Origin of the sequence: Shewanella sp. 10N.286.52.C2 (assembly GCF_002874545.1) — a bacterium.
Lineage (GTDB): Bacteria > Pseudomonadota > Gammaproteobacteria > Enterobacterales > Shewanellaceae > Shewanella.
In genome coordinates, this window is the sequence record NZ_MCTV01000039.1 from 1 (window position 1) to 57,671 (window position 57,671).

Consider the following 57,671-nt stretch of genomic DNA (forward strand, 5'->3'; position numbering starts at 1 on the left):
ATATGGGCCACTTTCGACATCAAATTACTGGGCCTTTTATAAATTCCATGGGGCGCATCAGGAATTCGCACCATAGCAGTATCAATATTGCGTAATTTAAGCGCTTGATAAAACTGCTCAGTTTCAGCAATAGGTGTACGTTGATCTGCTTCACCGGTTAATAGCATTGTTGGGGTGGTGACATTACCCACATAGCTGATGGGTGATAATTTCATGTAATGGGCGCTGTCTTCCCACGGCATTTTCTCGAACCAGTTTTTAATCACAAAAGAGTAGATATCAGTTGTTAATACAAAGCTATACCAATTGATTACCGGTTTTGCGACCACAGCCGCTTTAAATCTGTCAGTGTGCCCCACAATCCACGCTGTCAGTACGCCGCCACCAGAGCCGCCAGTAACAAATAATGCATCTTCATTAATCGCATCTTGTGCTATAACGCCATCAACCACAGACATTAAGTCATCATAATCTTGGCTTGGGTAGTTATTATGGATTGTTTGAGCAAACTCTTTACCGTAACTGTCACTACCGCGGGGGTTAGCGTATACCACTACGTAACCACTTGCCGCCATCAGTTGTACTTCAGCTGAAAAGTGCGGTCCGTAATTGGTGACGGGGCCACCGTGTATTTCTAAAATTAGCGGGTATGTTTTACCGGCTTTTTTACCTGCTTCATAACCCGGCGGGTAAGCGACCCATGCTTGAATATCGCGCTGATCAAATGAAGATTTAACATTGAGCTCTTTAATGGTGGCCAAGGTTTTGTAATTAAGGGCGCTATCGCTAAGGCTGGTTAACTGCTTAGTTTTGCCTTTTTTAGTAATGGCGACATCAGCAGGGCGTTGTGGATTTGAATAGGTAAAGGCAATGGTGCCATCTGCAGCTACATCAAATTGACTACCTGTATATGGGCGGCCAAATGCTAATCCACCAAGGTTTTGTGCCACTACCTTACGTTTGCCGTTAAGGGGTTGATAGGCAACATAGGTTTCGCCATGGTCATGGTAATTAAAGTAAACTGCTTTACTGTTATCAGCCCATTTTATGCTGTTAATTGAACGGTCTAAATTGGCGGTTAATGAATGTTTACCTGAACCATCAATATTCATGATGTATAGCTCAGTATTTTCGTAATTTTTATGGTTTTGATCTGCACCTAAATAAGCAATATATTTACCATTTGGCGATACCATAGGGCTGATATCTGGGCCGACTCTATCGGTTAACTGAGTGACTTTTTTGGTATTGAGATCTAAGCGGTACAGATTATTATCAGTCCATTCTAAGTCACTTTCTGCGCGCTTATTACTTGAGTAAAATAGTTGCTTACCATCCTGACTCCAACTTAATTGGCCATTATGATCATAATCACCTGAGGTTAATTGACGCGCTGAACCGCCATCTGCTGACATCACAAATATGTGGCTATTTCCGGGTTTACTAAAGCCTGCACCATCAAAGCGGTAATACATATCATCAATATACACCGCTGGTTTGGCCCATTCAGCGCCTTTTGGCTTGCCCGGTAATGACACTACAGATTTTGGTTTGCTAGCAACAAAACGGGTAAAGGCTAGTTGCTTACCATTTGGTGACCAAGACAAATTAGCTGGCGAATGAGCAAAGTGACTCATTTGTGCAGTGTCTCCAGTTTCTAGCCATTTCATATGGATTTGAGGTGCGCCACTGGCAGTAGAAATATAGGCTAACTTGGTATTATCTGGTGACAGTGTTGGCGAGTAATCGACATGCAGTCCATTCGTCACTGGAGTGAGCGTTTTATTTTTATCGACCTTCCAAATATTACCGAGTTTTTTGTCCGTTTGAATGTCCATATAATTACGAACAAAAAAAACCTCATCGCCATCCTTGTTGATGGTAAGGCCTGATGCATATTGCAGATTGAAAACATCTTCTAATTGCAAGGTTGAGTCAGAGTCTTGCGCAAACACCATCATTGACGCAAAAGGGGCAATTAATAACATGCCAATGCTTTTATTGATTATATTCACTAAATTTAGTCCTTTAATAAGCTGTAGAGTCGTATTTATTCGGCCTTTCTTGCTGTTAGTTTTATGGTTTACGCATTCTAAATTAGCAGATGCAGTTCAAATGACAATTTTATATAGAGTTAAGTGTCAACAAAACTGGGGGAAGATCATACCGCTGGTTAGTTAAAATTATGGCTAATCTAGCAACTGGTTCTAAACTTGGTAATGAAGTGTAGTAGTAAAACCCTCATCATATTTTTCGCTGTGCACGTTTCTGCACAGTTAGATTAAGCAAAGGCAGGTAATAATGGCAAAAGATAAGCCAAGTTTTATTGAGCTATATGGGCACTTATATAACCCCGCTGATGGCTCAGTTAATCGAGCTGAGGGCTCTAATCATCAGGTTGAAGACCCTGGTAATCAAGTTAGCGGCGCTGTGAATCACACTGCGGTTAACGATAGTGGTCAATACACTAATCATTCTTTAGGGGTGTCTTTTACAAAACCTGCCGGTTGGCATTTTATGTCGTTAAAGCCGTTTACAGCATCGATAACTTCACAAGAACTTTCACAAAGTCGCTTTACCCAAAATCTTATTAATGGTGAAGATCCGATTGTAGTGATGTCGCAAATCAATGCTCAATATAGCCGCACCATGGGGCCTTCCATCAGTGTTTATGCCGAACCTTTTACTTATCAAAAAGGTGAAAGCTTGCATGGGTTAGTGAAAGGGTTTGAAGCCTTATACAAAAAAGGTTTAAAGCAATACAAGATCCTCAGCATCGCTAAAGAATTCAAAATAAATCAGTGTGACTCAATCGAATATACCTCACAGTTTTTATTTAAAGCGACCTGGGCGGAAAAACTCACTCGGAATCGGTGCCTTATTTCGGTGAATGAACCAATTATATTCACTTTTAATATGATTGATGTACCTAAAGATGAATTAGTAAATCCCGCTAATGATAACCCTTCACATGATGCCCAATATATATTTGATCAATTTAAAGCCAGTATTCGCTACTTTTGATGGTTTAAAAAGCGCCTTTTTTACGATTACGTGATTCAGACTGAACTGAGTTTATCATTTTGCCAAAGGCTTTATCTTTAGCCCTTTTTTCCGCTAAGGTGGCACCATTTAACGCTTGTTCACGCATAAGTTTTTGATAACTAGCATAGCGCCGAGCAGTAATTACCCCAGATTCTATGGCTGCACGAACCGCACAACCTGGTTCATTGGCATGACTACAATCAGCAAAACGACACTGCTGGGCTAATTCAGTAATTTCACTGAAGGTTTCATTTACGCCTTGCTCGCAAGCGCCAAGTTGTAACTCGCGCATACCTGGAGTGTCGAGTATTAAACCGCCTTGTGGCAAAGTCTTTAAGGCTCTAGAGGTAGTGGTATGACGGCCTTTGCTGTCATCTTCACGGATATCACTGGTTAATTGTGCTTCAAAACCCATAAGTCCATTTACTAGCGTTGACTTCCCGACACCTGATGAACCGAGTAGGGCAATGGTATTTCCCTGTTTACAACATGTATCTGAAGCCGAGAGTTGTCGTTGGTTTAAAACATTATTGGCATGCACCATCATGAAAGGAGCAAGGCTTTGCACTTGTTCCAATTTTTGTTATAAGTCATCCCAAAGATCTGCTTTAGTTTAAATAATTACCGGCTCAACTTGTGCTCCTTTAGTTAACGATTAATAGCCCTCTATGCAGCTTAGATTAAAATTTTTATTCGAAAAATACACAATTGACACTCACTGAAATCAATTATTATTCAACTTTACTGTCTGGGACTTTACGCTGAAATAACGACTGTCTTTCTAACAGTCTATGAAATTGATTATCACCATTAAATAACACCCAGTCACCGACACATAAACGTTTAGCGTCCTCTGAATAGGATTAATGAGATTGAACTGTCCTAATTCAGACAACACGATGACATCGCTTCGATGTGGCTCAATTACTTGCCCAATCGTAAATTCGGTTAACTAATCTAAAGAGAACTGCTGTTGAAACAAGGGGTACCAACCAAGTTGGACTAATGACAATCGTGAATTCCTTTGAATACCTTTAATGCGTCTAATCATATTTATAGTACAAATGATAACAAGCTAATGCCGTGTTTGAATGAATAAAAGCGACAATATTATCTCGCTACATGTCTCAAAAAATAGCTTTTATGTTAATAAAAAGAATGAAGTTCTAACGATATTACTATTTTTATAAGCGTATCTCAGTGATTAATATCGTACCAGCAAAACAAACAGAACAAAGGCACCAAAGATTTGTTCCCCTCCAGTATCGGTTTTTAAGTATCTGTTTTTAGGTGGTATTGTGTTTTCGAATATAAGCTTTTAAGGCTGTTTAATCCATATGGATTGGCTATATGTAAAGTCTTATAAATTGAACTTTAGGTCTTGCATATGTAAACATCATATGTTTACATATGAGTTATATTTAACAAGCTTCACAAAGCTGTAAAGACAGTAACGGTTAAGATGTTGTACAGGAAGTGAAGTTCAGAACAACACACTGATCCATAGATAGCTTATCTAAAAGATAAAAGGACCATCTTTAATGAAACCTAACTTTGCCAAAAACGCTTTATTTTTGCTGATAGCCCAAAGTTTAACCGCTTGTCAGAATGATGAGACGGTTAAAGAAGACACCACAGCGACAGTCAACACTGACATGGTCACTGTTGAGCAAGTTATGCCGTACTCAGATCCGAACAATGAAGGTGGCTGGGTATTAAATACTGAAATCAGTGATGAGTTTAACGCAGATGTTATTGATCAAGAAAAATGGTTTGTTCAAGGTGCAAATGATGAATACTACATTTGGAAAGGGCGCGCACCATCGCAGTTTGCGCCTCATAACGTTATTTTAGAAGATGGTTTACTCAAACTTCGCAGTCAGTGGGAACCCGACTTTGATTTTGCTGACGAAGCTTACGCAGATGGAAAAATTAAAGCCAAATATGGCACTGCAGAAAGTGGCGAGTTTATGCCTATTACTACTGCTGCTATTGTGAGTAATAAACGTTTTCTTAACGGTTATATGGAAATACGCTCTAAAGCGGTTAACGCATCCATGACTAGCGCCTTTTGGGCTATTGGTTACCAGTCTGAGCTTGATATTTATGAGCAAATTGGTAATCCAAAAATCATTGGTGATATTAAACCTGATCAATCTAAATCAACCGTTCATGATTGGAGCCCACCAGCAAAACGTCCTACACGTGTTTTTCATCATAAAGAAAACTTGCCATATCGCGTAGCTGATGAATTTCATATTTATGCAGCTGAGTGGGGTGAAGATTACTTAAACCTGTATTTAGACGGCAAATTACTGGAACGTTTTACTCAAAAAGAATTAGGCGATCGTTGGGTATTGAATAATCCACTAGAAATTTGGTTAGATTCAGAAATCTTTGCATGGCTTGGCATGCCAAATAAAGATGAACTACCAGCAGATTTCGAAGTTGACTATATGCGTGTGTGGCAAAAGCCTAACCCGCAGTTATTAGATAGAGCATTCTTTGGTTTTGAAGGGCCTATTTTATTCCAAGAAAATAAGCGTCCACTTAAGTTGGTACCTGAAAACTCAGCAAATAATGATTACCAAAAGTTCTGGGATATCAGTACTGAGTCAGCTAAATATGCCGAGATAACTAAAGAGCAACGCATTACAGGTTTGCGTAGCTTAAAAGTGTCAGCATTGGCTGCAGATGCTACGCAACCAATTATTATCAGCTCTCCTGAAGCTGCAGTTAAATTAGATGCTGGTAAGTATGTTTTTTCTATGCGCCTATGGGTTGATACCAGTAATTCGCTCAAAGAGTTTGATGTCACAGTCACTAACGATGCGAATACTGATGTTGGTTTTAATTTAAAGCCGATTAATTTAAGTCATATTGATCATGCACATAAAGCGCAATGGATAACCGTCAGTCAAGAAATTTACTTAACCCAAGCAGTTCCAGCGGATGCCAAACTGACAATCGCAATTGACCCTTCTCTTATAGCTAAAGAGTCAGCTTTGTTTTATATCGATGATATTTCGGTGGTTAAACAGTAAAGGGTACGACTTAGAGATATCAACATAGCTAAAAGCTAGTAAGACTGTTGTGCGGGCAATTTGGGGAAGAGTGTCAATGATCCATTTACATTCTTAAGAGCTCGCGCAGTCTTTACTCGTAGAACAATTTACTTATAAACACTTACTCATAATCACTTACTGATAAAGAAGAGCACAATCTAGCATCATTGTTCTAAGAGGTTTTGTAAGTGACTGTTGTAAAACATGATTTTAAGTAATTGTTTTAAATGAGTAGAGAAAGACCAAACAAGAGACAAAATAATGATAAACAATAATCTGAAAACATTGCTGACATTAACCTGTGTTGGAATAAGCACATTAGTAAGTCAAGTTGTGCATGCTAATGAAGCAAACGACACCAATTTAAAATCAGCACAACAAGTTCAGCCTAATGTATTGATCTTGATGTTTGATGACATGCGTTTCGATACTTTTTCTTACCGTGATGGCCCAGTTAATACGCCTAACATTGATGCGTTAGCTCATGAAGGTGTTCGATTTGATAATGCAATGACCAGTACCGGTTTATGTTCTCCATCTCGAGCTGCAATGTTTACTGGACGCTGGGGTCATAAAACAGGCTTAGATGACAACGTCGGCTTATATCATTCACGCGTTGATGAATTAAACCCAGAAGAAGGAGGCGTTATTCGCCGCGCCGTTGATGTGGGTTACAAGGTTGGCTACGTCGGTAAGTGGCATATTGGCGCTCAAGGTCCAGCATTACGAGGAGCTGAGTTTATATATGGTCACGATAAAGACGTAGAGCGTCATGGCCGTCAATGGACACCTTATGAAACACAGGCCAATATTGCGAAATTTAATCGTGGTGAGCGTGATGCTAATGGTGAAAAGCACGAATATTACCGCACTATGCCAGGCACTTTTGAAGACACTAAAGCGGGTAAAGAGGTTCGTGAAGGTCAGAAAATGTTGCGCGCAGCCGCTAAAAAAGACGAGCCTTTCTTTGGTATCGTAAGTTTTGAGCAACCGCATCCGCCTTATCGCGTTCCTGAGCCATACGCGAGTATGTTTGATCCGAAAACTGTTGAGCTACCTAAGAATCATGGGATTGAACGTATTCATAAGCCGATGGCTCAAGATGATATTTGGTGGCCTTGGCACGATGTAAGCCACATGACAGATGAAGATTGGCGTAAATCACGGACTTTTTATTACGGCGCAATAGCCATGATTGACCACGCAGTGGGTGAGTTAATTAACACCGCCAAAGAAGTGGGCATGTATGACGATTTACGCATCATCATTATTGGCGACCAAGGCAGCATGTTAGGCGAGCATAACCTCTATGACAAAGGCCCGTATGCCTATGATGAGTTAATGCGTATGCCACTTATTATTCGTGACCCAAGTGTTGAACCGAAGATTATCCAACGTCAAGTTTCTATGTTGGACATTGCTCCCACATTAGCTGATTGGATGACGCTTGCAGACGATGGTGATGTGGATGGCCGTTCATTGGTACCACTGATGGAACAAGGTGATGTGGCTGATAAAGGTAAAGATGATATCGCGCTATATGCCTACGAATGGTACAACGGTGGCTGGTTTGGAATAAGAGCTATCCGTACCCCAGAAATGAAATTTGTATGGAACCCAGGTGATAGTCGTGATGAGTTATATGACTTGAACAATGATCCTTACGAAATGACCAATTCAATCAAAGATCCCAAGTACAAAAAACAACTAAAACAGATGGTTAAATATATGCATGACGAACTGGTGCGCTTAGAAGATCCTTCTATCGTTAAGTTTCGTCAACATATGAAAGACCTTTTGTAGACTTATATTTACCTTGCGAATATTACTCAAGGCGTAATGGTAAAAATAGGTAACAGTAACTTGTCACAACAATCATGAACTAAACAAAAATTGTTGTGATGACATATCGGCGCTGTGATTACAGCATCAGTATTAATGAAAGCTCATGTTAACTAAAGCATATGTTAACTAAAGCTTTTGTTAACAACTGAATGTGTCAATAACACAAGCGCCAACAATCCCTGTTTTAGATTGGAAACCACTTTTGGCTGTATAGCCAAGAGCGGGTTTTTTGCGGCTCCAATGTTGGCAAAGCAGTAAAAATAATGTGAATTAGGAGAAATTATGAACAGCGTTTTTAACACCAGCATCGGGAAAACTGCCCAGACATGCTTACTCGGAAGTATGCTAACGCTTTCAATGGCATCAATGACTTATATCGCGCCAACAGCAGCTGCAAGTATTGGTAATCAAGGCCGTTATTTTACTAACAAAGTGACCGGAGCAACTGAAACCGTCACATTATCGGGTAGTGCAGCAGTGCAAACGCGAGCACTTCAAGCCGCTATCGATCGCGCTACTAATAAGCCAAATGGCGGCGTGGTAAAAGTGATGGGTAATGATTTGAAATTGGCGCAAGTTGATTTAAAAGCCAATGTTCGATTAGAAATTCAGTCAGGTAAAACCATTAAAATGGCTGATAAAGTTTTATTTAATCTTAACCGTAATGGTCAAGGTCCTCGTGCGCCTTTAATGCAAAATGTGGAGATTACCTCAACCGGTAATGCTCGTTTCAAAATTGACGTCAATAAAAATGCCATTTTCTTAAATGCAATTCCGGTACGTGTGGGTTATGTGAAGAACTTTGCGTTATCAAATTTTGATATCAAGGATAACTATTCTATTTTCCCATCACTATTTATGGTTGCTGATAGTGACGCTAGAACAGTGGCTAACAATGCGACTTATGGTCGGATTCCGCAAAAGGGTGTTGTCGAAAATATCTCTGCTACAAAGGTGGCAGCAGGTTACGCATTGATCCAACTATTCAGCGGTAAGCAGATGCGTCTAAAGAACTTAGATGCTGAAGGGGGTTTAACCATTCGTTTAGAGCCTGGTAGTGGCAGACCATCAGATTACTTAAACCAAGCAGGTCCCCGCGTCGGTAATATTGCAGATATCAAAATGATTGATATTGAAAACACTGAAGGTATGGCTGCTTTGTTTCTAAAACCGCATCAAAAGATTTGTTCTGATATCACCGGCACCAATATCCGTGGTGTAAACAGTGCATTTACCATAATGAGCAACTCAAGTGACTCTAGCACCTTTAGCCGTGGTTATTTTGAGCGCACTAAGTTCACTGGCCGCATATCTCTGACTAAAACTAAAAACACGCCGTTAGCTGATATTGGCGCGTCGTCACAATACTTTGTCGAACCAAGTGAAAGTGCGGGCAGAACTAAGATTGCTGATTTCCCGAACGATCCTTCTGGTCGTCGCTGGCATACCAAGCCAATTGCACCAGTATTGTTGGCTTCTGCGCTTAACAAAAACAATGTTGGCACAGCTGTAAAAGGGCGTTTTGGTATTGATATTTCAAATGCCAATATTACAAAAACGGGCAATTACGAACGTGCAACGAAAGTCTTTTACCGTGAAGATGCCGTCAAACTAAATGACAAAGCCGCGACAGTGTGGATTAACAAATAAGCTTAGATTAAGCCTTAGCTTGGTCATTACGTTGATAAAAGTGTTTGAGCAGTGAGTGATTCGCCGCTCAAACACTATAAACATTAATAGTCATATTGTTGAGTGGGTCATGAAAAGGGGAATGCAGTGTTAAATCATCAGGCAAATTTAGTGTTTAATATTAGAACTAATAAACAAATCGCAGCAGCCTTGTTATTTTCAGTATGCATGATGTTTATTGGTTTTCTGTTTGGGTTCTTCTTTAATGATTTAACTAATAGCGCTTCATCTAGATATGCAAGTGAATATCAAGAACGTGACCAAAACCAAGGCCAATTACAAAACTCAAACCCAAACCCAAACCAAGAGAACCCAGCTCAGTTAACTGATGACTCAAACTTGATTAGGGTAACAAATAACAAACCGCAGCCAATGATTATCGATAATCTAGATGCTGTATCCAGTGAGGCAATGACAGTTGAGCAATGCCAGCTGATTTCATCATTGTATGATCAACAATGGGATTTATCTTCTAATACTGAATTTTATCAGTTGATGAGTGATATTAATTCACTGCAAAATTCAGCGATTAAACAAATGGCGATAACAGCCATATTGTCGATAGCGGCTGTTGAGTCTGAAGGTTTAGAAGAGGGGATATTTGAGTTTTTAATTGAAAATCCAAATGATGTTATTGCGAATCAACTATACCAACAAAATTATTCACATAAGTTATTGCCAGAACAGCGACAACAATTAAGACAGAATTTAGTCAATATAACAGATCCCAATATATTAACTGACAGCATAAAGCTGACTAGCCAAGTCAGTTACATGACTGAAGAGAAAAAGCAGCAATTCAATCAAGCGTATCAGCAATTTTATTATTCTCCTTATGACAATGTTCGTGCTGCAGCCATTGAAGTGATTGGTGTGGTTTCAAGGGACGATGAAGTGATGTTATTAACGGATGCGCTATCAGATCCCTCAGATGCGGTCATTGATATGGCTTTAGATGTCATAGGTAAAAGACAATTAACCGATCCGCAATTACTCAGTGCATTAGAAGAATTGCATTACCAAAGAACCGATCAATTAAATACTGCGCAGCAGCGTGACATGGTAGAGCACATTCTTTTTGAATCAGGGGCTATTTGAATAAAGTGCTATTTGATTCAGGCGCTATTTGACTCAGGTGCTATTCGAATCAGGGGTATATGCATAAGGCTAATTCGATACATGTTTAGTCGGCAAGTATAAGGTTGCAGCCGGTATAAAACTTTAAGCATGTGTATGAGTTTTTGCAGGAGTTTTAATGTGAGAGTTTTCACATCTCAGTAGCTAGATTTGCTACATAAAATTGTACAGGCAAACGACATTTATAATGCCGTTTGTATCGCGTTAAGCAAAATAAATGATCATATTTTATTAAATGAATTAAGTAACTTAGTTCTAGTAGTGATAATTTACTTTAGTGACGGTAAAGGCTTCGAGCGTTTAATACGTAATAAGTTAATACAAGCTAAATTAATACTCGCTCAGTTTATAAAGCATGATTAATGATAATTGCAGTAATTAGAGAAATGGATGTTATGAATAGATTACTTACTACAAGTTCAACATTAAGCCCGTATCAGCACTTGAATTTAAAAAGGGAAGCTAAGGTCAAGGTTAATGTTTTGGGCGTTTTATCATCATTAGCCATGCTAGTGTCAACCTCGGTCACTGCTGTACCAGCTATCGCTGCAGAAACTGCGCATACCAGTCAGCAACAGCCGAATATACTGCTTATTTTGACTGACGATCTTGGCTATAACGACGTTGGATTTAATGGCTCGACTGATATTACAACACCAAACTTAGACGAGTTAGCTGCAAATGGGACTTCATTCTCGCAAGCTTATGTGGCGCATCCATTTTGTGGTCCCAGCCGAGCGGCGTTAATGACAGGGCGATACCCACATAAAATTGGTTCTCAGTTTAATTTACCTACCAAAGGTTCATTTGTTGGCGTTCCAACCAATGAACAATTTATCAGTAAGCTACTGCAAAATAACGGCTACAACACTGGAGCAATCGGTAAGTGGCACTTAGGTGAAGCGCCTGAGTTCCATCCCAATGCGCGTGGCTTTGATGATTTTTATGGTTTTACTGGCGGTGGGCATAATTACTTTCCTGAACAGTTTAAAGCGCAATATGCTAACCAAGTAAAACTGGGCAATACCAATATCAATCATTACATTTTGCCTTTGGAACATAATGGTAAAGGAGTTGATGAAAACGAATACATCACTGATGCGCTTTCTCGCGAAGCCAGTCGTTTCGTTGAAGATGCAGCGACCGATGACAAACCATTCTTTTTATATTTAGCCTACAACGCACCTCATGTTCCTTTAGAGGCGAAACAATCTGACATGGATATGTTTCCTAACATTACCGATGAAAAACGTAAAACCTACGCAGGAATGGTCTATGCGGTAGATCGCGGTATTGGGCGCGTTGTTGACTCGTTAGAAAAGACTAATCAATTAGATAACACCTTGATTGTTTTTTTAAGTGATAACGGAGGCAAGCTAAGCAAAGGTGCCAGTAATTACCCGTTAAAGGAAGGCAAAGGAAGCGTGTATGAAGGCGGATTTAGATCGCCAATGTTGTTTCACTGGCCTAAACAAGTTGCTGCTGGTCAGCGCTTCGAACATCCCGTGTTAGCGTTAGATTTATATCCGACATTTGCAGCGTTAGCTGGCATAACAATTCCGAGTCAAAAAAGGTTAGACGGTAAAGATATTTGGCCTGCATTTCGTGCCGGAGAAGATCCGCATAAAGATGAGCTCTTTTATGTTTTACGTCACCGTAAAGGCTATAGCGATGCATCTGTTCGCCGCAATCAATGGAAAGCGGTAAAGCAGGGTGACAAGCCTTGGCAGTTGTTTAATGTTGAAGTGGACTTAAATGAAACCAATGATTTAAGTAAAAAGCATAAAACAATGTTGATTGACATGGTACGTGAGATGGAAAAGTGGAGTTGGGATAATAAACAACCGCTTTGGTTCCATGAAGCCTATGAAGGCGCAGATTGGCGTTTAAAAGGCATGCCGCGTTTCGATCAAACCTTTTCTACCAGCAAGTAGATTTGACTCTGACTCATCTTAATTGATTGTGTTTATATCATTAGTTATGCACTTTTAAAGCTCATCGGTATTAACTCATCAATCTAATTGAGTTAATACCATGGCCCTTCATGCAGGAAGCACTCATGTTACAGTTTAAAAAATTATCGACGGCGCTCGCTGTCAGTTTAGCTATTGCCAGTTTGTTAGGTTGTGAAACTACAACTGAAGACTCTGGTTCAGCAGACACAGTGACCAATCAACGCATATTATTCTCAGACCAGCACCAAGATATCAAACTGGAAAGTGTTAATCGCCGTAAATGGGATAATCCGGTGATAGCCGATTTTGACCAGGATGGTTATCCAGACCTTTTGCTGACCGATCATGGATATTCAGTAAAGCTTTATTGGAACAATGAAGGCACATATTCGAAAGGTCATGATTTGATTGTGGGTGACATGCATGGCATTGGTGTTGCAGATTTTAATCAAGACGGAAAAGTTGATATTTTAATTTCTCGTGGAGGCGGTTCAGGCTCCAATGCACGTAATGCCAAGCTATATCATTTTGATGGCCGAACGATCATTGAAGGTAATGAATTTAACCCGCCATTACAAAACTTACGTGGCAGAACCAGTAAGTTTTTTGATGCAAATAACAATGGTGAATTAGATTTAATATTAATGGGTTTTCCCTCGCGGGCTAAGGGGCCAAAGCCCAAAAGTACGACTGAAAACTTTATTTATCAAAATGACGGTAAAGGCAATCTCAGTTATGCGACAGATTTACCGCAAACCTATCAGGATGGGCAAAAAGTACTAGTTACTGACTTTAACAATGACAAAATTGATGACTTATTTATATACGGTCATGGCCGGCTAATCGCTTTAAAGGGAAATGGTGATTTAACTTACACAGAAGTGACTAATGGTGTGTTTGCTCAAGATATAAAACATGTCACTGGTATAGCTGAAATTGATTATGATAATGATGGTGACTTTGACCTCTATCTTACCAGAGCAAGACCATTTGAAGCGGGTGACACCTTCTTTGATAAAACCAGTAATACTTTTGCCTTTTATACTAAACGTGGCAAGTTCCGCTTTGAGGACTTAATCATTGGTGACACTTTTGAATTAGAAAATTACCAGTCACCTTATCCAAATCAAGATGTGTTTATAGGAGAGGGAGCATATAAGTACCAATTTGAAGGTGAGCGTCATAGTGGACAAAACATCAAGTTGGTTAGCAGTAATGCATTAGGCTGGCCTGACAAACTACCTAATAAAGGGCTATATGTTGGTTACGTAGGTAATGATACCTGGCGGATCGCAGGAAATACCTTCTCGCCAACGACTGGGGTAGTTAAAGGTGTTGAGCAATATGACGCGACAGAGCAACTGCCTGCGCCTAAAGACATGTTACTTGAGAATCGACATGGAAAATTTGTCAATGTCATGGCTAAGGCTAATCTAGTGATGAATGAGCATACTTCAAGTGTCGCGGTGGCAGACTTTAACAATTCTGGGTATCAAGATTTGTTTGTGGTTAAGCAAGGAGATTTGTCTCAGGCAACAGAACAGCTACTTTGGCTTAATAATGGTGATGGTACATTTACAGTTCAAGCGCACCATGGCATTAAATCACTTGAGCTCGGCGCAGCAGGCTCTGGCAGTGATGTGGTGGATTACAACAGAGATGGTTTTAATGATCTTGTTTACGCAAATGAGCGTGGTCAATGGCATGTTTACAAAAACCAAGCGGTCAATCGCGATACGGGGAATGCGAACTTCACTGTAGTAACAGTTAATAACTCACCAAAGGATAAAGCAACTGCACAAGGGGCTTTGGTAAAACTTAGTGCTTGTGGCAGTAGTCAAATTAGGCGAGTCGGCGCATCTGGTGCGCCTTACACGCAATCTTATAATCAACAAATCCATTTTGGGTTGGGCGAATGTCAGCAAGTTGATTCTGTTGAGGTCAGTTGGACTAATGGCGAAACGTCGACATTTAAAGACATTAACCCTAATACCATCAATCAAATGGTTTACGACAAGTAATAAATAACGATTGATAAGTATTCAGTAATGAGTGGCGAGTATTAATTAAGCAATATAAGTGACAGTGAAAGGTTTCCCAACTTAACCAAATTGATTAACAGTTTTAATCGCGCCGTAATTCGACTTTATTTGGATTACGGCTTTTTTATAATGGTATCAATTTATTTTGCACTAGGTGTTACATACTGAAACCTCATATGTTTATATGTGAGTAGGACTTAGCCAGCCTCATAAATCAATGCATATAAAAATGATTAACATGTGATCCAGGCTGTGAAACTGAAAGCGATAACGATTTTAGTGTGACCAAAAGCCGCATAAACGCAGCGTAATGTTTCTGGAACTTGCTGGCGTATCAGTGATGCTAGGTACTTTTACATCTCGCCTCATCATGTTGACGCCAAAGAGACTGTGTATTACGCGTACACTAGTGCAAGCGCGAATGTTTGCGGGTCATGATTCTTAATGATGCATATTTGAACCAGTTTTATCATAATCTCAGCAGCGATATGGCTACCCACTTCCATTAAAGGTAGATATATTACCTCGCTAGGTTGCGAAAGAAGGGAGATTTTGTTTGAAACCGATAGATATTGGCAAAGCTTATAATCAAATTACGCATATTTGGGATAGTCAAAAATTCGATATGAGTAATGGCATTGTGCAACACAAGAAAGCAATAAGCTTTGTTAAGAATCGCGGAAAAGCGTTGGATATTGGCTGTGGCTGCACTGGGCGATTTATAGCATTACTTACCCGTGAAGGCTTCACAGTTTCAGGGCTGGACGTGTCAACTGAAATGCTCAATATTGCTCGCAAACGCCAATCCGATATTCACTTTATAGAAGCTAATATTTGTGAATACGACTTGCCTGAAAAATACGATTTTATAAGCGCATGGGATAGTATTTGGCATGTACCATTGGCAGAACAACGAAATGTGATTACTAGAATTGTAGAAAGCTTAAATACGGGTGGGGTGTTTATATTTTCATTTGGTGGTACAGACAAAGAAAACTCTCACACTGATAATTTTATGGGACCAGAAGTTTACTATTCATCACTGGGTACCAATGGTTTTGTCAGATTACTTATTGAGCTTGGCTGTATCATCAGACATTTAGAGTTTGACCAATACCCTGAGATTCACACCTATCTAGTGGTAGAGAAAGCCTAAAATTAAAGGCTGGGCAGTGGCAAGCCATGTCCTTACACCCAATGTTGAACAGGGCCGAACCACAACACTTGGTTATTTTATTAATTGCAATAAAGGTAGCGTTTAATATGCCGATAAAATTCATCGATGATGCTTTTGTTGTACCAAAAGTATTGGTTACAGAACACTTTCACTTAACCGTACTAGAAGATTCACTTGCAGCATTAGATTATGAGGCAGTGATGTCTAGTCAAAAAAGACTGCAAGGCATGTTTGGCTTAGATTCTGATTGGCCTAAAGTTAATATGTCGTTACAACAAAATATTCAAGAACTAAAAAATCACCAACAAGAATTTGAAGCAAGACAGGCATTTGCTTATTCAGTATTAAACCTTAGCAAAACCAGATGCCTTGGCTGTGTTTATGTGGATCCCAGTCCATCTGAAGATTATGATTGCGAAGTTTATTTATGGGTTCGTGATGATAGTTTGGCGTTAGATAAGGTGCTTTTTGAGACTGTCATGCAATGGCTTAATAATGATTGGCCTTTTGCTCGTATAGGCTTTCCTGGGCGATGTATTGAATGATAAAAATGTCGTTAAGCCTTATCAGTTAGCTTTGCTTTCGACTCAATGAAAATAATCTGAACAAATATCCAACTATGGTTTAGTCTGCAAGCAGGTTTAGTTGCCAAGTGGATTAAATGGCTTTGAGTTACTATTTTCTATCCATTATTTCCTATCCATTATTTCCTACCTATTATTTCCAGTTCAATAATTACAATCTATAGGCACCTGTATTCAAGAATCAAAGCTGTTTTTTTTAAAATAGCTAAATAGAGTTTGCCTAATCAATGCCCAGCCATGTAAGTTAATTTATATGGTTAATTATTATCTTATTTTCACTGTACTCATGCTCAGTTGGGAGGTTGTTAAATGTATATAGAGTTGGCTATTTTGGCCGTATTTACTTTATGTTACAGCTTGGTCGCAGGGCGATTTGAACGCTCGATGATTTCTGGCCCTATGGTGTTTGTACTGGTGGGTTTTGTGCTGGGTCCTTTGGTGCTTAATTGGCTAGGTACTGATCTTGACGGTATCGGTTTACGTGTTTTTGCTGACATAACCTTAGCGATAGTCTTGTTTTGCGATGCATCAAACTCGAATTTATCTGTGCTTAGAAAGCACATTAGCATTCCCACTCGAATGCTAATGTATGGGTTACCTGGTGCTATTTTACTTGGGGTTGCAGTTGGCTTTGTGCTGTTTCCTAATCTCGGCATCTTTGAGATTGCCGCGTTAGCCACCATGCTAGCTGCCACCGACGCAGCTTTAGGTAAAGCGGTGGTTTCAAGTCCCATTGTACCGGCAAGGTTACGTGAAGGTTTGAACATTGAAAGTGGCTTAAATGATGGCATATGTGTCCCTATCTTATTTGTGTTTTTAGCGCTCGCGGCAGGCACTGTGGCAGAAGGGGATGTGTCTGAACTGGCTGTTCATTTCTTAGTCGAAGAATTAGGCATCGGGCTGGTGGTGGGATTAACTACCTCTTTTATGGGTGCTAGCTTAATAAAGTTGTGCCATAAAAAAGGCTGGATAACCGATGTTTGGAGCCAGAATATTGTACTCAGTTTAGCGCTTTCTTGTTTTGCTATTTCACAAGAGTTAGGCGGTAGTGGTTATATTGCGGCATTTACTGGTGGGCTGTTGTTTGGCCATTTATGTAAAGAGACTAAGCATAAATTATTGCTGCCTACCGAGGGTATGGGTGAAATAATGGCACTGCTGACATGGTTATTATTTGGTGCATTTGTCATTGGAAATGCCTTTCACGAGTTTACTTGGACTATGCTGATTTATGCCTTACTCAGCTTGACCATTGTTCGTATGTTACCGATATTTTTGTCATTGGGCCGTGCTGGTGGCAATATCCCTTCTAAAATTTTTCTAGGCTGGTTTGGACCTCGGGGCCTTGCATCGATAGTGTTTGTTATTATCATGCTGGACAAGGATTTACCCGGCGGTAATTTTATGGCCATGACGGTGATTTGCACTGTGTTTATTAGTCTTATTTTACACGGGATGACTGCTCAACCTTTCGCTAAATGGATCAGTAAAAGGGCAGATTAAGTCCTGATTTAATAGGGAAGTGAGAGATTAGCTATCTCTCCCTTAATTTTTTGTCAGCAGCAAACAAAGCTAATCCCCATTCATGTTACGCCATTCACTTTTCACTTTTCACTATTTAAGATTTTATTGTTTGGTTTCACAGCACATATTAGATTAAAAATCGTTAAGCTTGATGTTGTTATTGATTGGTATTTGCTAATCTAAGTTAATGATTTGTTATTACATAAAAAGGAATTTATATGAACAATGCTGTAGTGAAAGCGATTAAAGCCAATAAGTCGTTATTGTTATTTATCATGTTAATGTGTGTTTTTCGAAGCGCTGTTGCAGACTGGTATACCGTGCCGTCAGGCTCAATGAAACCGACTATCATTGAAGGTGATAGATTGTATGCCGATAAAATGGCTTATGATTTACGAGTACCTTTTACGCACATTTCGCTTTATAAGATTGCAGATCCTCAGCGCGGCGATATTATTATTTTCGAATCTACTGCTGCTGATAATAGACTGGTTAAACGTGTCATTGGCATACCAGGGGATGTCATTGCATTGACGGATAATGTGCTCAGCATTAATGGAAAGACATTAGCCTATCAACCAATAAGTGCAACTGATTCATCCGATGACAAAATTGAGCAGTTATTCTCTGAAACTAGCACGGTTAACCATTTCGTTCGTACCAGTAATAGTGGCTCTAGGCTTTCAAATTTTTCTGAGGTTACCGTACCAGAAGGTCATTACCTAGCACTAGGCGATAACCGTGATCATAGTTCTGATTCTCGAGTGATTGGTTTTGTACCTAGAGATGAAATCATAGCCAAAACATCCAGTGTAGTAATGTCATTTGACTATGATAATTACTACATTCCACGTTCAGAGCGCTTTTTACATAGCTTAATTAAGGGCTAAACTTTCATAAGCAAGATCATAAGCTTTGCCTAAATCTACGGTTTTAGGTTTAGCTGACTTGTGGTCTGCTTCTCGTTTATCGGTTGCTCTTATTGTGGCTGGATGAATAAAAACGATAGCTGGCTTCAATGTCGCCAATAAAGCACCTTCCAATAAAAAAGTCCCCGCGCCGCCAGCACCTTGTCCTGTTGTAGATCGTCTATTAATAACTACTTTTTCAATATTATTGGCATCACAATATTGTGAAATTTGCTCTATCAGAATTTTCACTTCCGCTTGCTGAGGGTGCTTGTCTACAGCCAGTTTATTGAACTTTGGATTAATGAGTTCGTGTGCTGTTCTTGTGCCCGTTAACGTCACTATCCGCATTTCATTTGCTTTAAGCATGATTCCCATTACATTCATGATATGTTCTCTTTTGTCATTTTTATTTGGTCAAATCAGCCTTTTGAAGGCGCTGACAGATAAACTTAATCGGCTATCACTTAATCGGCTATCACTTAATTTACTATCACTTAATTTACTATCACTTAATTGATTAGGGTGAAAATCATTATGATAATTATAGTGATAATAGCGCACTAACTTAACATGATACTGTTTATTTATACAGCGTTTGTGATTGGCGTTATTGAAGGCTGATATAGAGGTATATCTTGTCTTTGTAGTGGTTTTTTTGCTGTGTTAGTGGATATTTTAACCATTGGCACTTTTTTCATTAACTGAGTTCAGCAAGGGAAATTTGGGATGTACGACAAATTCATTTGTATAAAATAAGAAGGCTATAAAAATTATAATCTTATAGCCTTTTGTATATCTTAGTTAGCAGCTTGTTTTGAAAGTTATTAGCCTAAGAATAACTGCATGATTATCAAGCAGATTAATACTGGGCAAACAAACTTCACATAAACAGGCCACATACGCCAAAAGTAGCTATCTTTATCAACGCCTTGTTGCTGTGAAATTGCTGCAAGTAACGAATTCCTATGCCAAACCCAGCCTAAATATATCGCAATACCCAAGGCAATTAATGGCTGTGCTCGTTCAGTCGTTATGGTGATGATCAAACCAAATAACTCATTAAAGTTAAACACAATCACGCAAGCAACAGTGGCGATAAACGCGCCGACGACTAAACTGGCACTGTTACGTGTTAAGGACGTTTTTTCAACTAAATAGCTAGTGGGTACTTCTACAATTGACATTGCCGAGGTCAAACCGGCAATGGTCATTAATGAAAAAAACACGATTGCTAATAGATATTGGCTGATCCCACCTAAAGAATCAAAAAGCGCTGGTAATACACTAAACACTAAGGTGTCAGAATTTAGTAAACTGCCATCGTCAGCGAAAATTTGTACGCCATTGTGCTGGGCCACATACATGGCTGGAATAATCATTAACGCGGCTAGCAATGCGACGCTGGTGTCCATTAAGGTAACGTATGCGGTTAGTTTAGCTATGTTTTCTCGTTTATTAAGGTATGCACCGTATACCATCATGGCGCCAGTACCCACAGACAGTGAGAAAAAGGTTTGCCCTAATGCGCCCATTAACACCTCTGTATCTAATACCCTCGAAAAATCAGGCACAAATAATACTGACAAACCTTGCATTGCCCCTGGCTGGGTTAAAATATAGATAGCGCCAGCGACTAACATGACTAGTAACAGTGGCATCAATCGTTTTGACCAACGCTCAATTCCTTGCTGTACCCCTTGGCGGATCACCCATATCACCAGTGTGATAAACAATAGGGTAAAGACTAAATTTCTACTGATAGAAAAGTCCATTAACCAAGCAGCCACCTCAGCTTGGTTCGCCATCTGTGCCACTGGCGCTAGGGCAAAACTGACAAACCAGCCTGATAGAATGCTGTAGAAAGTACAAATAAGCGTGGCAGTGATAATTGAAACAAGTCCGATACTTTTAGCTATCTTTTTGGCTAAGGGCTTATTAGCAAGTTTAGCCATTGCATCAGCTGGATTAGTCTGTCCGTGACGACCAACCATTAATTCAGCCATTAACATAGGAAAGCCCAGCAGTAAAATTAACACGGCATAGACAAGTAAAAATGCACCGCCGCCATGGGTTGCAGCTTGTGTAGGGAATCCCCAGATGTTACCAACACCAACAGCAGAACCCGCTGCAGCCATAATAAAACCAATACGTGAACTGAATTGGCCTGATGATTTTACGCTCATGATATAACTCTATAGACATTATTGAAGAGCGCGCATACTAGTACTTTATAAATTAATGGCAACGAATACTTTTTGCTTTAAATTAATCATAAAAGCGATTTTATTGCTATGTATTCATCAGAAGAGATGATTTATCTTCTCATGCTGTGTTTTGTGTGACTTTTGTGTTTTAGCGTAGTGGTAAGGAGGTGAGTACGCAATTTAATTTTTTACAGCTTCAGTTAACGAAAAGTGATTTAGCACCTAAGACGTTGCTAAAATTACCCTTTTAATGTTTTATTTGTGTCGTTTTTGTTATTAATTTAGGTCGGTTAATTATCATTATTTGGAAGTGGAAGTGGAAGTGGAATTGCAGTGCTGCTTTTGACATTTTTGAGGACAAAACTGGAGTGAACACCGGCGATATGTGTGTTGGTAGTTAATTTTTCTAATAGAAATACTTTATATTGTTGCATATCCTCAACGATGACTTTTAAATGATAATCGGCTTCACTGCCAGTGATAAGACTACATTCTTGTACTTCATCATATAAGGCGATTTCAGCTTCAAAAGCATCCAATATATCTGAACTGTGTTTTTCTAGGCGCACTTGAATGTAAACCGTTAAGTTTAAGTTGAATTTTTCTGCATTAAGTACTGTAGCGTAACCATTAATAAAGCCTGCATCTTCTAACGCTTTTACACGTCTTGAACAAGGTGATGGAGATAAACCGACTTGTGCGGCTAAATCTTGATTTGATAATTTCCCTGTTGATTGCAGTCGTTGCAATATTTGCATATCCGTTTTATCAAGGGTTAGTTCAGCCATGTTTGTGCCTTTAGGGAATTCAATAGGAAAGCGACATTTTCTTTGATTATAAATACCTGAGTCGATAATACAAAGCGACATAAAAAATAGCGTATAAAATAATGATCATGTTCATCTATAAGTTAGTATTATCTCATAAAAATGCCGTTCAGCGTGGCTGAACGGCATTGATATTAAGGCTAATGCCGCATAAAGCTAATCATGGTTTATTCGTTAATCCATTTATGCGCTGATCGGCCGTTAACGAGTACCGCATCTTCACGGTAAAGTACTAGCTCTGGACGTTCTAACGGTAACTCAGCAGAAGGCTGAATATCAGCTGCTGAAACATCATAGCTGTAGCGACCTTTTTCAAAAGGACCCACTTCTTCGCTGTTCATCGCTGAAGCAATTAATACTGGTACCATAGGTTTAGTATGCTTGCGACGCCCTGAAGGATCGTTAGGGAAGCTACCATAATTGGTGCGACCTACACGTTCACTTTCAGTCACAAAGTACATTGATGACGGGCCAATATCTGCCATTGCTTCATCGTTTGTTCTATCTAAACGGATGACACCATCAAAGCGGGTGTTACTAAAGTGACCACGAGTAAATGTTTTCGAATCACTGGCATTGGCCATCACGGCAAAAGCACTATCTGTGGCAGTAATATTAGTGCCCCAGATATTGTCGATGATTTTTTCATGTGGCTTTAAGAAAACCGCCGCCATGCCTTCATAGTTATGAATGTTGATCATACGAATATCGGTAATTGAACCGACATTTTGACCTGCACGGTTTAAGTAATCATTTGGCTTGCCACTACCTGGCTCTAAACGAATAGTCAGTCCGCCTTGTGCGGTTAAATCTCGCAGTAATACTTGGCGGCCACTAAACAGTTGCACCAGCGCATAACCCGTAGCGACCTTGGTATTAGTGGCATTTTGAACCACGCCTTTAACCGCAATACGATTATAAGTTTCATTATTCTCAACTTTACGCGTGTCGCTGTCTGCAACGATAAACACCGATGGGAATATTGAATAGTAGTCTTCAACATGGAAGTTAGAAATAGCAAAGTTTTCGACAAATCCTACGCGAAAAGGAATCGAGTTTCTGAAAATAACTGGGTTATTAACATCGATGGTAAATTTCTTAGTCGGGTGAGTAGAAGTAATTTCAATATTATATAACTTCGGCGGCAGGTTATTGGCATCACGTCCAGCAGAAAACAAGGCTCTATCAACCATTTTAATGGTGACCTCAGGGTCAATCTCAAGGCGTACATTTGATTTAAGATTGATTTGAGTTAACACATATTCACCTGGCGCCATACGCACAACCCCCCCCATTTCTTCTTCAGTTGCGCGATTAATCGCTTGTTGAAGACGAGCAACCATTTCAGCCGTGGTACCACCTGGGTATACCATTTCAGGTTCATCGTCGATGACTTCGTTAGTGAAGTAATTAACCTCATCAACGATAACACTTTCACCTAAGCCTCCAGCAATCGAGCCCATTGGTGCATACTCAAGTGTAGGCGTGTAACGTGGAAAACCGCGCTGAAATGGAAAGCTAATACGTAGCTTAACTTTTGACTTTGGGGCTAACGTTTGTTCAGTCACTTCGTAGTAAGGGACGTTATTATCAGTTTCGCCATCAAAATTAATCACTGGCACAGTGGCGTTATCAATCAATAGGCGGAAATTGCCATTAATGGCATCACGGGTACGGTTTCTAATCGTTACGTCAAAAGAATAGGTTTGGTTTTCTTGGTTGATAATAGGGCGTGAGTATTTTTGGATAAAAACATCGCTGTTGATATTGTGCCACTGTGCTGAAGCGATATTGGAGTAAGCCAACATCGCTAGAGACGCAAGTATCGTGAATATACTGGTAGCTTTCATAGGTTTTCCTTGTGCAATTAATGATAATTTATAGATGGTTTACCGTGATCTAATCCATTAGATAGGCTTAGCCATGTTCAAAATGGGCATTGATTAAAATTGAACGTTTTCTTCATAATGTTATAAAGAATTCAAGGAACCGCAGACGTTACAAAGGTGAAGATTACTCTGAAACGACATGGCTTAAATTCAGTAGCGAAATCGGTCACTAAAAGTCAAAATAAAAAGTGCCAGAGACTCATTCATAGAAACTTATTCAAAGGGGAGTCTCATAGAAACTTACTCATTACACATAAAGGGGTGATGTAATGAGCAAGTCGTCTCTGACGCTAAAGTGAATTGACAAGTTGTAGATTTCGTCAATGAAATGGAGTTTTTTAATTAGTGAAACCGAGTTTAATGCTGTTGGGGCAGAATAAACTCAGTATTCAATGTTAATCGGCTACAACAGCTGACGATTAACATTGTCATAAATTAAAATGAGTATTGAACACTACCGCCGTAGAAACGGTTCCAATCACGAGGGTAGAAACCTTGACCAAAACCTTCTTGGTTAGTGTTTTGACGGGTAGTGTAAGATTGGTCAAATAAGTTTTTAACATACAAGCTGAAACGTAAGTTATCGCCGCCGAAGTTAAAGTAAAGATCCCAAATACTTGATGACGGATTAGCATTTTGATCAAGTGCTAGCTCATTAATGGTTTGTGTATGCGCACCGTTATAACGCCAAGCTGCTTGTACGTTACCATTCCAGCCCGTGTTACCGAATTCAGTTGAGTATTTCAATGTACTAAATACTTGCTGCTCAGCATTATTCGGGAAAGAAAGACCTGTTTGATCAAATGTTTGACGACCTGTTACAGGATCAGTGTTACAACGATCTGCTAATTCGCCACCGTCACCTGCAGGGCAGTTAATCGGTGTATCTGAGAAATCTTCGTAACGCGCATCAAAAATGGCGTAACTCGCGGTCCAACGTAAATCTTCTGTGATATCAACTATCGCATCAGCTTCGAAACCCGTTGAGCGTGCTTCTTTTGCATTCACGTAACCTGCGAAAACGATATTCTCTTCTTCATCAATCACGCGTGTTGCGCGTACTTGATAATCTTCAACTGTCATATCAAAGTAGGTGATGTTGAATAGTACGTCATTATCAAAAAAGCCAGTACGTAAACCAATTTCAAAGTTACTTGATTGCTCAGGTTTTGTTGGGAATTGATCAGCATCTAATGGGTTAGTATTTGTTGTAACAAAATACGAAGAACCTTTATAACCCGTTGAGTAATTGACATAAGCACGAATTGAATTGGTAAAGTCGTAACCCACAACAGCCTTGTAAATAAATGCATCATCAGAATCTGAGAACTTGGTTTTTTCAGTTTGACGTTTAATCAATGAAGGATCTGTCTGAGACATTGCTAACACATCATCGTATGTATCCATACCGATCCCATCTGATGGTGCAAACAAATCAGTACGCTCGAACGTTGCTTCACCTTCTTCATGCAGAGCACGGAATCCGAAAGTGGCATCTAGTTGATCTGTTATTTGGTATTCAAATTGACCGAAGATGGCAAAGTTTTCGAAGTTAGTGGTGAAGTTACCACCAGAGAGCAAACGGCCTGGATTTAGGTCGGCCATCATGCTTTCGTCAAACTGTTGCCCTTCGTACATGCTTAAGAAATTTCTTGTAGACTGGCGATCGTAACAACCAGATAACTCGCCGCCATTGATAAAGCCGAAGTTACCGGCGATACAACCATCTCGGTTTTCTGAACGTTGACCTTCAGTGTTGTGATAAAACAAACCTACAATCCAATCAAACTTTTCATTATCGAACGAGCTTAAACGAATTTCTTGTTGGTTCACGATAACAGATTCATTACCGCCAAATGCTGAGCGCTCTAGTGGGAAGTTTAAAGTGAAAAAACCTGAACTGTTATATAAGTCGAAGTCTCGGTAGCTACCATTATATGAAAGGGTTAAGTCATCATTAAGGTAATAATCAGCAGCAATAGAAAAGCCGAGGTTTTCAGTTGAACCATAGTTTGCTTCGGGGTTACGAGCAGTAACAGGTTTACCTGTATCATCAAATGATTTTGAAGAATTGATACGGTTATAAGTTGTGCCTTCAATGATGCCATCATCTTTAATGTTGATGATAGGTTTAGGGCCGTAATCTGGATTAACTGGACCAATCTGTGTCATTGAACAACAGTTACTGTCTGTTTCAGCATATTCAGCACGGAACAAGATATTAAATTGCTCGCCATCATCATAGAGAAGTTGACCACGTAAACCTGATTGATCTTTTTCACCAATTTTATAATCTTCATGACCTGGCATAGTATTGTCAATCCAACCGTCAACTTCGCTCCACTGTGCGTTCATTCGAAACGCCCAATTGTCAGAGAAGGGCACATTCACTACGCCACTAACATTTATACCATTATCTTGGGTGAGTTCGGTTCTAACTTTACCGCTAACACCATTTAAATTAGGCTTTTTGGTCACATAATGCAGCATGCCGGTTGAGGTGTTTTGACCAAATAAGGTGCCTTGAGGACCACGTAACGCTTCAACACGTTCAACATCGGCAACCGCAAGGTTTAGCATAGATTGACGGGGTAATACTTCACCATCAATAACCACAAGGTTTGAAGATTGCAAACCGATAGAGTTAGTAAAAGTACCAATACCACGGGTTTTTAATGTTGTTGTTCTAATTTCAGTACTGTCATCGATACCAAAGCCCGGTAGGTATTTAACGAGGTCGAAACCGTCTTGGACACCCATTTTTTCGACTAAATCACCATCCAAAACTTCAATAGAGACGGGAACATCTTTTAGTGCCTGCTCACGTTTTTGCGCGCTTACCATGATGACTTCAATGTCTTTAGTTGAAACCGCTTCTTCATTAGGCGCATCTACAACTTCCGCAGCATATAGGTTGCTTGAGAAGGCTGCAAAAGAACAACCAGCCAGCAATATTGCTTTGTGCAATTTACTATATTTAGGCATTTTATTACTCCGTGTATTTATTATTTATGTCTCATTGCGGGAATTTCTCCCCCCCCATACAAACCAGAACTTGGTAAACCACGACTTAATGTTCACTATGTATTAAAGGTATTTGTTAGTATTTGTATATTAAACACCCAATACAGTTCATATGAAGTATTTAAACATATGATGTTTAAATGTGCAACATGTTAAATATTTGTTGTTATAACGGTGCTATCATCTTGATTTTTATTTATTTATTACGCGAATTGTCATGTTTTGTAGCGGATTTGTAAATAAAAATATCTATTCAAAAGTCAAATCAATGGCATTACTTGTGACCCAATAATGACGAATTTTGACTGTTATAAGCACCATATGAGTGCGCTTAAGATTGTAAGATACTACTTTTGTTGCAGTTTTAGGCGCTTTAGATAATATAGTCAGGTGCTGTAATCGTTTTGTTTATTAATCTGTAATGTTAATTTATGTAAAATAAGATAAATAAACATCATATGTTTGAATAGTTATCATGTTTTGGTTATGATTTCAATTATCTTGTATAAATGAACGCGTTATTTGACCACTATTACCTTCGTTAATTGCTCGTTCATTTAACGAGTTAAGGCAATCGGTACAACAAGCTTGTTCTTTCTATACCCATAAACTGAGTGATAGAGGATTGTGAATTCAATGAAATGAGCCGCTGATATTTTAATCAGATCACTCAACATTGGTTAGCAAGGTTTAATCTAGGAGCATGGATCATGAAAACTAAATTGTTAGCAGGGCTAGTTACCCTTACTAGCGTATTGTCGTTAACAGCATTTGCACCATCCAATGCGTTAGCCGAAACAGTTAGCGCTGAAGATAAAAAACAACAGCCAAATATCATATTAATATTTGCAGATGATGCAGGTTTTGCAGACTTTGGTTTTCAAGGCAGCAAAATAATGAAGACCCCACATTTAGACAGTATTGCAGCGCAAGGCATTGTTTTTAGTCAAGGCTATGTCAGTGATTCAACCTGTGGCCCTTCGAGAGCGGGGTTAATGACAGGGAAGTATCAACAACGTTTTGGTTATGAAGAAATTAATGTACCTGGTTATATGAGTGACAACTCAGCATTAGATGGCGCAGAAATGGGTCTACCAGTTGATCAAACAACCATGGCTGATTATTTAAAAGACCAAGGGTATAAAACTGCTATTTTTGGTAAGTGGCATTTAGGCAGTGCAGAGCGTTTTCATCCATTAAACCGCGGTTTTGACGAGTTTTTAGGCTTTAGAGGTGGTGATCGCAGTTACTTTAAGTACCCTGAAAATATTACGAACATTAACAATCCTGATGACATTATGTATGACAAACAACTTGAGCGAGGCTTAGGGCATTTTGAAGAGCGCGAAGAATACCTAACTGACGTATTAGGTAAGGCGGCCGCAGACTTCATTGATAGAAACCAGCAAGACCCTTTCTTTATCTACCTAGCCTTTAACGCTGTGCATACACCATTAGAATCTGAACCAGACGATCTTAAACAGTTTCCTGAACTTAAAGGCAAGCAACAAGAACTGGCTGCAATGACGTTAGCCATGGATAGAGCGACAGGGTATGTGACCGACAAACTCAAATCATTGGGGTTAGCAGACAATACTATTATTGTATTTACTAATGATAATGGCGGCCCAACAGATAAAAATGCATCGAGTAATGCGCCATTAGCCGGCACAAAATCTAACTTTTTAGAAGGCGGTATCCGTGTTCCGTTCATCATGAGTTGGCCTGCAAAAATAAAACCCAATCAACAATTTGATTTTCCTGTATCGACCTTAGATTTACTGCCTACTTTTGTCAGTGCAGCTGGTGGCATTGAAACCGTGACTGACACTGATGGAGTTGATTTACTGCCTTATATTATGGGTAACAATAAAGCGCGTCCTCATAAGCAGATGTTTTGGAAAAAAGAAACCAGAGCGGTTATCCGTGAGGGCGATTGGAAAATGATCCGTTACCCAGATAGACCCACTGAACTTTATAATTTAGCCAATGATATTGGTGAGCAAACAAACCTTGCAAACGACCAGCCACAGCGGGTTATATCCATGTATAAAGATTTGTTTGCTTGGGAACTGACATTAGAACGTCCAAGATGGTTGCTGAAACGTAAATTTGAAAAGTATGATATGGATAGAATGGATAAATATCGTCTACCCGCGAGTCAATAAAATAACAATAATAAGAGAACAACATCATGAAGATAGAATCTGTTGAAGCAATACTAGGTAGAGTTGGCTCGCGCAATCAGTTACTCGTTAAAGTAGTCACTGAATGTGGCATTATCGGTTGGGGTGAATCAGGCCTTTCAAATCGTGAATATGCCGTTATGGGGGCGATTAAACATTTTAGTCAATTTTTAAAAGGTAAAGACGCCAAACAAATTGGCCGTATTTGGCAAGAATTATACCGTAGCCATTACTTTGAAGGTGGCCGCGTGATTACCGCGGCTATTTCAGCCATCGATATCGCTTTATACGATATTCTCGGAAAAAAATTAAACGTCCCTGTTTATCAACTGCTTGGCGGTCGACAACGTGACAATATTCCTTGTTTTGCTTGTTGCTATACAGAGGCGGATCCTGACAAGTTAGATGATTTAGTTAAAGAGTCAAAAGCCTTAATCGCTTTAGGTTGGACAACCATTCGGGTTATTCCAAGCCGATTTGATGACTTAACCACTTTTGAGCCACAAGAATCGATTACTCGCACCGCGCGCTGTTTAAATGAATTACGTAAAATTTTAGGGCCTGACATCACCCTAGGTATCGATTATCACCATAGATTAAGTGTCGCTGAAACCGCATCATTTTGTCAGCGCCTAGCGCCTGATACGCTGGACTTTATCGAAGAGCCTATTCGTAATGAGTCGCCAGAGGCTTATAAAACCTTAAGAACGATGACAAATATCCCGTTCGCTATTGGAGAAGAGTTCAGCTCAAAGTGGGCAGCTAAACCTTATATTGAACAGGGGCTGACACAATATTTACGTATCGATGTGTGCAATATTGGCGGCATAACTGAAGCGGTGAAAGTATCAGGTTGGGCAGAAGCGCATTATATCGATGTCATGCCCCACAACCCATTGGGGCCAGTATGCACCGCCGCTACAAACCATTTTGCCGTAGCGTTACCAAACTTTAGCTTAATGGAAACACATCAAGGGCCGTTTAGTCCGTTTGGCGCCCATGATGACAAACTGTTTCCGCAACAGCATAAGTTAGAAGGCAATAAATTTATCGTGCCTGATGTACCGGGTTTAGGTGTTGAAGTGAATGAAGCTGAATTTAGAAAGTCGACCCCAATAGAGGTTGAAGCGCCGCATTTAAGTAAGCGTGACGGTTCACACACTAACTGGTAATTAATCCTATGACTACGACTATGACTGAAGAAACACTATGACTAAAGAAACATTAGCCGTGCAGCAATACGATAACAGAGTGAATTTTGTGGGTGAAAGCCCATTATGGCATCCGCTGCGCAGTACCTTATATTGGGTCGATTTCCCTAATAATCTATTAATGGGTAAAAATGACAATGAATCAATTGAATATACTTTTGATGAAATGGTCACCGCAATTGGATGGATTGACGAGCTTCATTTATTAATAGCCACAGCAACAGGCTTGTATCAATTTAACCTCGAGTCAAAGCAAAAATCTTTAGTGGTTCATGTTGAGCATGAATTACAAAGCAATCGCAGTAATGATGGCCGCGCTGATCCATGGGGCGGTTTTTGGATAGGCACCATGAATACTGATGCCAAAGCCGATGAGGGTGCGTTTTATCGTTATTACCACGGCGAGTTACGAAAGGTTATCCCTGATTTGTCCATTCCCAACGGAGTGTGTTTTGATCTTTCTCGCCAGCGTTGTTATTTCACTGACTCAGCGAAACAGCAAATCTATGTGATAGCGCTTGATGCAAACACTGGCTGGCCTATACAAGATGCCGTTAACGCCACACTGTTTTACGACTTTTCAAATACGGCGGTGTCACCTGATGGCGGCATTGTCGATGCTGACGGAAATCTTTGGGTATCACTTTGGGATGGCGGGGCAGTCATGTGTATTTCGCCTGATGGGGTTGAGCTTAAGCGTATATTGGTTGGTACCCCCAGAGCAACATGCCCAGCATTTGGTGGTGATGAAGCACAGCTATTGTTTACCACAACCGCTGCCTGTGGTCTTGAAGATGAAGCCATAACCCAAGTCATTCATGGTGCAACGCTATTAGTGATGGAAAAAGTGAATGGCGTTTTTGAACCTGCAGTGAAAATGTAATTTACAATAGTGCTATTTAACAAAGATATCGAACAACGCTGGCTGCTAGTTCTAGTGGTCAGTTCTTCGTGTTGTCGTTTTTATCGGTCTAAAGTGAGTTGTTAGATAGATACAGGCTCATTTTCGTCACCAAGTAATTTGCCACTTTAAACAAATCAAAGCCGTGGTGCTTCGGCTTTTAATTGTAAAGAACAGACCAAAAGGGCAGCGGTTCAGCCCTCTTGGTTTATTTATAAACCATAGTTCCAGCAGTCCCAGCGAGATTTTCGAAAAACGAAAATATTTCCAATGAGGGACCATTCAGATTTGAACCTGATTGGTATTGTTTACGTTGTTTTTCGAAAAACTAATTATGGAGCACAGTTAATTTCTGTGGTCATCAATTTGTTTGTTAAAAAATATCGAGAATAGAAGAAAAGCCCATGATCCCAATTTTTAACTAGAAGCGCTCTTTAACGAGAGCAATTCTTTTACTAGATTCCAAAATTTAACGGTATCAACCCACCCTTAAACATAGTATGTTTATAAACATATAAGGTGAATTGCTTTTGTCATACTATTCATTTTATTATCCACAAACAAGGCACTGTATATAACGCACAACACAAGGCTAAACTCACATGCTCTTTAACATTAGGTATACAAACTCTTCATTGCTCATTTTACTCACTGTCGCCACTATGAGTTGTAGTGTTGAGGTCGAAAAAGACCAGGTTCAAGCGATAGAGGCTAATGAATCAGCAGCATATAACACAATGGCTGTATTGCCTTATTCAGATCCAAAAAATCATGGTGACTGGATACTTAATCCCGAGGTCAGTGATGAATTTGAGACCGATACATTAGATGAAGACAGATGGTATATCGTTGGTAAATTTGAAAACGGCAAGCCCGTTTATAAGCATCCAGACAAGCCCAATAAAAAAGTCTGGAAAGGCCGAGCACCGTCGCAGTTCTCTGGTAAAAACTATCGTTTAGAAAATGGAAAGCTAATACTAGAAACCCGTTGGGAGCCAGATTTCCCGTTCACCGATGAGATTAGAGTTCCTGTTTTCGGGGATGCGCTGCCCCATGAAAATCTCACTACAGCCTGTATCATTTCCCGCAAAGAGTTCAAATATGGCTACATTGAGATTAAGAGTAAGGCAGCAGATGCTGAAATTACCAGTGCTTTTTGGGCGATGGGACATCAACTAGAAATCGATTTCTTTGAACAGTTTGGCGATCATCGCGATCCAGAAAAATTAGAACTGGATAAAGAGCTTTGGTGGTCAATTCGAGACTGGAGTAAAAATACCAGTAAACCGGGTAAGCCAACTTACACAGAGCATAAAGACCTAGGATTTAGAGTCGCTGATGATTTCCACATCTACGGTATTGAATGGAATGAAAATGGCTTTAAATACTATGTCGATGGGGTATTATTTTCAGATGTAAGCGCCGATGACGTTCGAAAATGGGCCTATGAAAACCGTGAGGTGAGCGAAGATTACGACGGATACGTAGCGACTAAACCCATCAGTATTTGGTTAGACCAAGAAACCTTTCCTTGGCACGGTGTCCCTGATAGTAAAGCCGATTTAGAGCTTAATAGTCCTGAAGATAAAAAAGATGACGGAATTGTCGATTTTGAAATTGAATACGTCAGAGTATGGCAAAAATAATTCAACGACGAGTCGTAGTTGTGCTCGTTAGACTTAGGTGGCCCCTTACCTTTGTAGGAGCCACTTTCTTTCGTCATGGGGCAACTCTGATGAGAGATGAAGCTTTTTTAATCGTAATATTGCCTAACTCTGGCATAGGAACATAGCTGCTATTTTTCAGATATCAGGCATGCACTGTAATACAATATGTCTACTTTGATACTCTGATTTGATACTCTGATTTGATACTCTGATTTGATACTCAAAAAAGTAGGCTCAGATCAAATTGTATTATCTACGACAGATTCGTTCTGAATTATCTATACCTTAAACTTATCCACTTTAAAGCCTATACTAAATCCCTCAAAGATAAATAATAATTTAATCAGTTGTTTATCTAATTTCTTGTCACGTTTTTTGAAATGAAGTTAGGTCCTCTCTCATTAAATCCCTCCAATTTATTCGCCGATCATAAATCTGTTTAAATTCCATATAAACATATTGCTTACTTAAACATCATATGTTTAAATCATGTTAATAAAATGATTTGCACCTGTAGCGAAATGCTTCGACCATCTGTAGCTTCGTCGTAAATCAAATTTATTAACATAAAAAAATCAGTGGTAGTCGATATCTTTGCAGTGCTGGAGTTTTGCTTAGTTTGCGAATGAGTTGCGTGAATTACTGCCGCAGTAAGTAACATCGGTTGGTTAAACCATGGAATGTAAACAAAACATGGTGTCAGCCAATGTTAATTTTAAAACTCGACTTTCGAGGTTTGGGGAAACTATTTTGTTAGAGAACACATTGTCAGAGAGCACTTCGAAAGAGTCTAAACTTGTTTCGAGCCAAGCTTCGAAAAGCAAAAACATTCAAGCGATAAAGTTTTCATTAATTGCCGCTTTTGGTGGCTTTGTATTTGGCTTAGATGCCGCCAACATTTCTGGTGCGCTGCGCTTTGTTAGCTCCCAATTTGAATTAACTAGTATGCAAACCGGCAACGTGGTCGGTTGCGCTATTGTAGGGGTGATTTTAGCGCTATTTTTTACGGGGAGTTTATGTCAGCACTTTGGCCGTAAGAAAGTGTTACTGGCTATTGCCTTGACCTATTCATTGTCTACCGTGATCTCAGCATTTGCTAATAGTTACGAAATGCTGGTTGTAGGGCGTTTTATTGGCGGAGTCGCCTTTGCCTCAATCACCGTATCTGCCATGTATATTGGTGAAATCGCACCAGCCAAACAGCGAGGGCAATTTGTATCGGTCAATCAGTTATTGATTACGTTAGGAAGCTTAGTTGCCTTTGTTGTTAACTATTTTCTAATCAAATCAATGGGCAATATTGAAGTATTAACGGATGAGAATATTTGGCGAGTGATGTTAGGGTTTGAGCTAGTACCTAATATTATTTGGTTCGGTTTATTACTAACCATCCCTGAGTCTCCACGCTGGTTGATGAGTAAGCAACGACATAAAGAAGCTGAACAAGTATTCAGTGACATTTCAGATCCATCTGAAGTGCCTGCAATGATGGACGATATTAAACAAACTATTGCACAAGATAGTAACACCTCAGTGATTCAGCAGCTTAAGTTACTGTTTAGTAAACCCATGCGTTTTTTAGTCATTCTTGCTGTGTGTTATGCCGTTGTTCAGGGTGCGACAGGGATGAATGCGGTGTTATTTTACGCACCTACCGTGTTTGAACAAATCGGTATGAGTGTTGAAGATACCTTTTTACAAACCATAGTGCTCGGCGCAATGTCGGTTTTATTTACCCTTGTTGCAATATTCACGGTTGAGAAATGGGGTCGTAAAGTATTAACCGTTGGCGGCTTATTATTAATTACCGTCGCACACTGTTCAATTTGGTATGGTTTTGACAATGCAACTTACGTTATTAACCAACCTGCGATTGAAATAATTGCTGAGCAAGGTGTTGATGCAAATAAACTCATTCCATTTATTGGCAAAGATTACCACAGTGATGTAGCGTTAAAGGCTGATCTAGCCAGCGTGTATTCTAAAAAAGAGTTACCGTTAGTCAGTGGCACAGTTATTAATGCCTCGATTAATATTAACCCAGCATTTGTTTTGTTTGGTTTATTTGCTTTTTTAGCGGCGTTTAACATGTCCATAGGCCCTATTATGTGGGTCATATTTTCAGAGATTTTTTCAAGCCGGGTTCGCAGTGTTGCACTGCCGTTTGCGGCATTAGTACAAAGTATATCGAGTTGGAGTATCCAACAGTTTTTCCCTTGGCAGCTTGAAAACATGGGCGCTGCGAATACCTTCTTGTATTACGGCGGGGTAGCCTTTGTGGGTTGTTTTGTGATGATGCTAATTTTGCCTGAGACCAAAGGTAAATCCATCGAAGCCATTGAAAGACAATTAGTGAAACAGGGATAAATTACTCGCTTAACGCCGTTGTTAACACGTTAGCGCTAATCGCTGTAATCAAGAGTTGTTTCAGAACAAAAATAATAAGTAGAGAAGTCATATGTCAGATCGGTTGAAAGGTGAAGTTGCTATCGTTACGGGTGGTGCTGATGGAATAGGTCGCACTATCGCTTTAGAGTTTTGTCAGCAAGGCGCGAAAGTGTGTGTTGCTGATATGAACAGTGAACTGGGGCTTGATGCTGTTGAAGCGTTAGTGACAAAAGGTTACCAAGCTATATTTGTGAAAACCGATATTTCAGATGAAGCCATGGTCGATGCCATGGTCGCTATAACGGCGGCAGAACTTGGCGCGCCAACAATATTAATTAACAATGCAGCGTTGATTAGTCCGGGTAATAAGATTGAGTCTGTTGGCGTTGATGCGTGGAAAAAGAGCTTTTCAGTTAACGTTGATGGTATGTGGTATTGCAGCAAAGCCGTTTTACCCCATATGAAAGCCAATGGCCGCGGCAGTATTGTTAATGTCGGGTCAGTGCATTCATTTAAAATAGTACCTGGGTATTTTCCTTACGCAGTGACAAAACATGCGGTTATAGGGCTCACTCGAAACCTGGCGGTTGAATTCGCTCAGTATAATATTCGTGTTAATGCGTTATGTCCTGGAATGATTGAAACGCCGATGGCATTTAAGTCGTGGGGAGCGACAGACGATCCACAAGCGTCAAGACAAGCTATGGGTGAAGTGCATCCGTTAAAACGTAATGGCACCACTGAAGAGGTCGCGAAACCGGCATTGTTTTTAGCCAGCCAAGATTCAAGCTTTATGACAGGACAAAGCCTAGTGGTTGATGGTGGTCGTTCGGTCATTTATCACGATTAACACCTCAATTGTTGGAACATAAAAGTGGCCACTATGGTGTCTTTACAAAAGTCGATTAAAGACGGTTTTGAGCTTATTACCATTGCCAACAATACTCTGTCTTTTACCGTGGTGCCTGCCATTGGTGCGAAAATAATTTCATTAAAATCGATGCTTACTGGCAGAGAGTGGCTTGAACAACCTCAAGGCGCTCATGCTTTTTTGAAACAGCCAAATTATGGTGAGTCATTCGTCAATGGCTTTGATTGTGGTGGTTGGGACGAATGCTTCCCCAGCATCAATGGCGAGCAATACGCTTTACCAGCCCTTAAGCATGTATCAATCCCTGATCACGGTGAGCTATGGTGTTTACCGTGGCAAGTCACTGAAATTGTTGAGTCTTCGCATTTCATCTCATTGACACTTCGCTGCCTGGGTAAACAGTTACCTTATGTGTTTACGCGTACCTTAACTCTTGCCGCTGATGCTAACCATATCGATATTCAATACCAGCTTACGAATAGCAGCGACCATCAATTACCCTTTGTGTGGTCAATGCACCCGATTTTTGCTGCTGAAAAAGGCATGACCATAGCGCTTTCAACAGTGATTAACCGCTTTAGAACCGACAGTGGTTTTAAAGCTTTTTTTAATACAGATGCAATGACAGTGCAATGGCCTTATGAAAGTCAGCAGCAAGATGAGCTAATACATTTAGATAGGGTATTAGCACCAGACAGTCACTTTGCCTGCAAGCTTTATAGTGATGATTTATCAACGGGTGCTATTAAAAATCAGTCTATTGAGGTTGCTTTAGTTGAGCCGCCTTCAGCCAGTGGCGCTTATCAACAACGTTGTGGTTTTAGATATCGTAGTCATGATATTTCACATTTTGGCTTATGGCTCAATTATCGAGGCTGGTCTGGCAGTGATCAACCGCCTGCCTATGTCGTGGGTTTAGAGCCTTGTTTAGGGGGTGCAGATTCACTCAATGAAGCGATTAAGCGCGATGATTATTACTTCATCAAACCCAATAGTAAACGTAACTGGTCGGTACAATGCTTTATTGTGTAATTGCTATTAATGAGTGTGTTTAATTACTAAGTAGCTGTTATAAAATGACTTAGTCTTAATCCTTATCGTAAAAAGTTATTTTGATTGTTTACATGTTCACAAACTAATTGCATTTCTATATTGTTTTATCAAACATCATATGTTTAAATACTTATCATGTATCGCGTTATCAATATGCTTATTTGACTACTGATTAACGGGTTCAGTTAAAAGCTTATTACCTAGTTTGTTTTGAATTTTTCACATGGAGCGTTGCTAATGCTGTCTAAACAACTTTATATCGGCGGTAAACTCATATCGAGCGGATCAACCACTGATGTTATTAATCCTGCAACTCTTTTATCGGTAGGCAGCATTGCTGCGGCAGATATTCCTCAAGCTGAATTAGCGCTTGAAGCTGCACAAAAGGCGTTTCCAATTTGGTCTAAAACATCTATTCAACAACGTACTGAATGGATGTATAAATTACGTGATGCAGTGATAGAAAATGAACAGCATTTACGTGAGTGTGTGCATCTTGAAATGGCTAAGCCTTGGGCATCAACCAAGGAAGACTACCAAATGTTGGTCGACAGTTTAAATTTTTATGCTGATGCCATGCTCAATTTAGCGCAAGAGACATTAGAAGATAAAGAGGGCACCCACGTCCATGAACTTCGCCGCGAGCCAGTAGGGGTTGCTGCTGCATTTCTTGCATGGAATTTTCCGCTGCTTAATCTTGCTTATAAGTTAGGCCCAGCAATGGCTGCAGGTTGTCCTCTTGTCATTAAGCCTTCTGTTAAAACCCCATTATCTGCTTATGCCGTCGGTGAACTTTGCGCTCAAATTGGCTTACCTGATGGCGTGGTTAATATTATTTCTGGCCCTGATCACAAAGTGGGCGATGCCATTTCTGCATCCACTATCCCATCTTTATTAACATTAATCGGTTCAACCAATGTCGGTAAGCACGTTATTGGTACAGGGGCTACGTCAATCAAACGCTACTCGATGGAGCTTGGTGGCAATGCACCTGCCATCGTATTTGCTGATGCAGATTTAATCACGGCTGCCGATGTTATTTGCGGCGTGAAATACAGTAATGCTGGCCAAATTTGTGTTGCTCCTAACCGAGTCTTTATTGAAGAGTCTGTGGCTGACGAATTTATTGAAATGGTGTTAACCCGCACTCATTCCGTCAACGTTGGTTTTGATAAAGAGGCTGATATTGGAATGGGACCACTGATGGACGGTGCTTCTTGGCAGCGTATCGATGGCTTAGTAAAAGAAGCGATTGCTCAAGGCGCCAAGTTGTTATCAGGTGGCGGTAAACCACCAGGATTAGACACCGGATATTTTTACAGTCCTACCGTGTTACTGGGTGTGACACCTGAAATGGCGATATCGAAAGAAGAAGTTTTTGGACCAGTTATTAGCATTGCTACCTTCAAAAATCATCAAGATGTACTGAACCTTGCTAATGATACTGATGCGGGCTTAACCGCTTATGTGTTTACTCAAAATCAAACGACAGCGGACCATTTTGCGGACGAACTTCGTTTTGGCGAAGTACAAATTAATGGGATTAAATATGCCATTAATTTACCGCATTTTGGGATTAAGCAGTCAGGAGTTGGAGTTGATTGTTCGTTGCTAGCGCTCGACGATTACTTGGCTTATAAACGCATCTCACGTGCGCTTTAATCAGATTAATTTGGGACTATTATTGAATGAAAATTACTGAAATTATAAGCCACGTTCTGCAGTACGATCTTGAAGAAGAGTTAGGTTACTCGCAGCAGTATTATGCCAAACGTACTACTCACCTAGTCGAAATTAAAACGGATGTTGGCATAACAGGTTGGGGTGAGTGTTTTGGTGGCGGCGGAATCGCTTTTGCCAACAAAACAATCGTTGAAAAAGTGATTCAACCTATGATCCTTGGTATGGATCCGCTAGATCGCGAAGTGATCTGGCATAAGGTGTACAACTTAATGCGCGACCATGGTCAAAAAGGCATGCCTATTCAGTCTTTGTCGGGTGTGGATATCGCTTTATGGGATATTGCCGGTAAATTCCTTGACCAGCCCGTCTATAAGTTACTGGGCGGTGCCTTTAGAGACCGTATCCCAGCTTACGGTTACGGCATGATGCTACAACGTCATGACGACCTTGAAGCACGCTTTACCGATGAAAGTGCCCGCATTAAAGAGATAGGCTTTAAAGCGATGAAAATGAAAATCGGTTTAAGTCCTGATAGAGATATTAAATTAGTTGAAGCTGTACGCCGCGGCATTGGTGATATGCAATTAATGGTCGATGCAAACCATGCCTATACCACCAGAGAGGCGATCCCTCTGGGACGTGAGCTGCAAAACCTTGGCGTAAATTGGTTTGAAGAACCCGTAGCACCTGAAGATAAACAAGGTTATCGAGAACTGTGTGAAGCCTTAGATATGACCATTGCAGGTGGTGAAGCAGAATTCACCCGCTGGGGTTTTAGAGACTTAATTGAAAATCGCTGTGTGGATTTATTGCAACCTGAAGTTTGTGCATTAGGTGGCATTACTGAATACCAAAAAGTATTAGCGATGGCACACGCACATTTTATTCCGGTAATAAATCATGTTTGGGGCTCTGCTATTGCTGTGGGTACCAATTTGCATTTATTGGCAGCATTACCTGATTTACCAGGCGCAGCTCATCCAATTCAGCCGATGCTCGAATACGATACTACTCCGAATTTATTCCGTGAAGACTTACTTAAAGAGCCATTAAACATTCTTAAGCAAGTTAAAGAAAACGATGGCACGGTTGCACTTCCACAAGGGACTGGTATTGGCGTAGAGCCAGATCCAGACTTCATAAAACATTATGAAGTTTTCTAAGCCCACATCATTGTAGAGAATTTTTAAATGACAGAGCAATCGTCACCCACGCCTGTACTTATTGCAGTCGATTGGGGGAGTAGTAATTTTCGCGCCTTTTTATTGGATAAACGCGGCAAAATCTTGTCTGAAGTATCGGCGCCTCAAGGTATGTTATGCCTTAAAAAAGATGAATTTGAAGCTGCGCTTTTAGCCCATATACAGCCATGGGTTACAGACTTTTCAGTGCCAGTGTTAATGGCCGGCATGGTGGGTAGCGCACAAGGTTGGGTCGATGCAGGCTATATAGATTGCCCAGCAGATGCTAAACAAGCCGCGATGAAATTATGTCATGTGGATAACGAATCGAAATTGTCTATTCGCATTGTACCGGGCGTTAAGTGTCAGACTGCTAATTTACAACCTGATGTTATGCGCGGTGAAGAAGTGCAGGTATTCGGCGCCGTATCATTGATTGAGCACGAGTTGGGTTTATTAAACAATGCTCAATTAGATAAGTTAGTTTTTTGCTTACCTGGAACCCATTCTAAGTGGATAAAAATGGCTAAGAATGATCAAGGTCAACCAATCGTAGAAAGCTTGTCGACTCAAATGACGGGCGAGATGTATAACATCGTAGTTGAAAACAGCATTCTTGGAAAAGGCGTATATAAACAAGCGACTGATGTTGATATGGATAGCTTTTTACAAGGCGTACATACCAGTCAAAGGGAAGGGGGTTTGCTGCACCATTTATTTAGCGCGAGAACTTTACGACTAGAACAGCGATTAGATGACAAGCATGTTTGTAGTTATATTTCAGGATTACTGATTGGCGCTGAATTATGTTCAGTGTTGGCGGCATCATCCCTTGAACATATTTATCTCATTGGCAGTTCGACTTTAAACACACTTTATGCTCAAGCGCTAAAAGAACTTGGTTTACTTTCAACCCCAGTGAGCAGCGAGAAAGCCTCTGCTTTAGGCATGGTGATGGTAGCTGAGCAAGCGAATTTAATTAAATCAAAGGAAGTGCATTAAATGCCGATTACTCTTAAAGAAGCCATGAGCAAAATGCCATTGGTTGCAATTTTACGTGGCGTGACACCTGCTGAAGTATTAGATGTTGCAGATATTTTAGTGACCGCTGGATATCGCGTTATAGAAGTTCCTTTAAACTCACCGTCGCCTTACGAAAGTATTAAGTTACTTAGTGATAGATATGGTAACGATGTCATCATTGGTGCTGGCACTGTTGTTAGCCAGGAACAAGTTGATTTAGTCGAAGCTGCGGGCGGGCGTATTATTATTTCTCCCCATGCTGATGCAAAATTGATTCGGTACAGTAAAGCGAAAGACCTTTATTGTGTCCCCGGTTTTTTCACACCATCTGATGCTTATGCGGCTATTAATGCGGGTGCAGATTCGCTTAAATTATTCCCAGCTGATGCATTTGGCCCTATGGGGTTAAAAGCAATGTCAGTTGTTCTTCCTGATATTGATATTTTACCTGTAGGGGGAGTTTCACCAGACACTATGCAAGCATTTATTGATGCTGGTGCCAGTGGGTTTGGTTTAGGAAGCGGCTTATATAAGGCTGGGATGAGTGTTGAGCAAGTTAAGCATAACGCTTTGGCATATGTCCAAGGTTATAAAAGTACCTTAACAGCCCACTAGGCCAGAACTTTAGAGTTCAATAATGCCGTAAACTGAGTTCAGTGTGTTGTTTTAGTTCAGTCATTTCAGAGATGATTTTGAACTTGTCTGTTGTTGCTATTATACAAATAGTGTTGTTTTACTTTCCTGTATACTTATTCCTAGTAAGTATCTGTTGTAGCTTTAGCAGCCGAAAGGCTGCTATTTTTTTAGTTACTTCTGCTTTTGATCTAAAGCATCAATTTATCTAATATGAAGTCAATATATTATCATTAAGTCTCAATCGTAGATTGTTTCAATTGACACCTTAAACATACTATGTTTATATTTAACCTATGAGTGAATTAATATATTACGATTTAAAATGCACCCAAGGAATGTCGCCTAGTCTTTCTGTACAAGTTGCTAAAGAACTCGGTCGCCGCATTGTTTCTGGTGCTTTCGAAGCCCACAGTCTTATTGACGATGAAAATGCCTTGGCGTCTCGGTATCATGTTAGTCGAGTGGTAGTTCGTGACGCTGTAAAGATTCTAGTAAGCAAAGGTTTATTAGAAGTGCGGCGGGGCATTGGTACTCGTGTTCAATCACGAGATAAGTGGAATATGCTGGATGATGACATTCTTGCTTGGCATTTATCAGCGCCACCCAATCTTAATTTTTTGAAGCAGTTAATGGATGTACGATTAGCATTTGAGCCTAAAGCCGCGCGATGGGCTGCTGAGCGTGCGACGGATGCAGACATTGCTGAAATTGCCAAAGCAGTTGAAGGAATGGCGCAGGCTTCTGGTACTGCAGAAGACTTTATTATTGCCGACTCTTTGTTTCATAAAGCGGTGATGAAAGCGGCAAACAATGGTTTTCTGGCATCGATGGAAGGCGTTATATATTCTGCGTTATTGGTAAGTATTAAAATGACCAATAAAGACCCTCGAGACAATGGAGCGTCGGTTCCTTTTCATCGAGATGTGTATGAAGCCATTTTTAATCGTGATGGTGACAAAGCTGAGAAATTAACCGAAAAACTGCTCAATGATGCCAGTATTCGCCTTTCTCTTAGCCAAAGTGACAATAATTAACATCAGATGGTTGTGTATCATCACAAAATCATATACATAGTATGTAGTTATATTTCTTGGGATAGAATAATTACATGAGTGAACTAACATACTACGATTTAAGAAGAACAAACTCGATGTCGCCGAGTTTGCCGGTTCAAGTAGCAAAAGAGTTAGGTCGTAGGATTGTTGCTGGAACGTTTGTGCCTGGTACGCTTATTGATGATGAAAATAAACTGGCTGAACGCTATCAAGTCAGTCGAGTTGTCGTTCGTGATGCGGTAAAAATTCTTGTTGGTAAAGGCTTATTAGATGTACGCCGAGGAATTGGTACTCGTGTTAAACCTAGAAATAACTGGGCTTTACTTGACGATGATGTTTTAGCTTGGCACCTTTCTGCACCACTTAATCCTGACTTTTTAACTCAATTGATGGAGTTTAGACTCGCATTTGAGCCTAAAGCTGCCAGTCTCGCAGCATTAAATGCCACGGAAGAAGATATTCAAGCAATTACTCAAGCGCTGGCTGAAATGGAAGCGTCTACAAGCGATGTGGATCGTTTTGTGATTGCAGATGCACACTTTCACAGTGCTATTTTAAAAGCGTCTCATAATGAGTTATTCATTTCGATGGAATGTGTCATCTTTTCGGCATTGCTAGTCAGTATTCGTGTGACTAACCAAAATGATGCTGAAAACAAAAGCTCAATACCCTTTCACAAAGAAGTGTTTGATGCGATTAAAGCAAAAGACAGTACGTTAGCCCAGTCGTTAACAGAAACCTTGTTGAGCGATGCTAAGGCAAGGCTTGTAGAACTTATGTAATTTCTGCATGTGTCATGGCTAGCAGCATTATCTGATAGATAAAATTAATGTGCTTAAACCTTGAGGTTTAAGCACGTTTTTATTTATGGCTTAGAAGTAATCCATATTGATCCTCTAAACATCACATGTTTAACTGTATGGGATTGAATCAAATTAATTTTTACTGTTTTACCGTCTCTTTCTCTCATTGCTTAAATTAAGCCACATAAGGATTTAGTGTGTCCAATATATCAAAAACAGTTGATCAACAAGCATTACGTTTTAAATCGATAGCAGAGCATTTAGTAGCACAGCGTAATGCTACACAGCCTAAGTCTGAATTTAATTTATTACAGTCGCCTAAAACTTTGGCTGATGCTCATGCTGTACAGCAATTGATGATAGCCCTACATGATCATGCTCCCTTAGGTTGGAAATGCCTTACCCCAAGAGAAGATGGCAGTATTATCGCAGCACCATTGTTGGGGCAAGTTGTTGAAACTCAGGTGGTATGTCAAATGAAAGCGGTTAATGGCCAAGCATTGATAGAACCTGAAATCGCATTCTTACTCAGAAGTAACTTACCCAGTGGCAAACATTACAGCGAAGCAGAAATAGATGCTGCCATAGGTTCAACTCATATGGCATTAGAGCTTATTCAGCCGAGGTTTAGTCAAGGTTATAAAGCTAATCATTATGAGCGTTTAGCTGACGGTTTAAGTAATCAAGGTTTATTTATTGGCCCTGAAATTGAGAAAGCGGCGGCTTATAAAGCGGCTGGCATAAACATTACAATGACTCAGGCAGGGATTAAACATGATTATATCGGTGTTCACCCATGTGAATTACCTCAAAATCCTATGTATTGGCTGGTTAACTATTTATCTGCATTAGGAATCGAGTTAAATGCGGGAGAGTACATTATAACGGGGTCATACCACGGCGTAATAAAGGTCGATATGGATACGCCTTTATCCGTTGTTTATGACAACTTAGGAGAGTTTGAAGTGAGTTTTTCACATAACGAGTGTTGCGATTAATCGTGCTGACGTTAAAGTAGTCAATAGCCTAAACTATGAATAATAATGTCACTGTGGTTGTTTATTCAGTCACAGTGAATTTGTTTTCTTATAATTATTTTGAAATAAATCCTTATTTTATTTCAATAATGTGTTTAGTTTTTGTTGACTAAAGCGCAATTCAACATTATTTTCTTTTCTTTATTAATCTTTCTTTTTTCAAGGAAAAACCGTGATGACAGAGCCATCTGCGATCAGTTTGATCCCGCCTTTGGTTGTTATAATTTTAGCGATTTTATTAAGAAGACCGATACTTGCCTTAGTGATAGGCGCAGTTGTGGGATTATTGATGCTAGATCCTGCTGAAGCATTGAATAATTTTTCAGAAATCTCACTGAGTGTAATGGCTGACGAAACTATAGGTTGGCTGATATTAGTGTGTGGTACCTTCGGCGCTTTGATTGCATTATTAGTCAGGACCGGCGGCGCTTTTGCCTTTGGTAAAAAAGCCTTACGAGTAGCGAAAGGGCCCAAATCGTCATTAATGATGACCTTTGTATTAGGTGTGGCCATCTTTATCGATGATTATCTTAACGCGCTCACCGTGGGTGAGACCATGAAGCGCGTCACCGATAAATATAAAATCTCCCGTGAAATGCTCGCTTATGTGGTTGACTCAACTGCGGCGCCGATTTGTGTGCTGGTGCCGTTATCAACTTGGGCTGTATTTTTCGGCGGTTTGTTAGTAGACAACGGCATTGCCGAATCGGGGCAGGGCATTGCGGTATATATGCAGGCGATTCCTTATATGCTCTATGCTTGGGTGGCAGTGATCATGGTGCCATTGGTTATTTTAGGGGTTATCCCACTTATTGGACCGATGAAAAAAGCAGAATTTAAAGCCAAGCAAGGTATTGGTATTCCTGTGGATGAGTCTGCAGAAACTCACACCAGCGATGATTATGGCGTTAAGGCGATTGAAGACAATTTCAGCGCCGCAGATGAACAAGGCAAGTTACATAACTTTTTAGTGCCCATCATCTTACTGGTCGGTTTTACCGTGTACTTTGATATAGATGTCTGGCTAGGTTTATTAGCGACAATGCTGATCACTATTCCCTATTATGCGGTGCAAAAATTAATGCCGTTCTCCGATATGATGGAGCAAATGATCGACGGCTTTAAAAGTATGTTGCCTGCAATCGGTACAGTAATTGCTGCATTTATATTTAAAGATGTTTGCGATAAATTATTGCTGCCACAATTTGTAATTGAAAGCTTAAGCCCCTATATGACTGCGCAAATGTTACCAGCAGTGGTATTTGTCGCAATGGCGGTTTTAGCGTTTGCTACGGGTTCAAGCTGGGGCATCTTTGCTGTCTCCATCCCCATTGTGATGCCGTTAGCCCAAGCTGTTGGCGCGGATATGCCACTCGTAATAGGCGCGCTGCTTTCTGCGTCATCTTTTGGCAGTCAGGCGTGTTTTTATAGTGACTCCACCGTACTCGCTGCCCAAGGTGCAGGCTGTAATTTAGTTAGCCATGCGGTAACGCAATTACCTTATACGCTTATTGCCGCTGGCATTACCTTTATTGGGTTTATTTTTATTGCTTAGAATATAAGTTCATAAGTCGAGGTTATCGCATTAAACCCGTGCTGAAACTGAATCAATCTCAGTATCAACACGGGTTTTTTTATGGGATAGTGATTATAAATAAATCAACCGTGGAGTCGGTGACAAATGGGGCTAGCTAATCAACAAGCGATAACCAAAAATGTGGATTCTGAATCATTCACTGGTTGCAAGTTGGCCCTGATTTTTGAAGATAAATTAGTGGTGTATTTACGGGATGATAAAACCAGCATTCCTTTTCCAAATCAATGGGACTTTCCCGGTGGTGGCCGCGAAGGCAAGGAGTCGGCCCAAGAGTGTGTGCTTAGAGAGTTACATGAAGAATTTGACATTAGGCTGCCAATAGAGCGTTTGATATACAAACAGCGGGGGATTAATCAAACTGCAAATGGCCACTCCTACTTTTTTGTCGCTTATATTACTCAAACTGAACTAGATGCGATTAATTTTGGCTCAGAAGGCCAATATTGGCAATTGATGACGATTACCGATTATTTGGCTCATCCAGCTGCAATAGCGCCATTAAAACAAAGGTTACAGCAGTTTTTAGCAACGAATTAACACGTTTATTGAGTCACTCATTAATACTGAGCACCCAAAAAGTTAAACCTACATATTAAGGATGATCATGTACCTACCTAAAAAATTACAAATGCAGTCTAACGAGGCTTTAGACTTTATCCAGCAGTATGGCTTTGCTCTGCTTAGCTCGAGCGATTTACAAGCCTCTCATCTGCCATTAATCCTTAAAACTGATGCTGACGGTAATCACACGTTATATGGCCATATGGCAAAAGCCAATAATCATTGGAAAACATTGGATTTACAATCTGTGCTGGCGGTATTTTCCGGTCCTCATGGGTATATTTCACCTACTTGGTATGACGGTTTTCCTGCGGTGCCAACTTGGAATTATGCCGCGGTACATGTCACAGGCACTTTTGAGCTAACTGATAACAATGAAACCATTTTGCATTTAACTGACACCATTGCTAAATATGAGCCTGAATTATTACAACATGGTGGTTTTATTCCGAATGACTACCGCGATAAATTGGCAAAAGCCATTGTTGGTTTTAAAATTTCAATTACTGGCGTTGAAGGAAAACTCAAGTTAGGCCAGCATCGCTCAGAGGCTGATCAACTAGGGGTATTAGCGGGTTTGGCCAAATCGACAAACTTAGATGCTCAGCAGTTATATCAATATACTAAGCAAATGTTGAGTCAAACATAAGCATGGGCAGCGATGTGTGTTACTTAAACTGAATAAATCTTAGTTAAGGGGCGTTAATGCAGCAGTTAGGCAACAAGGGTTATGTTATTTCAACGGATCAAAATAAATTAGATATCAGTGTTATTCACGGTTTTATCTCACAAAGCTATTGGGCCAAAGGGATGCCGATAACAGTATTAGCCAAGGCCATTGAGCATTCTTTGTGCTTTGGGGTATTTACTGACCAAGACCAGCAAGTTGGTTTTGCCCGCCTTATCACAGATAGAGCCACATTCGCCTATCTAGCTGATGTGTTTATTACTGATCAACATCGGGGAATTGGCCTAAGTAAGTTACTCATCGAAAAGGTGATAAGTCACCCCGATATACAGGGATTAAGGAGAATGATGCTGGCCACAAGGGATGCTCATGGCCTTTACGCTCAGTATGGTTTTCTGCCGATAGATAATCCCGAAATATTAATGCAAATTTGGCGGCCAAACATTTATCAGCAAGCACAAAATGATACTTAATTGTGGCTTGTTGACAGTGTTTGAGCGCGCTTTAAATAACCACTTAATGGCAACCAAATTAACCCGCACAATAACCCACTTACGACGCCAATTAAGTGAGACTCTGTGGCGACTCTGGCATTGATCAGCTCACTGACGCTGTCACTGGCGCCAAAATAGGTTTCATAACCAGCTTTGATGATGACCCCTAACAATAACAAATAGCCTGATTTAAAGCCTTTTCGGATATCAAGTAGCGCGCCAAAAGTGAAAAGTCCGTGTAATAGCCCGCTTAGCCCCACATAACCCTTTAGTTCTGGGTAAAACCAATATAAGCCGAGTCCTTCAAGCATTGCCAAACTCAAAAATAAGCCTGCGAGTTTAACGCTATGCTGTTTGTAGTGGGTCTCATGCAAAAACAAAATCACCCAAAAACCGGCTAGGTTCATTAGTAAATGCCACAAGTTAGTATGCAGAATATTACCACTAAGCAGTCGCCACCATTCACCTTGGGTAATTGAGTCATAGCGATAAGCCAGTAAACTGTCGATATCTATTTGTGCAAGAGGCAGTAAATTTAAGGCAAATAATGCCGCGCAAATGACGCTCACTATAGTTGCAAAAACATATACGCCAATTTGAGTTTGCTTATTTGCCATGTCAGTAACCCTATTTTAAGCTTTAGCCATTTTTTGATTAAGCTCAGCCATTACAGTGTCAGCGTTAGCTAAATAATCATCTAAACCACGTTGGCGAAGGGTGCAGGCTGGGCAATCGCCACAACCACAGCCCTTTATGCCGTTGTAACAGGTAAGGGTTTCATTTCTGACTAAGGTTAATGCTTGGTATTTATCTGCTAGTGCCCATGTTTCAGCTTTGTTTAGCCACATTAACGGGGTGACAATTTGTAATGGTTTATCCATACCTAACGCCAATGATTGCTGCATAGACTTGATAAATTCATCACGACAATCAGGATAGCCAGAAAAGTCTGTTTCACACACGCCAGTGATAATGGCATCGCACCCTAACTGATAAGCATAAATGCCCGCTAAGGTTAAAAAGAGAATATTGCGCCCAGGGACGAAGGTATTAGGCAGTCCATTATTCATGATCTCATGGGATACCGGAATTGAATCTCGAGTAAGCGCAGACACCGCAAGCTCATTGAGTAAACCCACATCCATGACTTTATGGCTGGCAATGTTTAATTCTTTAGCAAGTGATTGAGCAATTTCAATTTCTTCACGGTGACGCTGGCCATAATCAAAGGTGATGGCATGCACTTCGTCATATTGAGACATTGCTTGAATGAGGCAGGTTGTAGAGTCCTGACCTCCGCTAAATACGACAATTGCTTTAGACATTTTTTTCACCATATAAAATTTAGATATCTACATGTTCCCAGAGCAGACTCATTGAAACAGTTAGTTAATTGAAGCCGTTGATTACGGGCTAAATTATAACGACATTAAGGATAACTTTCATGGTTATTTAACTTTTGATTAGTAGAATTTTAGTGAGATTTTTATAGCAGTGACCTTTTTGTAAAAGCGGCTATTAATAGGCTGATTAATAATCAGCTTTCATCAGACATATGTAATTAGTTGGCAGGTAATCTAATAAGCAGTCATTATCATGGCCGTTAATGGTTGCAGCTACAGTGAAAATACACTATAAATGCGCCCTTACTGAGAATAAGGCAGCTAAATGAAATATCCAGTTAATGAAGTTTTTGAAACCATCCAAGGTGAGGGCACCTTTACCGGCGTTCCAGCAATTTTTGTTCGTTTGCAAGGTTGTCCTGTTGGTTGTGCTTGGTGTGATACCAAACAGACTTGGGATGTATTAGAAGCAAATAAGGTATCTCAAGAACAAGTTATTGCTGTTGATGGCACCATTGGTCGCTGGGCAAATCATGATGCGCATTCGTTATTAACGGCATTTACTGATAAAGGTTTTACTGCGAAACATATTGTCATTACTGGTGGTGAGCCATGCTTATATGATTTAAGTGACTTGACCAGCCAATTGATTGAAGCTGGCAATAGTGTGCAGATTGAAACCAGTGGTACTTTCGAGATTCATTGTCATGAGCAAGTCTGGGTTACCGTGTCACCAAAAGTAAATATGAAAGGCGGCTATAAAGTCTTAAAGGCGGCGCTAGAGCGCGCTAATGAAATTAAGCATCCCATCGCCACCCAAAACCATATTGATGAACTTGATGAGTTATTAGTGGATATTGATGTATCTAATAAAACCATTTGTTTACAGCCTATTAGTCAAAAACCTCGGGCAACTGAACTTGCCATGAAAACCTGTATAAGCCGTAATTGGCGCTTATCAATTCAGACCCATAAATATTTAGATATCGATTAACTAACATATTGAAAAATAATCCCGCCTAATGTCAATTGGGCGGGGTTATTTTTTATAACTGATTTTATGGCTAAATTTTTATAACTTCCCCAAACAACCACTGCTGTTAAAATGTTGCAACTCTAGGTCAAATTCTTCAGTACAACCGATATTGTTATTAATCCATTCATTATTATAATAGGTATCTAAATAGCGCTCACCAGAATCACACAGCAAGGTCACTAACGAGCCTGTTTCGCCTTTTTGTTTCATCTGACAGGCTAACTGCAACACGCCATATAAATTAGTCCCCGTTGATGGCCCTACCTTACGGCCAATATGCTGTGCTAACCAGTTCATGGTCGCAATGGATGCTGCATCAGGGATTTTTTTCATTTCATCCACTACACCTGCGATAAAAGACGGTTCAACCCTTGGGCGACCGATGCCTTCAATATTACTGCCTTTATCGCTGGTAATACTTGCATCACCATTTATATAGTAGTCATAGAATACCGAATTTTCAGGGTCTACCACGCACAGCTTAGTATCAAGTTGTTGGTAATTAAGGTAGCGGCCAATGGTTGCTGAGGTACCGCCAGTGCCTGGGCTCATCACAATCCATGCTGGAATTGGATGTGGCTCTTTTTGCATCTGATTAAAGATAGAGTCAGCAATATTGTTATTGCCGCGCCAATCGGTGGCGCGCTCAGCATAGGTAAATTGATCCATATAATGGCCATTGAGTTGCGCTGCTAGGCGCTGAGATTCTGCATATATTTGGTCAGTTTTGTCGACGAAATGACAACTACCACCATAAAACTCAATTTGTTGGATTTTCTTTTTCGCGGTTGTGGCTGGCATTACCGCAATGAACGGTAGGCCAAGTAACCGAGAAAAGTATGCTTCAGATACTGCAGTACTGCCAGATGATGATTCTATGATGGTGGTATTTTCATTAACCCATCCATTTGAAATCGCATACAGAAACAAAGAGCGGGCTAAACGGTGTTTTAAACTGCCAGTTGGATGGGTGCTTTCATCTTTAAGATAAATGTCGATGCCAGTTAATTGTGGAAGTTCTAACTTAATTAAATGTGTATCGGCGCTGCGCTGAAAATCAGCTTCTATTTTAGCTATGGCTTGATTAACCCATTGTTTAGACATCTGACATCCTAAGTTTGCTGTAATCGGATTATCTTAAAGATAAATAACAAGATCAGGAAGTTAAATTCTAATGTTTTATGAACAAGGCTACATTTTGACGCTAGACAGCAAATTAATAATCGATATCAATAAATGACTAGGATAAGGCTGTGAAGTTGAAACTAAGCAAATCTTGATGATAAAACTGAAGTGAAACTACTGAGAATTGAAATTGAGCTAATTTGAATGAGCTAATTTGAATGAGCTAACTTGATGAACTGAAGTGACTAAAAGAAATGGTGGAGGGAGAAGGATTCGAACCTTCGAAGGCTGAGCCGTCAGATTTACAGTCTGATCCCTTTGGCCACTCGGGAACCCCTCCACATATTTTTTCTTTTTTACGTCAATCTAACTGGGTATAACTTTACATTTATATCTTTAAATATTAGCAATCAATTTTAACTATGTTGACCACATAAATAAAATCAATTTTAAATATTTTTGCTAATGAATGGTGGAGGGAGAAGGATTCGAACCTTCGAAGGCTGAGCCGTCAGATTTACAGTCTGATCCCTTTGGCCACTCGGGAACCCCTCCACATATTTTCATTAACGCTGTTACTTTTTACTCGTGTTACCTCTAATTTATGCTGGCCACATAAAATAGATTTTTAATGAAGCATAAACCGATAAATGGTGGAGGGAGAAGGATTCGAACCTTCGAAGGCTGAGCCGTCAGATTTACAGTCTGATCCCTTTGGCCACTCGGGAACCCCTCCACGAAACGGTATATTTATCATTGTGCAAATGGTGGAGGGAGAAGGATTCGAACCTTCGAAGGCTGAGCCGTCAGATTTACAGTCTGATCCCTTTGGCCACTCGGGAACCCCTCCTCAATTGCGGCGGCAATAGTAGTCACGAATTAAATATAAGTAAAGGAAAAATCGAAAATAATGCTCAAGTATTTGTTTAAGTGGTCGATAAAATATCAACCTTGATAAATTTGATGTAAATATATGCAAATTGAGTCGCCATTAGTCAACGAACTGCAATTAGGCAATCGCCTTAATGATGCAGTTGAACACCATAGAAGAGGCGAATTCGCGCTACTACTTTCTATGTTGTCTAATGACGCTTGCGATATGGCGCAATTTCAAGTCGATAAAAATTTATCCATTGATGAAAAATTATATAAACAGTTACATATTCCTAAACCCCAAGCATTAGTGTGCGATATATCTCAGCAACAGGCGATTAATCATGCCGGTGATTTTTATGAAAGCGGTTTAAGCCAATTTCATTTACAGCAGGCGTTAAAACCTGAAGCTGTAGTGACGCGGGGAAAATATGATGAAGATTTGCAAATCACCTTAGCGAATTGTGATCTACTGACTAAACTTAAGCACCAACAATTAGTCCCAGATACATCAGCTCTAGCGCAAACTGAATTTCTTGAGCAATTAACCATACAAAGAAAGATGAGCGAAACCCTAGCATCACAACTTTATGCCGTTGCCTAGTTAATGCAGGTGCTTAGTAAATGCCGTGGCAGTGATTAAGCCGTTACTTGAGTTAGTTGCTACTAAGCGTTAAGCGCCCGCTGGTTAGACAGCCCCAATTAGGTGTATTACTGATTGGTAATATTGTGAGGCATATAAAAATTTTATTTCAGTTTTTGGGCTATGCTGACGTTTTAATGTGTATTGATAGGTGATAAAAGTGATAAAAACGATTACTAAGCAAGAAGTACAAGTCAGTGACAACTGTAATGATTGTGGCAGCTTTGTCGATATTGGTGCTGTTATCGAAGAAGAAGATACACAACTTATCTTGCAAGTTGATGGTGAAAACTTTCAGCAAATTGCAGATGACTTAGTTAGCAAAGCCAAAGAACGTTTTAGCAATGTCAAAGTACAGCAGCAAGTAACCGAGCAAGATGCGGTGGTTACTTTTGAATTTGACGTTACGGTAGAAAAAATGATTTTCCAATTAGAAAACGGCCTTTAATTAGTCGTTTCTATGAGGTGTTGAAGGTTACAACTTGCTGTTTTAAAATAGGAAGTGTAACCTTCACTTACCGAAGTTGAGTAAAATTCAACATCATGATTTTGATAAAATCATTTTTGTAAATATCTCTTTTTAGCAACACTTCTTAACATTTTTAGAGTGTTATTAACGGCTAAGTTCCGTTATTTTGAGTAGAAAAAACCTCCACAGAAAGAGGTTTACCCGACTGTTAAGTTGTCCTTTGGGAATAATAATGAAGCAAACTGAGCAACAACATTTATTAGAGTTAATTGTAAACTCTGTCGCCAAAGAACAAGGCGACTTTAAACAGACCTCAGAGTTAGTCTGTAAATTACTACTAAAGTTTTTTAATGCTAGTAGCGTTTCAGTTATTTCATTACGTAACAAGTCACTAAAGCAAGAAATCATTGCTTGTCTGTCTGCTGATGACAGCCTAAAACAATTAATTTACCAACACCGCAACGATAATCTTGTTGCAAATGCCTACTTTGATGATATACGCCGTTACCGTCATATTGTCAGTGACAGTTCTCAAACTGACACCCGTCTGCAGGGCTTAAGTGCTTATTATAAGCAAGCCAATGTTCACGCAAATTTAGATGTTGCCATCCGTATCAATGGTCATATAGAAGGGCTATTGTGCATTGAGTTTGAACATCCTCTAAAGCTAACAAGCGATCAAATACAATTTGCTTGTCAATTTGCCGATCAATTGGCTTTAACCCTTGCCACCCGCTATGCCTACGATAAAGATGAGCGAATAACACTATTTCACAGTGCTACAGAGCAAGCTAAGCATGTATTGATGCTTATTAATCTTAAAACCCAAATTATTGAATATATAAATCCAGCTCATGAAAAAATGACTGGCCTAAGTCGCGATATTGTTCAAGATAATCAATTAGTCAGCTTAGATTTTTTTCGTGGCAAACGAGAGCTTGCTGATGAAATGACCCAAGCGTTAATCAATGGCAATGTGGTAGAAGGTGAAAGTGAGCTAACTCGTCTTGATGGCTCGAACTACTGGGTGCAGTATCAAGCCAACCGCTTTGTCACTGAGCAAGGAAACGATTACGCCTTAGTGTCATGCCTTGATGTTACTGCTCAGCGTAAAAGCAAAGAGCAGCTTGAGCATCTTGCTTGGAATTGCAGCCTCACCGGCCTGAGTAATCGCCTTCATTTTACTCAGCAATTAGAAAGGCTCTCACAAGGCACGTTGATCCTTATCGACTTAATGGGCTTTAAGCGGTTTAATGATACCAATGGTCATGAGCAAGGCGATGCCTTGTTATCCGAAGTCGCTCGACGATTAAAGCATTTTGCTAACAGCCATGATGCTATTGATGTGGCGCGAGTCGGCAGTGACGAATTTGCAATGATTTTACCGCAATTTGATGCTGCTGAATTACTCGAGAACAATATTAATAAGTTATATCAACAATTACTGGTCACCTCGGTAATTGGTCGTGAAAAAGTTGACCCTAAAGCGGCGCTAGCCATTGTTGATATAGCTGCGGTTGCAGATCAGTTTTCACCACTATCCTGTGCTGATATTGCTCTGCAGTACGCGAAAAAGAAGCCATCACTGAATTACCAAGTCTTTAATGATGACTTATTAGCAACCTTTAAAAATAACGCCGAAATAGAGCGAGATTTACAAACCGCGGTACGTAACAGGCAATTTGAACTGTATTATCAGCCACTGATGGATTTAAAAAATCATAAATTTATTGGCGCAGAAGCATTAATCCGCTGGCATCACCCCAAAAAAGGTGTGCTTTACCCGGGGGCATTTATTGATATCGCTGAACAAACCGGCATGATCACTGTCATTGGCGAATGGGTATTAGAAGCGGCCTGTAAGCAACTTAACTTATGGCAGCATAAGAATGTTGATATCGTCATGCATGTTAATGTTGCTGCAAGGCAATTTTTCAGTGGCAATTTATTTGAGCAAGTTTGGAGCTTAGTTACCCGCTACCGGATTAAACCACAAAGCTTAATTTTAGAAATTACTGAAACTGAGTTAATGGGAGATATTCGCCATGCAACCCGACTTTGCCAAGAATTAGCCGATTTAGGCGTTGGCTTAGCCATCGATGATTTTGGTACAGGTTACAGCTCTATGCGTTATTTAAAGCAGTTTCCAATTACTAAGTTAAAAATCGATCGCTCATTTATTGCCGATTTAACCACCAGTCATCAGAGCCGTGAAATTGTCAGCGCCATTATTGCTATGGCCAAGGCGTTAAATATATCCCTAACAGCAGAAGGGGTTGAAACCAAGGAGCAAGAGCTGTTCCTTGAAGATAGCTGTTGCCATCACGCACAGGGTTATTTATACAGCCCAGCCATAAGAGAAAACGAATTTTCACAGTTTATTTTTGAAAAAAATGAAGTCGTGCATTAGCACGACTTGTTGTTATTTGATGGCGTGTTAGCCTGTTAACTTCATGCAGCAGGCTTTAAATTTTTTACCACTATGGCAGATACATGGGTCATTTCGCTTTGGTAAATCCGCGTTAAATTGCTCACCAGTGGTGTAAAACCACTTAGCGTCTTCTCGAACAAATTGTGATTTTTCATAGATCGCATCGATTTCACCGTCATGATAAAACCAAGCTTTAAAGGTCACCGTTGCCGTGGCGAGCTCATCTTGTGGCTCAAAATTAATCACCTCTAATCCAAGCCATCGAGTAAGCTCAGCCCCTTGAGACAAATCATTAATAGATAGGCCGCCGCGATAGTTAGCATGATGAGTCTCGATTAAATAGGGATAGTGTTGTAATACAAAGGCGCAATAACGCGAGCGCATCAGGATCTCAGCTGTGGCTGCAACTTGAACATTACTGTGGTATGGCTTACAACAATCTTCATAAGTTGAATCACTGCCGCAGGGACAATGTATTTTAGTCGTCATAGTAGCTGTCTTTTAAATGCAATGAGTAAAAATGGGTTATAAAGTGTTGAAGGCTTATCTTTAATGGCTTAAAGCACTGATTATTAAACTGGTTAATAAGAGTTTTAAACTAGTAGCTTTAACAATTGCTATGGAATTCGATGTTCTGCTTCAACGGGTACAGAACCCACTTCAGCTTCATTTTCAACTGATATTGATTTAGCTTCAGTATTGAATTGGCGACCATAATATAAGTTAGAAATGGGTTTTGCCGAATAGTAAAGCTCAGGGTTCATTTTGGTGTTTGAATCAACAATAAACTGCCATTGATTGTTAGTGTCTTTTTGTGACACAAAAACAAATTTACCTGAAAATACACTAATTTGATCGCCTGTTTCTTTTTTAGGGTGGAATCGAACCAAATAAAAGCCAACGTCAGTAGCACTATCGTTAGTTAGCTTTCTATTGATGACTCGAAAATCGACTTCAATACGGGCTTCTCTTTTAGCAATTTTTTCAAAAAAATGCTGATAAAGTTCAACTATTTGTGGTTTACCGGTAATGATACCTTGATTTGGTGTTTCAGAAAGGTACACCGCATCATCGGTATACATGGTCTCGATGATACTGATATCTAAATTTTCAAAACCTGACGCAAAAGTTTTATAGTTTTGGTTTATGATTTCGTTATCTGTCAAGGTCACAGCTTGATTGAAAAAACTGATTAATGAGAAGCAGGCAATAAAAAATATTTTATAATGAGGCATGCAATTATTTTGCTCTTAGTGATTCTAACAATAGTCATTACGACAATGGCAACACTATAAATTATTCGGTAGTGATACTAAAGTGGATAATCTTTACAAAGTGTGTAGGAACCAATAATGAATAACGATGACAGCGCACTGTTTTTAGCAGAAATGGCAGGGGTAAAACCCATTAAGGCCAGTGATAGTATTTTTAGCTTCGATTCCGACATCGCAACAGAAGCGCAATTATCCAGACGAGCTGCTGCAGCGCAGAATGAGTACATTAGTAAACTTACTGTAGATCCGATGATGATTAGCGCGGTAAAACCGGAAGACATGGTGAGTTACAAGCTTGATGGGGTTCAAGATGAAGTGTTTAGTCATCTGCGGCTTGGTAAATATAAATATCAAACAGTGGTTGATTTACATGTTTATCGCTTAGCTCAAGCGCGGGAATACCTTATCGAGGCGATTATCAAAGCACATCATCGTGGTGAGCGTAATATTTTGGTTATTCACGGTAAAGGCTTTAAAAGTAAGCCATACCCAGGGTTAATGAAATCAGCAGTGTGCCAATGGTT

General features: G+C 40.0%; 46 protein-coding genes and 4 tRNA genes (1 of these 50 running past the window's edge). 34 read left to right on the forward strand and 16 right to left on the reverse strand.

Annotated elements, in window-relative coordinates; genetic code table 11:
* Positions 1 to 1,988: S9 family peptidase (locus tag BCU94_RS13825; RefSeq protein ID WP_198590893.1), on the reverse strand; the 1,988-nt coding region annotated here is incomplete at its 3' end.
* Positions 1,989 to 2,301: 313 nt separating this feature from the next.
* Here BCU94_RS13825 and BCU94_RS13830 point away from each other — a divergent pair.
* Positions 2,302 to 3,024, forward strand: a complete 723-nt coding sequence (locus BCU94_RS13830) for a hypothetical protein (RefSeq protein WP_102476701.1) — start codon at positions 2,302 to 2,304, stop codon at positions 3,022 to 3,024.
* 4 nt (positions 3,025 to 3,028) lie between these two features.
* Here the strand turns inward: BCU94_RS13830 and rsgA are convergent, their stop codons facing one another.
* The gene (gene rsgA / locus BCU94_RS19815) at positions 3,029 to 3,613 is read right to left on the reverse strand and encodes a ribosome small subunit-dependent GTPase A (protein WP_241905013.1); all 585 of its coding nucleotides are present in this window, start codon (positions 3,611 to 3,613) and stop codon (positions 3,029 to 3,031) included.
* 973 nt (positions 3,614 to 4,586) lie between these two features.
* Between rsgA and BCU94_RS13840 the strand changes: the two genes are divergently transcribed.
* The 10 genes from BCU94_RS13840 (at position 4,587) to lepB (ending at position 18,953) form a co-directional block, all read left to right on the forward strand.
* Positions 4,587 to 6,089, forward strand: coding sequence for a family 16 glycosylhydrolase (locus BCU94_RS13840; RefSeq protein WP_198590499.1), 1,503 nt, complete (start codon positions 4,587 to 4,589; stop codon positions 6,087 to 6,089).
* A 282-nt stretch (positions 6,090 to 6,371) separates the two neighbouring features.
* The gene (locus BCU94_RS13845; RefSeq protein WP_102476702.1) at positions 6,372 to 7,913 is read left to right on the forward strand and encodes a sulfatase-like hydrolase/transferase; all 1,542 of its coding nucleotides are present in this window, start codon (positions 6,372 to 6,374) and stop codon (positions 7,911 to 7,913) included.
* 324 nt (positions 7,914 to 8,237) lie between these two features.
* Positions 8,238 to 9,605 (forward strand): hypothetical protein, encoded by a 1,368-nt coding sequence (locus tag BCU94_RS13850; protein WP_102476703.1) that lies wholly within the window; start codon positions 8,238 to 8,240, stop codon positions 9,603 to 9,605.
* A gap of 126 nt (positions 9,606 to 9,731) precedes the next feature.
* Positions 9,732 to 10,742, forward strand: a complete 1,011-nt coding sequence (locus tag BCU94_RS13855) for a HEAT repeat domain-containing protein (protein ID WP_102476704.1) — start codon at positions 9,732 to 9,734, stop codon at positions 10,740 to 10,742.
* A 521-nt stretch (positions 10,743 to 11,263) separates the two neighbouring features.
* Positions 11,264 to 12,715: a sulfatase-like hydrolase/transferase gene (locus tag BCU94_RS13865; protein WP_241905014.1), complete on the forward strand. Its 1,452-nt coding sequence runs from the start codon at positions 11,264 to 11,266 to the stop codon at positions 12,713 to 12,715.
* 125 nt (positions 12,716 to 12,840) lie between these two features.
* Positions 12,841 to 14,757: a CRTAC1 family protein gene (locus BCU94_RS13870; RefSeq protein ID WP_102476706.1), complete on the forward strand. Its 1,917-nt coding sequence runs from the start codon at positions 12,841 to 12,843 to the stop codon at positions 14,755 to 14,757.
* Between the two features lie 577 nt (positions 14,758 to 15,334).
* Positions 15,335 to 15,934 carry a class I SAM-dependent methyltransferase gene (locus tag BCU94_RS13875; RefSeq protein WP_102476707.1) on the forward strand — a complete coding sequence of 200 codons (600 nt, stop codon included), beginning with the start codon at positions 15,335 to 15,337 and terminating at the stop codon, positions 15,932 to 15,934.
* A 107-nt stretch (positions 15,935 to 16,041) separates the two neighbouring features.
* Positions 16,042 to 16,500, forward strand: a complete 459-nt coding sequence (locus tag BCU94_RS13880) for a hypothetical protein (RefSeq protein ID WP_102476860.1) — start codon at positions 16,042 to 16,044, stop codon at positions 16,498 to 16,500.
* A gap of 348 nt (positions 16,501 to 16,848) precedes the next feature.
* A complete protein-coding gene (locus tag BCU94_RS13885) occupies positions 16,849 to 18,042 on the forward strand; it encodes a cation:proton antiporter (protein WP_102476708.1) in 1,194 nt (397 codons plus the stop codon).
* 239 nt (positions 18,043 to 18,281) lie between these two features.
* Entirely contained in the window at positions 18,282 to 18,953 is a 672-nt protein-coding gene (gene lepB / locus BCU94_RS13890) for a signal peptidase I (RefSeq protein WP_102476709.1), read from the forward strand.
* On the opposite strand, the gene BCU94_RS13895 is transcribed toward lepB, so the two are convergent.
* The 5 genes from BCU94_RS13895 to BCU94_RS13915 form a co-directional block, all read right to left on the reverse strand.
* Positions 18,939 to 19,358, reverse strand: coding sequence for a DUF3010 family protein (locus BCU94_RS13895; RefSeq protein ID WP_102476710.1), 420 nt, complete (start codon positions 19,356 to 19,358; stop codon positions 18,939 to 18,941). The two genes, lepB and BCU94_RS13895, sit on opposite strands and share 15 nt — an antisense overlap.
* 440 nt (positions 19,359 to 19,798) lie before the next feature.
* Entirely contained in the window at positions 19,799 to 21,157 is a 1,359-nt protein-coding gene (locus BCU94_RS13900) for a sodium-dependent transporter (RefSeq protein WP_102476711.1), read from the reverse strand.
* Positions 21,158 to 21,468: 311 nt separating this feature from the next.
* Positions 21,469 to 21,966, reverse strand: coding sequence for an Lrp/AsnC family transcriptional regulator (locus tag BCU94_RS13905; RefSeq protein ID WP_102476712.1), 498 nt, complete (start codon positions 21,964 to 21,966; stop codon positions 21,469 to 21,471).
* A 206-nt stretch (positions 21,967 to 22,172) separates the two neighbouring features.
* Positions 22,173 to 23,855, reverse strand: a complete 1,683-nt coding sequence (locus BCU94_RS13910; protein ID WP_102476713.1) for a hypothetical protein — start codon at positions 23,853 to 23,855, stop codon at positions 22,173 to 22,175.
* A 474-nt stretch (positions 23,856 to 24,329) separates the two neighbouring features.
* On the reverse strand, positions 24,330 to 26,879 hold the full coding sequence (locus BCU94_RS13915) for a TonB-dependent receptor (protein ID WP_102476714.1): 2,550 nt from the start codon (positions 26,877 to 26,879) through the stop codon (positions 24,330 to 24,332).
* A 749-nt stretch (positions 26,880 to 27,628) separates the two neighbouring features.
* On the opposite strand from BCU94_RS13915, the gene BCU94_RS13920 reads away from it, so the two are divergent.
* From BCU94_RS13920 to BCU94_RS14005, 18 genes are all read left to right on the forward strand, one after another.
* Positions 27,629 to 29,086: a sulfatase gene (locus BCU94_RS13920; protein ID WP_102476715.1), complete on the forward strand. Its 1,458-nt coding sequence runs from the start codon at positions 27,629 to 27,631 to the stop codon at positions 29,084 to 29,086.
* A 26-nt stretch (positions 29,087 to 29,112) separates the two neighbouring features.
* The gene (locus tag BCU94_RS13925; protein WP_102476716.1) at positions 29,113 to 30,276 is read left to right on the forward strand and encodes a mandelate racemase/muconate lactonizing enzyme family protein; all 1,164 of its coding nucleotides are present in this window, start codon (positions 29,113 to 29,115) and stop codon (positions 30,274 to 30,276) included.
* Positions 30,277 to 30,313: 37 nt separating this feature from the next.
* Positions 30,314 to 31,198: an SMP-30/gluconolactonase/LRE family protein gene (locus BCU94_RS13930; RefSeq protein WP_102476717.1), complete on the forward strand. Its 885-nt coding sequence runs from the start codon at positions 30,314 to 30,316 to the stop codon at positions 31,196 to 31,198.
* A 620-nt stretch (positions 31,199 to 31,818) separates the two neighbouring features.
* Positions 31,819 to 32,862 (forward strand): family 16 glycosylhydrolase, encoded by a 1,044-nt coding sequence (locus tag BCU94_RS13935; protein WP_241904115.1) that lies wholly within the window; start codon positions 31,819 to 31,821, stop codon positions 32,860 to 32,862.
* A gap of 771 nt (positions 32,863 to 33,633) precedes the next feature.
* Positions 33,634 to 35,250, forward strand: a complete 1,617-nt coding sequence (locus BCU94_RS13940) for a sugar porter family MFS transporter (RefSeq protein WP_241904116.1) — start codon at positions 33,634 to 33,636, stop codon at positions 35,248 to 35,250.
* A gap of 91 nt (positions 35,251 to 35,341) precedes the next feature.
* The gene (locus BCU94_RS13945; RefSeq protein ID WP_102476718.1) at positions 35,342 to 36,121 is read left to right on the forward strand and encodes a glucose 1-dehydrogenase; all 780 of its coding nucleotides are present in this window, start codon (positions 35,342 to 35,344) and stop codon (positions 36,119 to 36,121) included.
* A 33-nt stretch (positions 36,122 to 36,154) separates the two neighbouring features.
* On the forward strand, positions 36,155 to 37,174 hold the full coding sequence (locus tag BCU94_RS13950) for a hypothetical protein (RefSeq protein WP_102476719.1): 1,020 nt from the start codon (positions 36,155 to 36,157) through the stop codon (positions 37,172 to 37,174).
* A 258-nt stretch (positions 37,175 to 37,432) separates the two neighbouring features.
* Complete coding sequence (locus BCU94_RS13955) at positions 37,433 to 38,857, forward strand: aldehyde dehydrogenase family protein (RefSeq protein ID WP_102476720.1); 1,425 nt, start codon at positions 37,433 to 37,435, stop codon at positions 38,855 to 38,857.
* A gap of 26 nt (positions 38,858 to 38,883) precedes the next feature.
* Positions 38,884 to 40,041: a mandelate racemase/muconate lactonizing enzyme family protein gene (locus BCU94_RS13960; protein ID WP_102476721.1), complete on the forward strand. Its 1,158-nt coding sequence runs from the start codon at positions 38,884 to 38,886 to the stop codon at positions 40,039 to 40,041.
* Positions 40,042 to 40,068: 27 nt separating this feature from the next.
* A complete protein-coding gene (locus BCU94_RS13965; RefSeq protein ID WP_102476722.1) occupies positions 40,069 to 41,061 on the forward strand; it encodes a 2-dehydro-3-deoxygalactonokinase in 993 nt (330 codons plus the stop codon).
* Positions 41,062 to 41,697 carry a 2-dehydro-3-deoxy-6-phosphogalactonate aldolase gene (locus tag BCU94_RS13970; RefSeq protein WP_102476723.1) on the forward strand — a complete coding sequence of 212 codons (636 nt, stop codon included), beginning with the start codon at positions 41,062 to 41,064 and terminating at the stop codon, positions 41,695 to 41,697.
* Between the two features lie 314 nt (positions 41,698 to 42,011).
* Positions 42,012 to 42,752, forward strand: coding sequence for a FadR/GntR family transcriptional regulator (locus BCU94_RS13975; RefSeq protein WP_102435576.1), 741 nt, complete (start codon positions 42,012 to 42,014; stop codon positions 42,750 to 42,752).
* A 74-nt stretch (positions 42,753 to 42,826) separates the two neighbouring features.
* The gene (locus BCU94_RS13980) at positions 42,827 to 43,555 is read left to right on the forward strand and encodes a FadR/GntR family transcriptional regulator (protein WP_102435574.1); all 729 of its coding nucleotides are present in this window, start codon (positions 42,827 to 42,829) and stop codon (positions 43,553 to 43,555) included.
* A 218-nt stretch (positions 43,556 to 43,773) separates the two neighbouring features.
* Positions 43,774 to 44,574 carry a 2-keto-4-pentenoate hydratase gene (locus BCU94_RS13985; protein ID WP_241903426.1) on the forward strand — a complete coding sequence of 267 codons (801 nt, stop codon included), beginning with the start codon at positions 43,774 to 43,776 and terminating at the stop codon, positions 44,572 to 44,574.
* A gap of 214 nt (positions 44,575 to 44,788) precedes the next feature.
* Positions 44,789 to 46,168 (forward strand): Na+/H+ antiporter NhaC family protein, encoded by a 1,380-nt coding sequence (locus BCU94_RS13990; protein WP_102476724.1) that lies wholly within the window; start codon positions 44,789 to 44,791, stop codon positions 46,166 to 46,168.
* 126 nt (positions 46,169 to 46,294) lie between these two features.
* Positions 46,295 to 46,747 carry an NUDIX hydrolase gene (locus BCU94_RS13995; protein ID WP_102476725.1) on the forward strand — a complete coding sequence of 151 codons (453 nt, stop codon included), beginning with the start codon at positions 46,295 to 46,297 and terminating at the stop codon, positions 46,745 to 46,747.
* A gap of 67 nt (positions 46,748 to 46,814) precedes the next feature.
* Positions 46,815 to 47,420, forward strand: a complete 606-nt coding sequence (locus BCU94_RS14000) for an FMN-binding negative transcriptional regulator (protein WP_102476726.1) — start codon at positions 46,815 to 46,817, stop codon at positions 47,418 to 47,420.
* 56 nt (positions 47,421 to 47,476) lie between these two features.
* Positions 47,477 to 47,932, forward strand: a complete 456-nt coding sequence (locus BCU94_RS14005) for a GNAT family N-acetyltransferase (RefSeq protein ID WP_102476727.1) — start codon at positions 47,477 to 47,479, stop codon at positions 47,930 to 47,932.
* Here the strand turns inward: BCU94_RS14005 and rrtA are convergent.
* Together rrtA and queC are read right to left on the reverse strand one after the other, a co-directional pair.
* Positions 47,929 to 48,570, reverse strand: a complete 642-nt coding sequence (gene rrtA, locus BCU94_RS14010) for a rhombosortase (protein ID WP_102435564.1) — start codon at positions 48,568 to 48,570, stop codon at positions 47,929 to 47,931. The two genes, BCU94_RS14005 and rrtA, sit on opposite strands and share 4 nt — an antisense overlap.
* Before the next feature lie 15 nt (positions 48,571 to 48,585).
* A complete protein-coding gene (gene queC, locus BCU94_RS14015) occupies positions 48,586 to 49,278 on the reverse strand; it encodes a 7-cyano-7-deazaguanine synthase QueC (RefSeq protein ID WP_198589275.1) in 693 nt (230 codons plus the stop codon).
* 343 nt (positions 49,279 to 49,621) lie between these two features.
* Between queC and queE the strand changes: the two genes are divergently transcribed.
* Entirely contained in the window at positions 49,622 to 50,290 is a 669-nt protein-coding gene (gene queE, locus BCU94_RS14020) for a 7-carboxy-7-deazaguanine synthase QueE (RefSeq protein ID WP_102476728.1), read from the forward strand.
* Between the two features lie 78 nt (positions 50,291 to 50,368).
* On the opposite strand, the gene BCU94_RS14025 is transcribed toward queE, so the two are convergent.
* The 5 genes from BCU94_RS14025 to BCU94_RS14045 form a co-directional block, all read right to left on the reverse strand.
* The gene (locus BCU94_RS14025; protein ID WP_102435558.1) at positions 50,369 to 51,436 is read right to left on the reverse strand and encodes a PLP-dependent cysteine synthase family protein; all 1,068 of its coding nucleotides are present in this window, start codon (positions 51,434 to 51,436) and stop codon (positions 50,369 to 50,371) included.
* 276 nt (positions 51,437 to 51,712) lie between these two features.
* A tRNA-Tyr gene (locus tag BCU94_RS14030) sits at positions 51,713 to 51,797 on the reverse strand.
* 130 nt (positions 51,798 to 51,927) lie between these two features.
* Positions 51,928 to 52,012, reverse strand: a tRNA-Tyr gene (locus tag BCU94_RS14035).
* A gap of 96 nt (positions 52,013 to 52,108) precedes the next feature.
* A tRNA-Tyr gene (locus BCU94_RS14040) sits at positions 52,109 to 52,193 on the reverse strand.
* Positions 52,194 to 52,222: 29 nt separating this feature from the next.
* Positions 52,223 to 52,307: transfer RNA gene (locus BCU94_RS14045), tRNA-Tyr, on the reverse strand.
* Positions 52,308 to 52,430: 123 nt separating this feature from the next.
* Here BCU94_RS14045 and BCU94_RS14050 point away from each other — a divergent pair.
* The 3 genes from BCU94_RS14050 (at position 52,431) to BCU94_RS14060 (ending at position 55,852) form a co-directional block, all read left to right on the forward strand.
* The gene (locus BCU94_RS14050) at positions 52,431 to 52,934 is read left to right on the forward strand and encodes a VC2046/SO_2500 family protein (RefSeq protein ID WP_102476729.1); all 504 of its coding nucleotides are present in this window, start codon (positions 52,431 to 52,433) and stop codon (positions 52,932 to 52,934) included.
* Positions 52,935 to 53,133: 199 nt separating this feature from the next.
* Entirely contained in the window at positions 53,134 to 53,421 is a 288-nt protein-coding gene (locus tag BCU94_RS14055) for a DUF406 family protein (RefSeq protein WP_102476730.1), read from the forward strand.
* A 253-nt stretch (positions 53,422 to 53,674) separates the two neighbouring features.
* On the forward strand, positions 53,675 to 55,852 hold the full coding sequence (locus tag BCU94_RS14060; RefSeq protein ID WP_102435552.1) for an EAL domain-containing protein: 2,178 nt from the start codon (positions 53,675 to 53,677) through the stop codon (positions 55,850 to 55,852).
* 27 nt (positions 55,853 to 55,879) lie between these two features.
* Here the strand turns inward: BCU94_RS14060 and BCU94_RS14065 are convergent, their stop codons facing one another.
* Positions 55,880 to 56,362, reverse strand: coding sequence for a YchJ family protein (locus tag BCU94_RS14065; protein ID WP_102435550.1), 483 nt, complete (start codon positions 56,360 to 56,362; stop codon positions 55,880 to 55,882).
* A 128-nt stretch (positions 56,363 to 56,490) separates the two neighbouring features.
* On the reverse strand, positions 56,491 to 57,039 hold the full coding sequence (locus BCU94_RS14070) for a nuclear transport factor 2 family protein (protein WP_241900987.1): 549 nt from the start codon (positions 57,037 to 57,039) through the stop codon (positions 56,491 to 56,493).
* 186 nt (positions 57,040 to 57,225) lie between these two features.
* Between BCU94_RS14070 and smrA the strand changes: the two genes are divergently transcribed.
* Positions 57,226 to 57,671, forward strand: partial view of a DNA endonuclease SmrA gene (smrA, locus tag BCU94_RS14075; protein ID WP_102476731.1) — the 5' portion only. Its footprint extends 145 nt past the window's final position; 446 of the gene's 591 nt are visible here — the first part of the coding sequence; the start codon lies at positions 57,226 to 57,228; its stop codon lies beyond the right edge, outside the window.

What these genes read in the sequence shown, in the direction of transcription:
- BCU94_RS13830 (WP_102476701.1), top strand. Translation starts at nt 2,302, where the DNA reads ATGGCAAAAGATAAGCCAAGTTTTATTGAGCTATATGGGCACTTATAT.
- BCU94_RS13840 (WP_198590499.1), top strand. Translation starts at nt 4,587, where the DNA reads ATGAAACCTAACTTTGCCAAAAACGCTTTATTTTTGCTGATAGCCCAA.
- BCU94_RS13845 (WP_102476702.1), top strand. Translation starts at nt 6,372, where the DNA reads ATGATAAACAATAATCTGAAAACATTGCTGACATTAACCTGTGTTGGA.
- BCU94_RS13850 (WP_102476703.1), top strand. Translation starts at nt 8,238, where the DNA reads ATGAACAGCGTTTTTAACACCAGCATCGGGAAAACTGCCCAGACATGC.
- BCU94_RS13870 (WP_102476706.1), top strand. Translation starts at nt 12,841, where the DNA reads ATGTTACAGTTTAAAAAATTATCGACGGCGCTCGCTGTCAGTTTAGCT.
- BCU94_RS13880 (WP_102476860.1), top strand. Translation starts at nt 16,042, where the DNA reads ATGCCGATAAAATTCATCGATGATGCTTTTGTTGTACCAAAAGTATTG.
- BCU94_RS13885 (WP_102476708.1), top strand. Translation starts at nt 16,849, where the DNA reads ATGTATATAGAGTTGGCTATTTTGGCCGTATTTACTTTATGTTACAGC.
- lepB (WP_102476709.1), top strand. Translation starts at nt 18,282, where the DNA reads ATGAACAATGCTGTAGTGAAAGCGATTAAAGCCAATAAGTCGTTATTG.
- BCU94_RS13895 (WP_102476710.1), bottom strand. Translation starts at nt 19,358, where the DNA reads ATGAATGTAATGGGAATCATGCTTAAAGCAAATGAAATGCGGATAGTG.
- BCU94_RS13900 (WP_102476711.1), bottom strand. Translation starts at nt 21,157, where the DNA reads ATGAGCGTAAAATCATCAGGCCAATTCAGTTCACGTATTGGTTTTATT.
- BCU94_RS13905 (WP_102476712.1), bottom strand. Translation starts at nt 21,966, where the DNA reads ATGGCTGAACTAACCCTTGATAAAACGGATATGCAAATATTGCAACGA.
- BCU94_RS13910 (WP_102476713.1), bottom strand. Translation starts at nt 23,855, where the DNA reads ATGAAAGCTACCAGTATATTCACGATACTTGCGTCTCTAGCGATGTTG.
- BCU94_RS13915 (WP_102476714.1), bottom strand. Translation starts at nt 26,879, where the DNA reads ATGCCTAAATATAGTAAATTGCACAAAGCAATATTGCTGGCTGGTTGT.
- BCU94_RS13920 (WP_102476715.1), top strand. Translation starts at nt 27,629, where the DNA reads ATGAAAACTAAATTGTTAGCAGGGCTAGTTACCCTTACTAGCGTATTG.
- BCU94_RS13925 (WP_102476716.1), top strand. Translation starts at nt 29,113, where the DNA reads ATGAAGATAGAATCTGTTGAAGCAATACTAGGTAGAGTTGGCTCGCGC.
- BCU94_RS13930 (WP_102476717.1), top strand. Translation starts at nt 30,314, where the DNA reads ATGACTAAAGAAACATTAGCCGTGCAGCAATACGATAACAGAGTGAAT.
- BCU94_RS13935 (WP_241904115.1), top strand. Translation starts at nt 31,819, where the DNA reads ATGCTCTTTAACATTAGGTATACAAACTCTTCATTGCTCATTTTACTC.
- BCU94_RS13945 (WP_102476718.1), top strand. Translation starts at nt 35,342, where the DNA reads ATGTCAGATCGGTTGAAAGGTGAAGTTGCTATCGTTACGGGTGGTGCT.
- BCU94_RS13950 (WP_102476719.1), top strand. Translation starts at nt 36,155, where the DNA reads ATGGTGTCTTTACAAAAGTCGATTAAAGACGGTTTTGAGCTTATTACC.
- BCU94_RS13955 (WP_102476720.1), top strand. Translation starts at nt 37,433, where the DNA reads ATGCTGTCTAAACAACTTTATATCGGCGGTAAACTCATATCGAGCGGA.
- BCU94_RS13960 (WP_102476721.1), top strand. Translation starts at nt 38,884, where the DNA reads ATGAAAATTACTGAAATTATAAGCCACGTTCTGCAGTACGATCTTGAA.
- BCU94_RS13965 (WP_102476722.1), top strand. Translation starts at nt 40,069, where the DNA reads ATGACAGAGCAATCGTCACCCACGCCTGTACTTATTGCAGTCGATTGG.
- BCU94_RS13970 (WP_102476723.1), top strand. Translation starts at nt 41,062, where the DNA reads ATGCCGATTACTCTTAAAGAAGCCATGAGCAAAATGCCATTGGTTGCA.
- BCU94_RS13975 (WP_102435576.1), top strand. Translation starts at nt 42,012, where the DNA reads ATGAGTGAATTAATATATTACGATTTAAAATGCACCCAAGGAATGTCG.
- BCU94_RS13980 (WP_102435574.1), top strand. Translation starts at nt 42,827, where the DNA reads ATGAGTGAACTAACATACTACGATTTAAGAAGAACAAACTCGATGTCG.
- BCU94_RS13990 (WP_102476724.1), top strand. Translation starts at nt 44,789, where the DNA reads ATGACAGAGCCATCTGCGATCAGTTTGATCCCGCCTTTGGTTGTTATA.
- BCU94_RS13995 (WP_102476725.1), top strand. Translation starts at nt 46,295, where the DNA reads ATGGGGCTAGCTAATCAACAAGCGATAACCAAAAATGTGGATTCTGAA.
- BCU94_RS14000 (WP_102476726.1), top strand. Translation starts at nt 46,815, where the DNA reads ATGTACCTACCTAAAAAATTACAAATGCAGTCTAACGAGGCTTTAGAC.
- BCU94_RS14005 (WP_102476727.1), top strand. Translation starts at nt 47,477, where the DNA reads ATGCAGCAGTTAGGCAACAAGGGTTATGTTATTTCAACGGATCAAAAT.
- rrtA (WP_102435564.1), bottom strand. Translation starts at nt 48,570, where the DNA reads ATGGCAAATAAGCAAACTCAAATTGGCGTATATGTTTTTGCAACTATA.
- queC (WP_198589275.1), bottom strand. Translation starts at nt 49,278, where the DNA reads ATGTCTAAAGCAATTGTCGTATTTAGCGGAGGTCAGGACTCTACAACC.
- queE (WP_102476728.1), top strand. Translation starts at nt 49,622, where the DNA reads ATGAAATATCCAGTTAATGAAGTTTTTGAAACCATCCAAGGTGAGGGC.
- BCU94_RS14025 (WP_102435558.1), bottom strand. Translation starts at nt 51,436, where the DNA reads ATGTCTAAACAATGGGTTAATCAAGCCATAGCTAAAATAGAAGCTGAT.
- BCU94_RS14050 (WP_102476729.1), top strand. Translation starts at nt 52,431, where the DNA reads ATGCAAATTGAGTCGCCATTAGTCAACGAACTGCAATTAGGCAATCGC.
- BCU94_RS14060 (WP_102435552.1), top strand. Translation starts at nt 53,675, where the DNA reads ATGAAGCAAACTGAGCAACAACATTTATTAGAGTTAATTGTAAACTCT.
- BCU94_RS14065 (WP_102435550.1), bottom strand. Translation starts at nt 56,362, where the DNA reads ATGACGACTAAAATACATTGTCCCTGCGGCAGTGATTCAACTTATGAA.